The organism is Chitinophaga sp. RAB17, assembly GCF_052114225.1.
Taxonomy (GTDB): Bacteria; Bacteroidota; Bacteroidia; order Chitinophagales; family Chitinophagaceae; genus Chitinophaga.
In genome coordinates this window covers 1-57,671 of the sequence record NZ_JBFREI010000023.1, presented here as the reverse complement: position 1 = coordinate 57,671, position 57,671 = coordinate 1, and the positions used below count along the sequence as shown (strand labels likewise).

At 46.8% G+C, this 57,671-nt stretch carries 36 protein-coding genes (1 of these 36 running past the window's edge); 10 read left to right on the top strand and 26 right to left on the bottom strand.

From position 1 onward, the window contains the following. The 7 genes from AB4Z08_RS35495 to AB4Z08_RS35465 form a co-directional block, all read left to right on the top strand. Positions 1-2,339, top strand: partial view of a TonB-dependent receptor plug domain-containing protein gene (locus tag AB4Z08_RS35495; protein WP_441578521.1) — the 3' portion only. Its footprint begins 121 nt before the window's first position; 2,339 of the gene's 2,460 nt are visible here — the last part of the coding sequence; its start codon lies off the left edge, out of view; it ends in the stop codon at positions 2,337-2,339. A 409-nt stretch (positions 2,340-2,748) separates the two neighbouring features. Then, positions 2,749-3,480, top strand: a complete 732-nt coding sequence (locus AB4Z08_RS35490) for a DUF4397 domain-containing protein (RefSeq protein ID WP_441578520.1) — start codon at positions 2,749-2,751, stop codon at positions 3,478-3,480. A gap of 41 nt (positions 3,481-3,521) precedes the next feature. Further along, positions 3,522-4,628: an efflux RND transporter periplasmic adaptor subunit gene (locus AB4Z08_RS35485; RefSeq protein ID WP_441578519.1), complete on the top strand. Its 1,107-nt coding sequence runs from the start codon at positions 3,522-3,524 to the stop codon at positions 4,626-4,628. Between the two features lie 25 nt (positions 4,629-4,653). Beyond that, a complete protein-coding gene (locus AB4Z08_RS35480) occupies positions 4,654-7,755 on the top strand; it encodes an efflux RND transporter permease subunit (RefSeq protein WP_441578518.1) in 3,102 nt (1,033 codons plus the stop codon). A 4-nt stretch (positions 7,756-7,759) separates the two neighbouring features. Further along, positions 7,760-9,022: a TolC family protein gene (locus tag AB4Z08_RS35475; RefSeq protein ID WP_441578517.1), complete on the top strand. Its 1,263-nt coding sequence runs from the start codon at positions 7,760-7,762 to the stop codon at positions 9,020-9,022. Positions 9,023-9,031: 9 nt separating this feature from the next. Next, positions 9,032-9,733 carry a porin family protein gene (locus AB4Z08_RS35470; RefSeq protein WP_441578516.1) on the top strand — a complete coding sequence of 234 codons (702 nt, stop codon included), beginning with the start codon at positions 9,032-9,034 and terminating at the stop codon, positions 9,731-9,733. A gap of 86 nt (positions 9,734-9,819) precedes the next feature. Then, on the top strand, positions 9,820-10,686 hold the full coding sequence (locus tag AB4Z08_RS35465) for a glycoside hydrolase family 16 protein (RefSeq protein ID WP_441578515.1): 867 nt from the start codon (positions 9,820-9,822) through the stop codon (positions 10,684-10,686). A gap of 57 nt (positions 10,687-10,743) precedes the next feature. Here AB4Z08_RS35465 and AB4Z08_RS35460 read toward each other — a convergent pair whose 3' ends face one another. From AB4Z08_RS35460 to AB4Z08_RS35445, 4 genes are all read right to left on the bottom strand, one after another. Beyond that, positions 10,744-11,457 carry a hypothetical protein gene (locus AB4Z08_RS35460; protein WP_441578514.1) on the bottom strand — a complete coding sequence of 238 codons (714 nt, stop codon included), beginning with the start codon at positions 11,455-11,457 and terminating at the stop codon, positions 10,744-10,746. A gap of 2 nt (positions 11,458-11,459) precedes the next feature. Continuing rightward, the gene (locus tag AB4Z08_RS35455) at positions 11,460-12,143 is read right to left on the bottom strand and encodes a glucosaminidase domain-containing protein (RefSeq protein WP_441578513.1); all 684 of its coding nucleotides are present in this window, start codon (positions 12,141-12,143) and stop codon (positions 11,460-11,462) included. A gap of 242 nt (positions 12,144-12,385) precedes the next feature. Then, positions 12,386-13,768, bottom strand: a complete 1,383-nt coding sequence (locus AB4Z08_RS35450; RefSeq protein WP_441578512.1) for an MBL fold metallo-hydrolase — start codon at positions 13,766-13,768, stop codon at positions 12,386-12,388. Between the two features lie 59 nt (positions 13,769-13,827). Continuing rightward, positions 13,828-14,736 carry a helix-turn-helix domain-containing protein gene (locus AB4Z08_RS35445; RefSeq protein WP_441578511.1) on the bottom strand — a complete coding sequence of 303 codons (909 nt, stop codon included), beginning with the start codon at positions 14,734-14,736 and terminating at the stop codon, positions 13,828-13,830. Between the two features lie 376 nt (positions 14,737-15,112). Between AB4Z08_RS35445 and AB4Z08_RS35440 the strand changes: the two genes are divergently transcribed. Beyond that, positions 15,113-15,568, top strand: coding sequence for a hypothetical protein (locus AB4Z08_RS35440; RefSeq protein WP_441578510.1), 456 nt, complete (start codon positions 15,113-15,115; stop codon positions 15,566-15,568). Positions 15,569-15,815: 247 nt separating this feature from the next. Here the strand turns inward: AB4Z08_RS35440 and AB4Z08_RS35435 are convergent, their stop codons facing one another. The 3 genes from AB4Z08_RS35435 to AB4Z08_RS35425 all read right to left on the bottom strand — a co-directional run bounded on the left by AB4Z08_RS35435 (position 15,816) and on the right by AB4Z08_RS35425 (position 19,042). Next, positions 15,816-16,169, bottom strand: a complete 354-nt coding sequence (locus AB4Z08_RS35435; RefSeq protein ID WP_441578509.1) for a hypothetical protein — start codon at positions 16,167-16,169, stop codon at positions 15,816-15,818. 187 nt (positions 16,170-16,356) lie between these two features. Continuing rightward, entirely contained in the window at positions 16,357-16,668 is a 312-nt protein-coding gene (locus AB4Z08_RS35430; protein WP_441578508.1) for an EthD family reductase, read from the bottom strand. A 151-nt stretch (positions 16,669-16,819) separates the two neighbouring features. After that, positions 16,820-19,042: a DUF2961 domain-containing protein gene (locus AB4Z08_RS35425; protein ID WP_441578507.1), complete on the bottom strand. Its 2,223-nt coding sequence runs from the start codon at positions 19,040-19,042 to the stop codon at positions 16,820-16,822. A 187-nt stretch (positions 19,043-19,229) separates the two neighbouring features. Between AB4Z08_RS35425 and AB4Z08_RS35420 the strand changes: the two genes are divergently transcribed. Further along, a complete protein-coding gene (locus AB4Z08_RS35420) occupies positions 19,230-20,108 on the top strand; it encodes an AraC family transcriptional regulator (protein ID WP_441578506.1) in 879 nt (292 codons plus the stop codon). A 97-nt stretch (positions 20,109-20,205) separates the two neighbouring features. Here the strand turns inward: AB4Z08_RS35420 and hisD are convergent, their stop codons facing one another. The 15 genes from hisD to AB4Z08_RS35345 all read right to left on the bottom strand — a co-directional run bounded on the left by hisD (position 20,206) and on the right by AB4Z08_RS35345 (position 40,678). Further along, the gene (gene hisD / locus AB4Z08_RS35415; RefSeq protein WP_441578505.1) at positions 20,206-21,489 is read right to left on the bottom strand and encodes a histidinol dehydrogenase; all 1,284 of its coding nucleotides are present in this window, start codon (positions 21,487-21,489) and stop codon (positions 20,206-20,208) included. Between the two features lie 4 nt (positions 21,490-21,493). Beyond that, positions 21,494-22,543, bottom strand: a complete 1,050-nt coding sequence (locus AB4Z08_RS35410; RefSeq protein ID WP_441578504.1) for a glycoside hydrolase family 43 protein — start codon at positions 22,541-22,543, stop codon at positions 21,494-21,496. 24 nt (positions 22,544-22,567) lie between these two features. Next, entirely contained in the window at positions 22,568-23,719 is a 1,152-nt protein-coding gene (locus AB4Z08_RS35405; protein ID WP_441578503.1) for a glycoside hydrolase family 172 protein, read from the bottom strand. A 5-nt stretch (positions 23,720-23,724) separates the two neighbouring features. Continuing rightward, a complete protein-coding gene (locus AB4Z08_RS35400) occupies positions 23,725-25,167 on the bottom strand; it encodes a sialate O-acetylesterase (RefSeq protein ID WP_441578502.1) in 1,443 nt (480 codons plus the stop codon). Between the two features lie 16 nt (positions 25,168-25,183). Further along, a complete protein-coding gene (locus tag AB4Z08_RS35395; RefSeq protein ID WP_441578501.1) occupies positions 25,184-27,322 on the bottom strand; it encodes a hypothetical protein in 2,139 nt (712 codons plus the stop codon). Further along, complete coding sequence (locus AB4Z08_RS35390) at positions 27,319-28,626, bottom strand: neutral/alkaline non-lysosomal ceramidase N-terminal domain-containing protein (protein WP_441578500.1); 1,308 nt, start codon at positions 28,624-28,626, stop codon at positions 27,319-27,321. Before AB4Z08_RS35390 ends, AB4Z08_RS35395 begins: the two co-directional genes overlap by 4 nt. A gap of 75 nt (positions 28,627-28,701) precedes the next feature. Then, positions 28,702-29,514, bottom strand: coding sequence for a glutamine amidotransferase (locus AB4Z08_RS35385; RefSeq protein ID WP_441578499.1), 813 nt, complete (start codon positions 29,512-29,514; stop codon positions 28,702-28,704). Between the two features lie 2 nt (positions 29,515-29,516). Further along, the gene (locus AB4Z08_RS35380; protein ID WP_441578498.1) at positions 29,517-31,379 is read right to left on the bottom strand and encodes a sodium:solute symporter family transporter; all 1,863 of its coding nucleotides are present in this window, start codon (positions 31,377-31,379) and stop codon (positions 29,517-29,519) included. Positions 31,380-31,407: 28 nt separating this feature from the next. Next, positions 31,408-32,589, bottom strand: coding sequence for a glycoside hydrolase family 172 protein (locus tag AB4Z08_RS35375; protein ID WP_441578497.1), 1,182 nt, complete (start codon positions 32,587-32,589; stop codon positions 31,408-31,410). 15 nt (positions 32,590-32,604) lie between these two features. Beyond that, positions 32,605-34,410, bottom strand: coding sequence for a RagB/SusD family nutrient uptake outer membrane protein (locus AB4Z08_RS35370; RefSeq protein WP_441578496.1), 1,806 nt, complete (start codon positions 34,408-34,410; stop codon positions 32,605-32,607). Between the two features lie 19 nt (positions 34,411-34,429). Then, positions 34,430-37,747, bottom strand: coding sequence for a TonB-dependent receptor (locus tag AB4Z08_RS35365; protein WP_441578495.1), 3,318 nt, complete (start codon positions 37,745-37,747; stop codon positions 34,430-34,432). Between the two features lie 205 nt (positions 37,748-37,952). Further along, the gene (locus AB4Z08_RS35360) at positions 37,953-39,143 is read right to left on the bottom strand and encodes a FecR family protein (protein WP_441578494.1); all 1,191 of its coding nucleotides are present in this window, start codon (positions 39,141-39,143) and stop codon (positions 37,953-37,955) included. Between the two features lie 80 nt (positions 39,144-39,223). Then, positions 39,224-39,523, bottom strand: a complete 300-nt coding sequence (locus tag AB4Z08_RS35355; protein ID WP_441578493.1) for a hypothetical protein — start codon at positions 39,521-39,523, stop codon at positions 39,224-39,226. Beyond that, positions 39,520-39,960 carry a MauE/DoxX family redox-associated membrane protein gene (locus AB4Z08_RS35350; protein ID WP_441578492.1) on the bottom strand — a complete coding sequence of 147 codons (441 nt, stop codon included), beginning with the start codon at positions 39,958-39,960 and terminating at the stop codon, positions 39,520-39,522. The genes AB4Z08_RS35355 and AB4Z08_RS35350 overlap by 4 nt, the downstream gene beginning before the upstream one ends. A 118-nt stretch (positions 39,961-40,078) precedes the next feature. After that, positions 40,079-40,678: an RNA polymerase sigma factor gene (locus AB4Z08_RS35345; protein WP_441578491.1), complete on the bottom strand. Its 600-nt coding sequence runs from the start codon at positions 40,676-40,678 to the stop codon at positions 40,079-40,081. Positions 40,679-41,414: 736 nt separating this feature from the next. Between AB4Z08_RS35345 and AB4Z08_RS35340 the strand changes: the two genes are divergently transcribed. Then, the gene (locus AB4Z08_RS35340; RefSeq protein ID WP_441578490.1) at positions 41,415-42,986 is read left to right on the top strand and encodes a hypothetical protein; all 1,572 of its coding nucleotides are present in this window, start codon (positions 41,415-41,417) and stop codon (positions 42,984-42,986) included. Positions 42,987-43,134: 148 nt separating this feature from the next. On the opposite strand, the gene AB4Z08_RS35335 is transcribed toward AB4Z08_RS35340, so the two are convergent. The 4 genes from AB4Z08_RS35335 to AB4Z08_RS35320 all read right to left on the bottom strand — a co-directional run bounded on the left by AB4Z08_RS35335 (position 43,135) and on the right by AB4Z08_RS35320 (position 57,636). Continuing rightward, positions 43,135-44,673: a S8 family peptidase gene (locus AB4Z08_RS35335; protein ID WP_441578489.1), complete on the bottom strand. Its 1,539-nt coding sequence runs from the start codon at positions 44,671-44,673 to the stop codon at positions 43,135-43,137. A 136-nt stretch (positions 44,674-44,809) separates the two neighbouring features. Then, positions 44,810-45,778, bottom strand: coding sequence for a 2,3-diaminopropionate biosynthesis protein SbnB (locus AB4Z08_RS35330; protein ID WP_441578488.1), 969 nt, complete (start codon positions 45,776-45,778; stop codon positions 44,810-44,812). Between the two features lie 25 nt (positions 45,779-45,803). After that, positions 45,804-46,772, bottom strand: coding sequence for a pyridoxal-phosphate dependent enzyme (locus AB4Z08_RS35325; RefSeq protein ID WP_441578487.1), 969 nt, complete (start codon positions 46,770-46,772; stop codon positions 45,804-45,806). Between the two features lie 124 nt (positions 46,773-46,896). After that, positions 46,897-57,636: an amino acid adenylation domain-containing protein gene (locus AB4Z08_RS35320; RefSeq protein ID WP_441578537.1), complete on the bottom strand. Its 10,740-nt coding sequence runs from the start codon at positions 57,634-57,636 to the stop codon at positions 46,897-46,899. Positions 57,637-57,671 lie beyond the last annotated feature (35 nt).

Below are 57,671 nucleotides of genomic sequence, written 5' to 3'. Positions count from 1 at the left end.
TGCTGAACGGACAAAAAGTGAAGATTGAAGAAATAAATAACAAGATCATGCTGCTACCTTCCAGCATCGCCTTATCGGAAAAATTACCGGAGAAATATATCCTGTATGGATTTACAATGGAAGAAGGCAGTCTGGAGCCGCTGGCCTATGCCTCGATAAAAGATCTGGAGTCCGGGCAAATGTGCCAGTCTAACATGTTTGGCTACTACAGTATACTTTTGCAGCCGGGCAAACACTACCTGGAGGTAAATCACAGCAAGATGCCACCCAGGATAATAGCAATATTTATAACTTCATCCACAAAAAACAATCTTGTTATTTCACCCGTTAAACTTCCGGAAGTAAACATTGATGCCGGCAATGCTTTACAACAGGATGGCGGCTCCAGAACGGATAAATACCTGACTGGCGCCTATAATAATTTTTTGGGAGAAAGTGATCCTGTCAGATCCCTGTACCTGTTGCCGGGCAACGTTGAAACCCAGGAAACCACCGGCAAACTGGTTGTCAGAGGAGGCGACCCGGATCAAAGTCTTTTCCTGCTGGATGGCAACCAGGTCTTTAATCCAAGCCATCTACTGGGAGAGATTTCTATCATTAACAATGCGTCCGTAAAATCAATCAGGCAATATAAAAATGATTTCCCAAGTCGTTTTGATGGCGCCATATCTTCCGTAACAGAAGTAAATACCAGGGATGGGAACATGGATAAATGGACGGGAGAGGCCAGTGCAGGTTTACTTACAGGCGCATTGACCCTGGAAGGTCCCTTGCGCAAGGGACGCACGGCGCTCATGCTTTCCATGCGCAACAGCTGGTCTAACCCCCTGTTGAATATTCTGGATGACGACTATCGGCTCCGGTTTTATGATATTCATTTTAAGTTAACGCACATTATTGATGCGAACAATAAATTAATGCTTACCGGTTACCTGGGCAGAGACCACCTGAACCTGCGTCAGCACGACTACCAGAACCTGCAGGTGTGGGGAAACCGGTTGGCTACCATTAACTGGAATCACCTGCTGGGCAAACGCTCTTTCGTTAATACCACATTGAATGTGAGTAATTATAATAACCTTGCCGGTATCAAATTTTCTGTGCTGAATGACAGTACCGGAAAAGAAGAAGACAGCAAAGCATTCAGTAACTATGCTTCTATTGAAAGACTGGAGGCCAAGACACAATTTGAATATAATGCATTCTCTCAAGCCAGGTTAAGGTTTGGTGCAAAGGTTGCCCAAACCACCATAAAACCATTTAATACCAGCATCGCCACTGAGTTCCAGGAAGAAACAGACTACTACCAGCCCATGAAGCCACTCCGCTTCAATGAATATGCTCTTTATATAGAAAACGAGTTCCGCATCGGCACAAATATATTGATAAGACCAGGGCTTAATTATGCGATGTACAACTTCCGCAACTACCATCATCGTTCCCTGCAACCCAGGTTATTTGCCGCTTACCGCATCAATAAAGCCCAACAGCTCACTTTTTCGTATGCCCGGATGGTACAGTATCTCCACCAGGTAACCAGTCCTTTTCTGGGTATCAACAGCGAGTTTTGGGTACCAAGTACCGCACTACTGCGTCCGGTAGAAAGTCATATGATCAATGCAGGGTATAACTTTAACGACAAAAAAGGACTTTTCCTTTCTGTAGATGCATACTATAAAACAATGCGAAACAATACCAATTTCGCAGAAAAAGGAAATATTTTTTACGATGAAGATACCTGGGAAAAAGATATTCTTGCCGGAAAGGGCTGCAGTTATGGTGCAGAGCTACTTGCACGGAAACAGGTAAACAAATGGCAGTTTCAGCTTTCTTACGCACTTACCCGTAGCCAGCGGCAATTTGCCGGTATCAATGAGGGAAAGAAATACCCCTTCCGTTATGATCGCCGCCATAATTTAAATGCCGCTGTCAACTACAGCCCACTCCCTAACTGGGATCTGGGTATAGTATGGTATTTTAGTTCCGGCGACCTGCTGTTTCTGCCTCCTGGAATAGAGGAGGATTTTGATACCCCCACACCTCCCAATCCCGGCAACAAAGATCCTGACAACACTAATTCCTTCATCTTTGACAGGTCCGGCTATCAGTTTAAACGTATCCCACCTTATCATCGCCTGAATTTTAATACCAATTTCTCCTTCCATTCCGGCAAAAAACTGACACATAAAGTATCTGCCGGTTTGTATAATGCGTACCAGGCACGCAATAAATATATTTTAGATGTGTGGAACCTGCAAAATGATACCTACAACACCACCTTATCAGAAAACCGCCTCTTTGACCTTACTTTTTATTTGTCCTATACACTCCGGTTTTAATTTTTTTCCGCGAAGACGTAGGAAGTTTTTAAGATTAGCTGTTCTTACTACAGATATGGTTACGTTACCCCAAAGTACAATTTTGCTCTAACTATAACCTACAGGTGTTCACCATGAAGGACCGGAGGCGTCGCCAGGGCGCCTCCTTATTTTTAATTACGTCAGGAATCCTACCTTATAACAAACCACCACAGGCAAGTCTACTACTTTACCCAACAGCATACCGGAAGAAATCATGCAAATATTCCTGGTCTTGCAACGCTATCTTTTTTCTATCCGCAAAAGAAATGTTAAAGATCCATTTCTCGTTTCCGGCAGATAGGAACATGCACTGTATTTATGTTTCTACATGGAGCAGATCATCATCTGACATCACCTAAATTCTTCTGTAAACAAAAAAATAATGAAAATGAGAAAAGTAGTTAACGCATCAAAAACTGTAGCAGCATTCGTACTGGCAGGTGTATTCATTACCGCCTGCAAAAAGAAAACAGACCCTACACCAGACGCGGAAATTTCCTATCTGCAGGTAATACATGCTTCTCCAAAGACTGCGGAGATGCTGGTGAATATCAATCAAAAGAAAGCACTGCACAGGGTACAATACCTGTCTGCTACCAAACCGTATACTTCCATGTTGTCCGGCGCCAACCTCCCTGTCCAATTAACACTGGGCAGCAACATAGCAGCAGAAAATAAAATCACTTTTGAAAAAGCAGCCAATTATAGTTTATTCATTTATGACACACTGAAAAATAATAAAGTAAAATTTATTGTCTTGAAAGATGTGTTTACCAATCCAGGTGTTACAAAAATGAACATCCGCTTTCTCCATCTTTCTCCAAATACTTCCCCGGTAGACATCGACCTCTTTAAAGGTAACGACAGCATCCGGTTGGAAAAAGCAAATGCGTTTATCGGAGACAATCCCAATACAACAGCACTTTCCACCTTTAAAGCGATTACGGCAGGAGACTATCGTGTAAAAGTAAAAATACAGGTGGCTGGCAAACCGGTAACCCTGATAGACATCCCTAAAGTTCAGCTGACAGCGCAGAAAACGGTGACCCTTTTCCTGAGAGGACTTACCAACGGAACGGCCGGCAACGAAACCGGATTACAGGTATGGCAACATAAATAAAACAGGTACTCACAGTTCCCATGACAATTAACAATGGAATAATGAAACATATACAGGCACTATTGTATGGCGCAGTTTTACTGACGTCGTGTACAGAAAGAACAGCCCGGACACCCATCAGCAGTTGTGAATTGCATGGCGATACGGTGATAGTCAATCCGGAATCCGTTCTGGCGAAGAAAATACATATTGATACCATCACGGAGCAACTGCTCTCTCAGCAGATGCCTGCGGTAGGAGTCGTAAAAGTGATTCCGAATCAATTTGCAGAAATAGCACCCGCATTTTCAGGAAGGATCATGGCGGCCTATTTAAAGCTGGGGATGCGGGTTACACCCCAAACGCCGCTGTTTACTGTTAGTTCGCCCGATTTCATCACTGCTCAGAAAACATTCTTCCAGGCAAAGGAACAACTGGCCCTGGCAGAGAAGAAACTGGAGCGGCAGCGTAATCTGGTGGCCAATGGGGTAGGTATACAAAGAGAACTGGAAGAAGCCCAAATGACTTTTGATGTAGAGAAAAAAGAATATGAAAGTGCTAAACTAAGCATCCGGTTATTTAAAGCTGATCCGGAACAATTGGTATTGGGACAACCTTTAATCATCTACGCACCTATTGCAGGAGAAGTAGTGGAGAATAAAGTAGTGGTAGGACAGTTAATTAAAAGCGATGGTGGCAGTGTAGCTGCCATCGCTGAATTATCCAAAGTATGGGTAGCCGGACACATCAAAGAAAAGGACATGGCCACCATCCGCGATCTGAGTCAATGCGAGATCTCCGCTGCTGCATTACCCGGCAAAACCGTAAAGGGAAAAATTTTTCACATCAATGAGTTGATCGAAGAAAGTTCCCGCAGTGTAGAAGTACTGATAGCATGTGAAAACCATGACCACCTGCTCAAGCCCGGCATGTTTGTGAATGTTGCTTTTACCAATGCTCCCTTACAAGCCATACTCATCGCGCCCAAAGCATTACTCCAGCAAAGTAATACGGCTTTTGTATTTAAACAGATTGCCGCCGGTAAATACATCCGTCAGGTAGTAGAAACAAACGGTATCCAGGAAAAAAAGGTAGTCGTAAAATCGGGGCTGTTAAAAAGCGAGACTATTATCAGCGACGGCGCTTATTACCTACTGGACGCCAGGTAGCACTTACGCATTAATCGAGAACAACATGATGAACCTGATTTATTTGACCATCAGAAAAAGATGGTTACTGATAGGCTTTTTTTTAATGCTGGCGCTGTTTGGCTATTACTCCTGGAAACAATTGTCAATAGAGGCATATCCGGATATAGCAGATGTAAGTGCGCAGATTATCACACAAGTGCCAGGCCTGGCAGCAGAGGAAATGGAACAACAGATCACAATACCGGTGGAGAGAGTGTTGAATGGCTTGCCTGGCATGAGTGTGATGCGTAGTAAGAGTACCTTTGGTTTGTCTATTGTCACCATCGTTTTCCAGGATGGCTATGAAGATTACTGGGCACGCCAACGCATCAACGAAAAATTGAACACGCTGGCCCTCCCCTATGGCGCCAAGCCTGGAATGGATCCACTGACTTCTCCCATTGGAGAAATCTACCGGTACGTTATAGAGAGTAAAAGCAATGACTTGCGGGAGCTTACTGATCTGCAAAACTGGGTGATCATCCCACGGTTAAAGCAGGAAGCTGGTGTGACCAATGTGACGAATTTCGGGGGAATCACCACACAGTACCAGGTGGAGCTGGACCCTGTCAGGTTAGAACAGTACCAGCTATCTCTTACCGATATTCAATCTGCTATTGTCAATAATAACGCAAACGCAGGAGGAAGCATCCTTACCCAGGGAGATTTGGGCTATGTCATCCGCGGCATAGGGTTGGTTAAAACACTGGAAGGCCTTGGCGACCTGGTCATAAAAACGGAAAAGGGGGTTCCAATATTTTTAAAGGATGTAGGGGAAGTAAAATATGGTAACCTGGAACGCAAAAGCATCCTGGGTTTTACAGACAGGCAGGTGAATTACAACGAGAGCATTGAAGGTGTGGTGCAGTTATTAAAAGGTGAGAACCCCTCACTTGTATTGCAGGGTGTACATCGCGCCATCGCCGATCTGAATAATAACCTGCTACCCAAAGGGGTACGTATCCGTCCTTACATGGATCGCACAGAGTTGGTGAACACCACACTGAATACGGTTTCGCATACACTGCTGGAGGGAATGATGCTTGTGATCATAGTGCTCATTGTATTTCTGGGCAGCTGGCGCGGAGCGTTGATTGTGGCTATCACCATACCATTGGCGTTGTTGATCGCCTTCATCCTGATGTATTTTACCAACATTCCCGCCAATCTGCTTTCACTGGGAGCTATTGATTTCGGAATTATTGTGGATGGTGCTATCGTGATGATGGAAACTATCCTGAAGAAACGGGAAGAAGATGAGATGGCTCCTTTAGAGGAACTATCCATTGCTCAACGGGCTGCACTCGTTGGCAAGCCGGTATTGTTTGCTACCATTATCATCATTACGGCTTACCTGCCGCTGTTTGCCTTTGAAAGAGTGGAACGCAAGCTATTTACACCAATGGCATTCACCGTCAGCTATGCCCTTGTAGGTGCATTGATCGTAGCCATGTTGCTGATACCGGGTCTTGCCTATGCCGTTTACCGGAAGCCCCGCAAATTGTATCATAACAAATGGCTGGAAAAATTGTCCATCCTTTACCTTGGCCGTATTCAAAAGATCATGAAGCGGCCGGGCCGGGTATTGTTTCCGCTCTCTATTGTATTGATCAGCGCTGCCATACTTTCCGCCACGGTAGGAAAAGACTTTCTGCCATCACTGGATGAAGGTTCTATCTGGCTACAGGTGCAGCTGCCCACCGGCATATCACTGCAGAAATCAAAAGAAATGAGCGATTCATTGCGCATGGCCACCATGAAGCACCCCGAGATTACATACATCATGGTACATGCGGGCAGAAATGATGATGGCACCGATCCCTGGTCGGCCTCCCATTTTGAATGTTCTATAGGATTGAAGCCTTATAAAGACTGGCCCAAAGGCAAAACTAAAGCAGACCTCATAGATGAGCTGGGCGCTGAATACTCAGCCATGCCAGGGTATACCGTTGGATTCAGTCAGCCGATGATCGACAATGTGATGGACAGGATATCAGGAGCTCACAGTGAGCTGGTATTAAAAGTATATGGAGATGATTTTGCAGAAACCCGCCGGATAGCACAACAGGCACTGCAAACCCTGCGTAAAATAAAAGGGGCAGTAGATCTTTCGATAGACCAGGAACCACCACTTCCTCAATTACAGATTAAAATCGACAGGGCTGCTGTTGCGCAGTACGGACTCAATGTTAATAATGTGGCAGAACTGGTAGAAGTAGCCATTGGTGGCAAAGCAGTTTCCCAGCTTTTTACCGGCAACAAGGTATACGACATTACCTGCCGTTATAAAGAAGAAAGCAGGAATACACCAGAAAAGATTGCCAACTTGTTGCTGCTCTCTCAAACCGGTGCCCGGATTCCCTTATCACAGGTAGCAACAATCAGTACTACTACAGGAGAAGGTACCATTACCCGTGAGATGAACAAAAGGCACTTAACGGTAAAACTTAACCTGCGGAATGTCGACTTGTCCTCCTTTATGGAGCAGGCCAGGAACAGTATTGAAAAAACGGTCACTTATGACCATGAGCAATACAGGATTGTATGGGGAGGACAGTTTGAAAATCAAAAACGTGCGTATGCAAAACTGGCGGTTATTGTTCCCATCACCCTGCTGTTTATGTTTTTCCTGCTATATGGTGCCTTCGGACGATTCCGGCAGGCGGGTCTGATTCTCAGTATTGTACCACTGGCATTGTTTGGTGGTATGCTGGCACTTAATATCCGTGGTATGACCTTAAATGTATCATCTGCCGTTGGCTTTATCGCGTTGTTTGGTGTCGCTATTCAGAATGGGGTAATTATGATCTCCAACTTCAATGAATTGCGCATGCAGGGAGAACCGCTGCTGGCTGCCGTGATAGCCGGTGCGGCCAACAGGTTCAGGCCTATATTGATGACAGCTACCGTAGCCGTACTGGGTTTGCTGCCTGCCTCGCTGGCCACAGGAATAGGGTCAGATGTTCAGCGGCCATTGGCCACCGTGGTAGTATATGGCCTGCTGGCTGCCACCGTAATTACATTATTTGTATTACCTGCTTTATACTATATGCTGGAAAGCAAATGGGGCGCCACAGACTATCAGAAAAAGGATGAAAAATATTAAAACAATGAGCATGAAATTTTGGGGCACCCTTTTATTACTTTCTTTGGCATTAGCAGGGAAAGCACAGATAAAAGATTCGTTGACTTATACCCGTTTTTTAGCCGGAGTAAGTAATCACAACCTGCCATATGTGACAGAGCAGTTCAATATCAACCTGGCAGAGGCCAGGTTGATATCTGCGAAGGTTTTCCCTGATCCTAACCTGTCATTCGGCTGGGTGGACAACGGACAGAAAAGAATGAAAATGGGCTATGGATTTAATACTTCTGTCAACTGGCTACTGGAACTCGGAGGCAAAAAACAAGCCCGCATCGGCCTTGCGCAAAGTCAGCTGGAGTTAACAGCTTCCCTGGTGGCCAACTACTACCGCCATCTCCGTGCAGACGCAACGCTGGCTTATCTGCAGGTATTGCTCAAGGAAAATTTACTCCAGGTCACCAGAGAATCCTATCAAAGCATGTTAAAATTTGCCAGGGCAGATAGCATCCGCTTTAAATTAGGAGAGATAAAAGAAGTAGATGCCCGCCAAAGTAAACTAGAGGCTGGCAACATGCTGAACACCGTATACAGTAATGAAGCTGCCCTTAACGCTGCCCAGCTGCAACTCGCCATGCTGATGGGCAGGCAATCCGATACACTTTACTATCCGGTGCGTTGCATCCCGCAATTTGAACGGGATTTTAGTTTAAAAGAACTGATGAATACAGCTGTCACCAACAGAGCCGATATCCTGGCTGCGCTGAAAGATAAAGAAGTGGCTACCCGTATGGTCAAACTGGCACAGGCAAACCGGATACCTGATCTTGGGCTGAACATAGGTTTGGCACAAAACACAGGAGCCACCAATGTGATTGCTCCTACTCCATCCACGAATGTTGTTTCGGCAGGCATTTCCATTCCACTAAAATTCTCCGGCAGATACAGAGGGGAGCTACTCACGGCGCAATACAACGCCTCCCAGACTGCAGCGCGTTACCAGCAGGCAGTGATACAGGTACAAACAGAAGTAGCCACTAACTATTACAACTACCTCTATGCCCGTAAACAAGTGGATCAATTCAATACCGGATTGTTACAAGAGGCGGCTAAAGCGCTGGACGGCAAAATATATAGTTACCGCTCTGGTGAAATCAACCTGCTGGAAGTATTAAATGCACAACGGACCTACAATAGTATCAGACAAAACTATTTCGAAGCATTGAATGGATACGCCACTGCCTTAGTTGAAATGGAAAGAGCAGCAGGGATCTGGGATATTAATTTATAAACTCATTACATGAAACACGTTTTAGTGATACTCTGCTTCTTTGTTACACTGCAACCGGCCGCCTCACAGCAGGATAGCACCAGGCGGTCAGTGGTCCCCCGCTACAGGGAAGTGTCTTTCGGATTACTGGCCGGGATTTCGTCCAGTTCACTCAATGGAAAAGATCTGCACCTGTTGTCAACCGGTGGTTGGGCGAGGCCATTATCCGGCGTATTTGCAGGCGTAGTAGTCAATTCCAGGCTCGGAAAACATATTGGATTAAAAACGGAACTATCCATCGGGCAAAGTGGCGCGGTATTACATCAGCTGGACAGTTCTACCCAACAGCCCTATAACAGTCGCTTCAAAAGTACTTACCTGTTCATACAGCCATTTAACCCTACCATTTATTTCCATGGATTCCGGTTGTCTGCCGGGCCATATCTGAGTGGACTCCTCAGTGCCAGCATGGAGCGCAAAGGCAGCGATGGTAGAATATTTACTGACAAAAATATTTTCGGCACCGCTACCTCACCCGGAGGATTCCGTTATAAAATAGATGCAGGCATCGTGATAGCACTGAATTACGAACTTAGAAACGGATTTAACATAGGCGTCAGTTACCGCAGAGGATTTGTTCCGGTAATGGAAGATCCCCGTGTGCAGAATCAATGGAAGGTTTATAACCAGCAATTGAACTGCTTCCTCGGCTATAACTGGAAGAAAAAATAAAATGGTATTAAAATCCGTATATAGTTGAACGGATATTTTATGCAGACAATAATTGGAAACTCATTTACTCATTAAAATATAATGGTATGACGGTAAGATCCGTTGTTATTTTCTCCGCAATCACATTAAGTGCCTTTCCCTATATGGTATCATGTCAAAAGCGGGAAAAAGCGCCCCCCTTCCCTGCTAACAAGTATGCGCTGGATACCAGTAAGTATAGCCTGGTATTTGAAGACGACTTTTCCGGCAACCTTGATAAATGGAATATATGGACAGGTGGGGCTTATAATGATGAATTGCAATACTACCACGGAGATAATTTAAAATTGCAAAATGGTATTTTAGCGATTAACGCCAGGAAAGAAAATGTAACCGGCCCCGAAGTACCTGGCAGCACTGATCCCAAAAATTTCGATTACACATCGGGGCGGATAGAATCGAAGTTTGAATTTAGTGCCGCTGTCTCCACGGGTGGTATAAGGATAAGCGCGAGCATCAGACTAGCACCGGGATATGGCATGTGGCCTGCCTTCTGGACATATGGTGATCCCTGGCCCACATGTGGAGAGATCGATATACTGGAAGCTACGGGCGAAGGACAAAGCTATACAACCGACTATTTTTACGGTAAAAAGCCAGGAAAAGTACAAACAAACGATGACCTCACCGTTAAAACGATTACCAACAGCGCTGACCTCACCAAAGACACTCACCTCTACGAAGTTGAATGGACACAACATAGTCTCACTTACTACTTGGATGGTCAAATAGTTGACAAAAAACTATCAACGGATCCTGGCGGGGGGTACATCCCTTCTTTTTATAACAAATTTCAGCACGTGACACTGAATCTGGCTGTAGGTGGCAGGATGTTCGGTAATAATTTTGATCCCTCCCGGATTGAAACGGGGACTATGTATGTAGACTGGGTTCGCATCTATAAGATAAAATAATGCTTATCCCRTGTACAGCATCCACAGATATAGTCATTTCTTAAAACGGCTATTCTCTTAGTGAAGCTTACCATTTGCCCAGGCGACAAACAAAGTATTAATATTTGAATTGATGGCCTGTTTGTATGCCTGGTTTACAACTGTCAGCCAGTTAGTACCCGCCAGATCAGCGGAGCCATACTTTGCTTTGTATTGTTCCCGCGTTGTGCTAATTATCCTTGCAAATTTACCCGTGCCTTTAATATTCTCCTCATTAATCTGGCTAATATCAATGACGTCATTTTTCTTCAGGAATACGGTAACCCCGTCTTTAAAGAAATACGCCTTAAAACMCTGTCCATCCATGTCTTCATACACAATGCCAAGAACCGGGAATTGTCCTCCGGAGGCCGATCTGACAGATTGAATAATAAGGTCCGTATTCTTTTTCTCCAGCTTGCCGGTGGTGATTACACAGGTCGAAATAACCCAGGAAGCCAGTTTTTTTGAATCCGGATTCAGCATATAAACTTCAGCCGTTAATGTTCCTTTTATTTTATCCCTGACAGCATATTTGTAAAGAGAAACATTCACGCCTTCCCATCCCTTCAATGTATCGGTTGTACGGATCAGATGTTGCTCCATGTACCTGGTCTTAATAACCTGTTTTTCTACACGTCCGGAAATAACGTTCAGGCTATCTCTTAAATAGGTATCCAGGGCAGCATTCTCCTGTGAATAACAATGGAGGGCGGCATTCAAAAAAGCAATCGCCAATATGATTGTTTTCATACTTATAAATTTAGGGTATTAAATATTTTCTCAATGCCCTTGCGATAATATTTTCCGCCAAGATGATTGTATCCCTTTTCTGCGATGTCAAAAGCATATTGTAGCGAGGCTTCTCTTTCTGATAAAATATTATTCCGGATGTTTTCCCGGTATTTCTCTACTGCAGCGATATACCTTCTACCTAATAAAATTTTATATACCAGGTATTGAATACATGCTGGTCTATCTGTAAAAATACGATACCTGTTATCTACCCGAATTGATTCATTGAAAATAATCCTGTTTTCACCAAACCTTTTTACAGCTTTATTATTTACGCCTTCACTTGGTTGCCCCTTCAATACATAGGATGTAATGGTATCCCTGGTAAATACTTTTATTCCAAACAGATTGTTTGCATAATAAGCAGTCCTGGTAAACCCATATCCGCTTTCCGCAATAGCCATGGCTAAGATAGTCTTTGCAGGTAGTTTTTCTTTATTACATACTGAATCAATAATGCCCCTGATGGATTCGATAAACTGCGTCCTTTCGATTGCAAGAGGATGATCAATGGCGCTGAGATAGCAATTATCATTTCTGCCATTCACAGTATCTTCATTGGGTGTAGGAGGAAATTTAACAGTCTGGGCGAAAACAGTAAACATACCAAAAGTACTGAATACCAACAATAGGGCTTGCTTCATATCTCTGATTTTGGGGTCACGAAGTAAGAAAACGACTTAATAAAGGGGTTGAGTTTATAAAACCTCTGGCATAAAGGTATAAAAAATACATAAACAACGCCTGCCTGGTCTTAAACACGCAGAAAATCGTTTCCCTCCAACTAAACGTTCATCAGAAACCGCTTAATTTATCAGAGGTCAGGTAACTTCAAGCGATTCAGTATCGCTGGTCATCGTATCCATTAACCCGATGGCTTTACCTATCATTTAGCAATGATCCCGTCAAACATCCGGGAGGTAATATCTGATAATCCATGGTGCCCAATTATACGCTTATACGGCAATTTATTTCTTTTCAGATATTGATAAAATTCTCTTGAAACGGGTATGGCGGGAGTCAGTGTAGCATCCTCGGGAAGCGCTAACAGATCTCCTTCAAAAATGATGGATTCCTTTGGTAAGTACATAAAAGATAAACCCTGTGCATGACTATTGGGTACTTCAAATAAATCGATGCGGTGTTTACTGTCGCTGATAATTTTGTGATCTTTAAAAAAAACAAACGTGGGGGTTATTCCGGCTAGCAGGTCCCGTACAGGCTTTTCCATAGATGGTGTGCAAACAATGGCGGCGCCCTCGGCTATGAATTTTCGAATGCCGGCAATATGGTCCTTATGAAAATGTGAAAGATGCACATATTTGATGGGTTTACCAGGCAGCGTCTGATGAATCAATGCTATCACAGATCCGGTAACTTCTGCTGAAACCGGCGCTTCTGTTACCACTACATAATCTTCCATGTTGATGAAAATTACGTTCCTGTCATCATCTACTTTTTCTACTAAAAAAATATCCTGCGCAATTTCCTTTGCTATGAGTGGCTTGTTCATTTCTTCTTCCACATGATAACCTACCGGCAAATTAAATACCTCCGGACTAACAGCATCATTGATATTGAAAGTTGTTAAATGATCTGTAAAAACGAGCTTATCATTTAATAGCTGTCGTATTTTTTGGGCCACCCAATAACCATTGATACGGGTGTATTCCTCAAAGTACTGCGTGCTGACATTATTACCGGCGATGTTGCTGTTTTTATGTAGTCGTCCTGTTTGCGCATCCAGCCATAATTCCTGCGATCCCGATTTTAAAGTCCGGCGAATAACCACCTCCTGTCCAACACGCTCCAATTGCAGTGAATCGTGACTATTTAAAGTTTCTTCTAAAATATAATAAGGGATGTTGGCAAGTGCATTCCGGTAGTTGCTGCTGTAGAAGGAACCATTCAGCTTAAAAAGCGATTTACCTGTTCGTGATCCGACTGCATCATATACATAAAATATCGAATCCCGGCCAATACGGATAGTATTAAAAGTATAACCTCCGGGGTAATGACTGATCGAATGATGCATATAGCGATTGTTCACCAGGTCCACACTGATGTCATATACATCCTTTTCCTCCTTTGGATGATGGTAGTCATAGCTTTGGAAGGGATTATAGACATCCCGGTTTGTGGCGTACTTAAAAGCTTTGACTCCTTCCCATTGCCCATTGGAAGTCATTGCCTGACGTATAAAATCAGTGGCTTGCTGTGCTTTTGAAACAATGGGGAAAAGCACCAAAATAAGGAGATAGCATTTCATAAATAATTTCTTACCGGCAAAACTAAAATATAAGAGCCGGCCGCCATGTGCAGAAATTATCATTTCCTGTTCCTGGAGGCATCAGGAGATATGCCATACCAACTTTTGAATACACGGCAAAAAGCACTGGCATTTTCAAAACCGCACATCCATGTTATTTGCTGAATGGAAAGAGTACTGTCTTTCAATAATGCAACGGCATGTTCCAGTCTGATCCGGGTTAAATACTGATGCGGTGTAGTCTGAAACACATTCCGGAACTGGCGGATCAGTTGTGGGGCAGACAAACAGGCCAGACTACTCAATACGTTCAGGTCTATATCCTCTTTAAACGTTGAATGCAGCACATCCTTAGCTACGCAAAGACGCTTATAAATTTCAGTCCTTGTGCCTGATTTGACCGCATCCACTCTTTTCGTCCGTATTTTTTCCTTTGTTTGTTGGGCTATCAAATGACGCAGTAAGTAAGTGAGCTGTTCATCTGTGCTGGTTTTATTATATCCGCATTCATCCAGATGATTGATCAGCTGACTTATTCTTTGCTGAAACAACAAATCTGCAGTATAAAGGGTTTGATGAAATTCCGGGAGTATACTTGTGGCGGCGGGACCGTCCAGTAACTTTTCTTCCGTGTTTATAGTATCATAAAACACCTCGGCAGCAAATTCTCTTTTAAAGAAAACGGCAAGACTTTTAACTTTTTCACAACTATTTATACTGCTGGAATAAGATTGATCTTCATTCAACATCAAAAATTGCGTGGGCCTCACTGCAATGTCGATATTATTGACACGATACCACTCCTCCCCGCTTAAAACCGCTTTAAGAGAAAGACAACCTACATGATCTTCACAATAGCTTTTACTAACAGTTGCGTTAAAGATAATATTATGCTTGCTGAATTTACTAAAATGCAATTGTTCATCAAAACCAGGTGCTGTATGATCCGGAAGCGTTTTAAAATACATACCTTCTAAATTATGCCCGTTAGGAATCCAATTTTCTTAAAACCTCTTCTGATAAGATAGTGTTTTCGAGAACACTGTTGGCTAAATATCAAAATATATATAAAGATATCAAAACCTCCAAATTATCAAGATCCGCTATTCAGCCTTAGTGGCGTACTTATCTGTTTGCTTCAAAAGCAAATTTGTCATGATCGGGAAGTAGCCTCCTATGAAATAATACCGCAGTAGTATCTGCTAATTTTCAGGAACTGATTCTTAATTACTTCGATACCACCAGTTGACCGTATCACACCTAAAACAACCTGATGAAGCCATATTCTTTACCAGTAGCCCATATCCACTCCTGTATTCTATTCACCTTCATAAAAATCCAAACATGAAAAAGTTAACATTGTTTATTGCCATGCTGCTTACAGTACAACTCGTAACTGCAGCCAACCCACACACCAGGAAAAATTCCGTTGTAAAGAAGACGGCTGTTTCCACTGATGTACATGGCCGTCGTTCTGCTTCTATTGTTGTTAGCGGCATCTATATCTACCGTGATGGCGATTATGAAACAGTAAGCCCGCTATGTAGTATTCTCGCAACAGCTAAGGCGTATGTCATTAATCAGAACACGAACACATACGATTATATAAGTTGTCCTTCATCCAGTACTAACGTGGTTGTTTCAGTGGGAGATAAGATAGAGCTGAGATACAAACCAGTTTCCGGCGGCCATGGAGATCCAGCCAGAAGCGGCTATTACATAATTACCCAGGAGGACATAAATAACGGGACGGTAGAGTTAAGTATAGGATTTACCAATAATCAGCACCTGCAAAAATAACAGGTCCCTGTTTACTTATTTATTTTCAAGTAGTCGTTCTGCTTCCGTTATTATTAATGGATCTGCCATATGAGAGGCATTGAACTAAAAAGGAAACTAGACAATCCTTTTTCAGAAAGGATGGTCTAGTTTCCTTTTATCGCGAATTATGCAGGCGTCGGTACTCAAAACTCCGAAAAATCCTGCCAGCAACGAACATCAGACTACAAGGCTATTGGGCGGAAGGCAGCGTTGGTTTATAAAAGTATTATTCCTCCAATTTTTCCTTTACCTCTGCTGCTACTTTCTTCAGGCTCAGCAGGCCAGTACCCGACTTAATGAAAGTAATTTTCAGTGTTACTTTACCATCAGCCTGGGTAGCAGCAACATCAGCAGTGTAATAGTCTGCTTTCGCCCCCGTGGTGCGGGTAGCCGTGAATCTTGTCTGCTGCATTTCCTGTGTGATGAACTTCTTTGAAAGCAATACATCCTTTGCGGCGTCCAGGGCTTTTTCCATGGTCGTATATTTGGTGACCGCCTCAATAACGATAGGGTCGCCCGTTCTGGCGAAAGCGATAATGCCAAAGGCAAGAAAGGCGATGAACAGTGCTAGTCTTTTCATATTATTTGATTTTGTTTGTTTTGAAACAGCTATTTTATACGGCAATTAGCGCCAGCGTAAATGAAAAACACCTCTGGCGTTGATCATTAATAATCAAACCCTGGAGAAAAGAATCACATGAATGAATACGTTGTGTTGTTAAAGAACCCGGGCGTTAGTGGCTATTGCCCTCTCATTTTCCTGTATGTCATTGAAGTACTTCGCTGATTTGAATAAGCGGTTGGATATTTGTGTATTTTGGAAAATCATTTCTGATTCTTTCTACGTACGGTTCCAGGGCTTTTTCGTAATCAGAGAGCTTGTCGAAATACAAATAACCAATGGCCAGAAATGGCACAGGAGTATTCGGTGTTCCACTTGCCCCCCCTTTATCAATGGCTATACATTTCACTGCATCGCCAAACAAAGTAGCCATCAGCGGCATATGTTTATTTGTATAATAGTCCATATCAAAGGTCTTCCCATCTCCATTTGGATATAGAACTGTTACTTTAATCATTCCTTTTTTTGCTTTGAAAGAACTTCTTGTTTGAGCCTTAATGCAACTAAAAGAAAGCCCGAAAAATAAAAGTAATCATAAACCGGGCTATAATAAATACCCGGAAACAGGTATTTATCTGTCGGAAAAGCTGTTCACCTGCCCCTTACCACTATTTCACCTTAAACGCCGGTGTTACATAACTATACACGGTATACCGCAATTCACTCCAGGCATTAACACCCGGAAACGCAACACCTGGGTACAATTGCTGCGCTACCGGTATAAATACCAGCCGCACACGGATGCTGTTACGTCCTTTTGTCAATGCCGGCGGTACCAGCCATTCATCATCGCGGAAACGACGATTACCCGTGACTACATTATGCACACGGAGATCCAGTTCCTTAGGTACATTACTGAAAACGCATGTATTAGCGCCCGCCAGGTACCAGTCCCCGGCATAAGTCCATTTCAGGCTTGCGGTGTCCGCTTGTCCATCTGCGATATACACGGCTGCTTTCTGATTCGGATGACTGTAATCCAATGTACGGCGCAACAGGGCGCCCTGATTGGCAGGATCCAGCTTTACCGTAAATTCAGAGCTGCCTTGCGTATAACGGCCATCTTCTGTGTGGGCAGGATATACTTCCTGTTTTATCCGGGGACTGGAACCACGCACTACGAAAGAATCAACCCCCAGCTCATAACGGGAAACAATATTTTCAACCGCAGTAGCCTGCGGAGAATACCAGGCATGGTTACTTTCACTGGTAGTATTGCCTACGTTCAGCTCATCGGTTTTTATGAGTGACGCTGCTGGTAATCCATACCAGTAAGTAACGCTCTCATAGTGCTCCACGGACATATTATCGCCACCATGCTCCAGTTTAATTTGCGCATTTCTCCCAAAGGGCATGAGGTCTGCCAGCAGGAAGCGGTAGGCGGAGTGGATCAGATCTTTCGGATCCTTTGCCTGTTCTTTTTTTGCTACGCCACAGGGATGTCCTGCAAACGGTAAAGTCATATTTTCTCCACCCCAGTAGTCACCGCCTCCACCCCACTCTTCTGTGCCGGTACCCTGTGCCTGTGGCGTTTGACTATCATCGAAAAAGAAACGGGGATCACCTTCCAACGTCCCCAGTTCGCCTTTATGTGTAAAAATAAAGGAAGTGCCGGCAAAATTTCCGGACCAGTCAGGCTGTCCTTCTGCACCACGTGTATCCAGTAGCGTGAGGTCTTCACCTGGTTGGGCTGTGGGAAAATCCCGGTAACCGGCATGGAAATAACTGCTCCACTGCGGGGATAAAGTGCCGCGCTCATACCGGATTTCATAACTGAGGGTTGTACTGCCATCCGGCGTTATTCCTGCCAGCTCAAACCTGGCCGAGCGGAAAAAGGGCATCGGATAATAACATGCCAGCGTTACCTGCTGACGTATACTATCAAACCTGATATTGATCGGAAAGCCTTTTACAAGGAATTCCCGGCCATCCCGGTTATGCAACGTGCCGGCGCCAAAGAACAGGCATAACGGAGCGTCTACAGAAGGTTGTGGGGCATTGTCCCAGGTAATGAGCAGGCGTAATCTTTCCAGGCTTTCCGCTTTTGCCAGTGGCAACTGCAGCTTAAAAGCTCTTATGCTGGTACTACGCTGGCGGATATCTGCCAGTAATATCCTGGATTTATTCAAAAGAACATGCCCTCGTTGTTGTTGTATGTGCAAGGGAGCAATGTCGGTACCGGAGCGGTTCAGCAGTGCCACTACGGCCGGATCAGGCGCCTGCTGAATATCCCAGCTGCGTATCCGTTGGGAAACATTCGCAGTGTCTGCAAACAACTGATAAATATAATAGCCGGTACCGTAGTGAGTGCGGGAATAAGCCAGTCGCAGCGATCGTTCAAAAGGAATCGGTGTCCATATAAGGTCAGCGCCTTTGGCATCTGCCCAGGTCCATGCCAATGGTTTTGTGAAAGGTATGGCCGGAATAAATACGCTGGATGAGATATCCCGTTTTGCATGCACCGGATCTGCCGTGCCTGTTTCCTGTACAGGATGATCATTGCCATCTGTGATAAAATGCCAGGGGCTGCCATGCCAGTGGTTGGCACGAAAAAAGTAGAGGATGCCTTTCCCGCTTACATCCAGCGTCACATTTTCATTTTCACCATTCATAAACAGGAAATGCCCGGCATCTGCATGTTCATTGCTGCCTGCACGGTCATAAGTACTCCTCATATATGTTCTGACACCTAACCTTTGCATAGGCCATTTATCCCACATCAGGTATGCGTCCGCTCCTACAGGAATGACTGGTGCTTTCTGCAAACGCTGGGCAGGCAGGAGCAATGGTAGCAGCGTACAAAAAGCTACGCTGGTAAAGATTTTATTCATAATGAAAAAGACGGAAATGATGATAGCTAATTTGTTAACTCAGCGCGGTGGAGACGATGCTACTTGCAAAGTAACAGCTTTGAGCAGACTGAAAAAAGTCGTTCGTTGGCTAATTACTATACTATATTGGCAATCGCATTTTTTTGCCTGATAAATTGTTGTTAGATTCATTTATGAATTCTGCTTTATGAAACCAATTCTGCGCAAGGTTGATACAGGTCATAATTATTCTTTCAGTATACGCGAAGACATTTATCCTTACCTCTACAATCACTGGCATTACCATCCGGAAACGGAGCTCACGCTCATCCGGAAAGGCAGTGGCATGCGGCTGGTAGGCGATAGTATGGAACGATTTAATGACGGAGATCTCATTCTGTTGGGAGCCGATTTACCGCATATGTGGCGGAGTGATGAAATATATTTCCAGGAACTACCAGACTTACAGATTGAAGCCGTTGCGATACATTTCAAAGCGGATTTCTGGGGCAGCGGTTTCCTGGAATTACCAGAGATGAAAGGAGTAAAAGACTTACTGAAAAAAGCAAAAAACGGCATTAAAATACACGGCCGCACCCGGGAAATGGTGAGCCTGAAAATGGAAGCGATCCTGCATGCCAGCCAGGTACAAAGAATTGAATACCTGTTGAGCATGCTGCATATGATTGCGCTGTCTGAAGAATATACTTTGCTGTCCAGTATGGGATTTGCTAATACCTATAATATCAGCAACACCGATAATATCAACCAGATTTATACCTATACCTTTAATAACTTCCAGCAGAAAATTACGCTGAAAGATGTGGCTACAGCAGCGAACGTAAGCCCCAATTCTTTCTGCAGGTATTTCAAATCACGTACACTCAAAACCTACTGGCAGTTTTTACTGGAAATCAGGATCGGTTATGCCTGCCGGCTGTTGATAGAAAATAATCTCAGCGTATCACAAATAGGTTATACCTGTGGATTTAATAACTTATCGAACTTTAACCGGCAGTTTAAAATCATTACAAAAAAAACACCCCTGCAATACATGAAAGCTTATGTACAGGCTAAGACCGGGTGAAGGAGAATCTCCACCTCCCTCACCGATGGCCGGTAGTATTGCTGCCATCAGGACGCGGCCTGTCCTGATGGATTGACCTCCGCCATATTAGCCGTATTTACCCCGACGTTTTACCGTAACGCCTGACTCTCAGTGCCGCCTGTTCCCGGTGTCCTGCAAATCCTTCCAGGTCGCATAAACGCATCGCATACTCGCCGATCATCGCGCTGGCTTCGGGCGTACAACGCTGGTAGGTACAGTTTTTCAGGAACTTGCCGACCCACAGTCCACCCGTGTACTTCGCCGCCTGCCGTGTGGGCAGGGTATGATTGGTGCCTATCACTTTATCTCCATAGGCTACATTGGTTTCCGGCCCCAGAAACAGTGCCCCGTAATTGGTCATATTATCGAGGAATACCTGCGGGTTGCGGGTAAGTACTTCTACATGCTCATACGCCAGCGCATCAGCCTCCCGGATGGCTTCTGCTTCGTCTGCCACCAGCAAAACGGCGCCATTATTTTCCCAGGCGACCCTGGCTATGTCTGCGGTAGATAATACCTTCAGTTGCTTTTCTATCTCCCGTAATGTTTCAGCTGCCAAAGCCATAGAAGTGGTAATCAGCACACCGGGAGATCCTGGTCCATGCTCTGCCTGTCCAAGCAGATCGCAGGCTACCATTTCCGCATCGGCTGTTTCATCGGCGATCACCAGGATTTCAGTGGGGCCTGCAAAAAGATCAATCCCCACCCTGCCGTATAATTGCCGCTTGGCCTCTGCTACATATGCATTGCCCGGTCCTGCAATCATGTCTACAGCCGGGATCGTATCGGTGCCGATGGCCATAGCACAAAGCGCCTGTACCCCGCCCAGTATATAAATTTCATCTGCTCCGGCAAAATGCATGGCGCAAACAGTCGCCAGTGGTATCTTCCCATTGATCGGTGGTGTGCAGGCAATCACGCGTTTCACGCCCGCTACTTTTGCAGTGAGTATACTCATGTGCGAAGAAGCTACCATAGGGTATCTGCCACCGGGAATATAACACCCTGCACTGTTGACCGGAATATTTTTATGACCCAGGAAAATGCCCGGTAATGTTTCTATTTCTATATCCAGCAGCGAGGCGCGTTGTTGTTCTGCGAAAAAGCGGATCTGCTGCTGCGCAAACTGAATATCCTCTATCACTGATGCGGGCGTTTGGGCAATGATGTCTGCAATTGCCGTGTCAGTGAGCTGGAAAGCCGCCGGCGACCAGTTATCCAGCAAGGCAGAATATTCCCTGACGGCAGCATCCCCCTTCAGCTCCACTTCCCGGATCATTTTTTCTACGGTTGTTTTTATACTGGTATCTGTTTGCCTGATAGCAGCTTCGGATTGTCCCCTTTTTAAATAAATAGCCATGGCATTATTCTCCTGAAGGTTTAAGTAATGGATAATAAGGATTCAGTGGTACGCCAAAATCCGGCGTGCCGTCCGTATGCCAGGTAAAACGTTGCATACGTGGGCTGCGCGCACCACCACAGCCCTGCCCCTTTTGGGCATTGGCATGATAGATGATCCAGTTCTCCTTACCGTCTTTTGATACAAAAAAACCATTATGTCCCGGTGCATATACATTGTTGGTTACCTGTTTTACAAATACCGGCTCCGGTGATTTGGTCCAGTCGGCAGGATTTAACGGGTTGCCGTTTTCTTTCAGGCTTAACATGCCCAATGCATAATCATCCGTACCACAGCTGCTGGCAGAAAAAATGAGGAATATTTTGCCGGCAGGATTTCTTAAAATCTCCGGCCCCTCGTTTACCGGCTGACCGTTTTTCTCCCAGTTGTATTGTGGCATAGAAATCTGTACCCTGGCGGTTTTGAGCGTCCAGGGATTTTCCATCTCTGCGATATACAAACGCTGGGTGATATCGGTACCGGAAACCTGCCCGCTCCAGATAAAATAATTTTTGTTATTGTATTGCAAAACAGTTCCGTCTATAGAAAAGAAGTTGCCATTGGGATCGCCTATCTTTCCTTTATCTACCCAAAGCCCCTGTAGCGGATCTGCGGCACTATTCTCCAGCACAAAAGTACGCTGCGTAGCCAGATCTCCTGAAGACCCGGCCGTATAATACAGGTACCATTTACCCTGCAGGTAATGCAATTCCGGCGCCCAGACATTCTTTGAATTAGGACCGGTAGCGGGGGCCGTCCATACGGTTACCGCAGTTGATTTTTTCAGGTCCGACATGGCGCCTGTTTTGCGGATAAAGATGCCGGAACCGGCGGTACTCATGTAATAATAAGCGCCATCTTTCTGAAACACCCAAGGGTCCGCACCGCCGTCCAGTAAAGGATTAGTAAAGGTAGTATCTTTTCGTACTACCGGTGGCGTTATATCGGTATTGTTATCTTTCCCGCCACAGGAAAGGTTGATCAGAAAGATTAACAACAAGGATAATTTATCCATTTGATAATTTTTAAGAGATGAATACTACTTCCATAATTTAGGGTCMTTCCCCTGGCTCTTACGCCATTCATTCCGCCAACGGTGAATATCATAGGAATTCACCGGCGGCATCGGCTTTCTACCTGCTGCATCCGGAATAGCGGGTACGGCGGCTGCTTCCCGGGCATACCAGTAGGCAACACTGGCCAGGTCCAGCGTCATTTCATTATTGTGACCATGCTCAATGGTGAACTTCAGCGACTTGCTGAAATACAGTGGATCGGTGATATGAAAACGATACAGGTGCGTACGTCCCAATGTGCCGATATCATTGTTTACCCGGGCATATCCAAAGTAAGGATGTGTGTATAATACTTTGGGTCCCCAGGCAGTATTAAAATAATCTTCTGTGCCGGTACCGTTGAGCGGCTTTTCTTCGCCGTCAATAAAAATCATATCATCGCCTTCCCCATACCACAATGGTGTAGGCGATTGCACATAATAGTTCAATCCAATGAACTGACCTTCGCCTTTGATATCGGCCACCACGTAATTATTTTTTCCATCCCGGTTATTTCCTTCCGGGCCAAATATCCAGTGTTCATTTTCTATGCTGTCCTGTGAACCCATCAGCTGTTTGTTATACCAGGCATGAAAGCGGCCGGTGTTGGGTGGTAGCTTGTCCATTTCTACATAATCCACACAATAATAAAATGGTTGTATTTCTCCGCCGGATTGGTTCTCAATTTCAATCCTGGCGCCGCTCGCAAATGGCATCGCAAAATAACTGACCAGGCTGGTACCTTCCATCGGCGCGGCGGCTAATGGAAGGGAAGTAAAAGAATAGGATTCATTCCAGCCCTGTCCGAAAAACGGACCTATCGGAGACGCTACCGATGCATAGGGTTTACCATCCCAGTACATGCGGATAATTACATCATTGCGACTTAACTTATCCGGCGCCGGCCACATGGTAATCCAGATATGATTAATGATGCCCGCGCCTTTAATGTCTATCAGTGTGCGCTTACCACCGTTTTCAATATGCTGCAGATTGTCATTTGGTCCACCGGCTTTATCGTAGCTGCTGATACGCCGGGTTTTTACGTGGTCCTTTATTTGTGCAAGGCTCCCCAGATCCTGTGCCTGCAACGGGTTGGCGGCAAACAATAACAGGAAGATGATCAGGTATTTCATGATGATTAATTTGTGGGTACCGGCCAGTTGTCTGTACGAAAAGGTATTACCGGTAGTCCGTTGTTGCTGAAAAGATTGCCTGTAGCGGCGTTGCTGAATCCATAGCGTACGGCCACCGGATCTTTCACGGCCTCGTTCCAGACAAGAAGTGTATTCTTTTTTATGCTGCTTTTAGCAGGATAGAAAACTTTATCGTTGCCTGCAATGAATAATTCCGTGACCGTTTTTCCGTGTATGGTCAGGCCTTCCGTTGCCTGGGCAAAGGATAGCACCATTTTATGCTGATGGATGACATGTGATTGGTAAGATGGATTTTTATACGGCGCTGCCGGTTGCTGATAGGTTTCTCCCAGTGCCCAATCCGCGAGGCGCGCTCCTACATCATGTTTATTGGCAGGGTGTACATCATATACGTTACTCACCAGGTCGGTGGTCACTACCATACCGGTGTTGGGATACCGGCTGCTTTGCCATTGCGCCTCTCTTAACAAGGCGCCTACATTTTGCTCCCGGTAATGATATGGAGCGATCTGCACAAAATAAAACGGTAATTCCCGCCGCCAGGCATGTCGCCAACCTTCTATCATAGCCGTAAATAAGCGTGTATACGTGCCCGATGTACCGGTATTGTTTTCTCCCTGGTACCAGATAACCCCTGCAATAGCATAGCTGGTGATAGGTGACAGCATTCCATTCCAGGCTACACCTGGTTTATTGGGACACATACCGCTGGGTAGTATGTCTTTGGCCGCGACTCTTAAAACAGCATCCCGGAAGATGATGCTATCGGGCGTCCATACTTCTGCCGAAGTACCTCCCCAGCTGGCTTCCACCAATCCTACCGGTACATGCAGCGTTTCCTGTAATCGCTTCCCGAAAAAATAAGCTACCGCACTGAACGTATTCAGGGTATTACTGTCGCACATAGTCCAGCTGGCGGCTACATCACCTTGGGGAGTGGTGGCCGTGGTTTTGGGAATATGAAAAAAACGGATATTCGCATTGGCTGCCGTAGGCAATGCTGCCTTGATATCTGCCAGTCCCCATGCCCCACACATTTCCATATTACTTTGTCCGCTGCAGATCCACACTTCGCCGATCAGGATATTGCTTACCGTGAGCTGGTTTTTACCTTTGAAGGTAATGGTAAAAGGCCCACCGGCCGCCGGTGTGGGAACCGCCATTTCCCAACCGGCATCTCCTGAGGCAATGGTGGCATAGGTTTGTTGATCCCAGGAGGTAGTAATACTAATTTTCTCCATCGGATCGGCCCAGCCCCATAACTTTACCGTATCCTTTTGCTGCAGTACCATATTGTTGCCAATGACAGCTGGAAGCCGGATATTAGCCACAGCAGGGAGTATACAGCCATTGACCAGCCATATGAATATAGTAATGATCTTAGGCAGACGAATACCGGCAACGGATAAACGAATGCCACGGATCATGATTACGGTGATATGCCTATTTAAGCATGCTGCCAATGAGTAGTTGCGCGGGATCATTGATATTAGATTTTTTAGTCACTTCCCAATAACTCTGCCTTTGTTGTATCTGGATCTGCGAGGTAACTATCCAGCTCTGAATCCAACCGCTGAGTGTACACCAGGCACCCCAGCCGGCATCGGAATTAGATGCCCAGTAGTCCCAGCGTCCGTAATCAAAAGCACGGAACCAGGCACCGTCAACATCCGGATGTTGCCTGCTTTGTACCTGAATGCGGGTAAGGAAAGCAGACAGTTTGTCCACAGCAGCCTTGTATTTTTTATCGCCCGTAGCCTGTGCAGCTTCATTCAAACTAAATAAGGCAAAATTGCAGGTGTAAAGCATACAGGATACTTTCTCCCCATTCTTATAAATCAGGGATCCTTCATCTGTCCCATAGTCTTTGTTGGCGTTGAGTGCATTGAACTGCCCTTTACCTTTTGCACCCAGCTCTTCACGGATAGCTCCGCTTTCATCCTGGTACTTTATAATTTCATTGACCATTTTGTCCAGCCATTGCCGGTGCTCCGGCGTATCTTCTACGCGTACCAGCCAGGCCAGCGGTAAAATCATGCGGGCACGTTGTGTTTGCATGCTGCTACCCCAACGCCAGTTATCGGGATATGCTTCCATGGTCATCCTGATGGCGTTTTTTGTTTTAGCCAGCAACGGTTCATACTTCGTTTTATCGTAAAGCCATAAATAGAGCGCCCACATCCAGGATTCAAAATGTGGAGAAGTATAAATCAATGATCTGTTCTGATAAAACCGCCAGCCATTCTTTATAATATCCGGTTCTTCCAGGCGTTCGCCCCGGAAGCCCTCTTTACCGGTAGTCCGGAAATTAGCCAGGATGGCGGCGGCCATCTCTTTGTCCCATTCACTGGTATGCTGATAGGCGGCAGCGCCCAGTACGCCCAATATAGCCCTGGAATTATCATCGCCATAAAACGTATATACGGAAGGGTTAGTGGTTGCCCAGGCTATTAAGCCGTAAGCTGCGCTGTTGCTGTCTCTTTTTTCGCCTGAGCGCATATTGGAGGTTTCCAGCAAAAAGTGGATCAGGTTGCGGGCGCGCTGCTGATAGTCTTTGTTGTGCAGTAAACTGCCTGCGGCAGATAAAGCCATACTTACTTCTCCCTGAACATCGGCACGCAACCAGTAGCGGTACTGTTGTGTACCGTTATAGTTAATGGTAGAAGTATGTCCTTCAATGATCCCTTCTGAACCGTTGCCGTCCTGCACACCAGCAGGCACCGGAGGACCTACCGGTGGATCTATGGTACCAAATTTTGTCCAGTCGCTTTTCAGATCGCGATTCACAAAAAAACGTCCTTTATAAAACCAGTCTACTCCTTTACGAATACTGTTTAACCGGGCAGTGGCTGTCAATGGCGTGTGCCGGTCGAACATCGGACGCACATCCATCGGCCAGTGTTTAATAGCAACATCCGGATGCCTGCTGATACGGGAAAGGATATACGTAAATACCTGTTTCATGGCAGCTGCGGGTCCGTAACGCCCTCTCTCAAAATTACTCAGTGCTGTAGTGGCCACCAATACCTGATCCTTCTCAAATAGCAGCGGGTATACTTTGGTGTCTTTCAAGCCATATTCCGCTTTATCAAACCCTACCACCTTCGCAAGTACCAGCAGCGGGTTTTCTTCTGTTACCGGCAGCACATAACAGTTATGAATACCGAGTACGCTCATGGATGGTAAGGTGGCGCCAAAAACATTGCTGGTCACCACTCCTCTTTCCAGTCTTGTTTCTACGGGTCTTGCTATGTCCAGTCCCGGAAAAGCTGCCGGATACTCGATATAGAGTTGCAGATGCTTTTGTTTTACCTCCTGCAATAAAGCAGGTGTGAGCCGGATAGCCGGATCTACCACCGGATATTTATCTGCTACGATAAACACACCGGCGCCTTCAGACGCCGCATGAATGGTAGCTTCCGGGCTAATAAACTGGTTCACCACAAAGCCTTCGGTGATCAAAAGCCAGTACAGATCATTTTTTATGCTGCCGCAAAAAAACAGGGGTTTTGCTTTTGCAAATACCTGCACGCTGCTAAAAAGCAGGCAAATAATGACGCCGGTCAATACATTCTTTTTCATAAGCGCTTCCTGGTTTTATTATTTAACTGATCCAGTAAATGCAGGGCAGCTGCTTCCATCAACTGCGCCGTTACGGGTTCGAGAAATGACCACTTCCCTGGTCCGGCTTCATAGCCACCTGCTTCGTAAGCTTCGGCCGTTGGAATATAGCCGATGGAATTTTCGGCATACGCCGCTATCAGTGTGTAAGCAAATGGCGACCGGTATTCTATTTCCAATGCAGTATCTGTAAAAGGTTCTCCTGGCAAAAAAACAATCGCCAGCGGACCAATCGCTACTGCATTTATGCGCGCCAGGGCATCGAGTGGGTTACTAACGTTCACGGTACTACGAACGGGAAAATCCATTTCCAGGTGTTCAAATGCTAACCCGCCTGCAGCCGGTGTAATCCATACTGCTTCCCGCACAGCATTGGCCAGGGCTTGCCCATGACGGCGGGCATCATCTGCACCACCGGAAACGGTGGGTGGGTTGATGTCACCTGCGGCCCCATTGAGAAAGATCACTACGCCACAATCCAGCGGCGTATTGTTAGCGTGGGCGGCGGAGCGTGTCCCGCCTCCATTGGCAGATGCCGTGACGGAGCCCCGTTCCATAGTCGCTCCTTCTTCCAGTGCTATACACAATTCCCCCGGAAAATCCGGCGAAACATGCGGCAGGCACATTTCATGCACCGGGTGACAAACAGCATGAATAATGGTCCCGATAGCCGCGCCATTACTATCCTGAAAACGGATCGCATGCACACGGCGGTCAACGGGTTCCCGCTCCATCATCTCGGGTGAAACGGGTTGAAGGGCATCAGACATAGTAATACCTCCGGTGGTAGGTACCCGGCGCTGCAGACTGTAGCCTTCCAGCCGGCTGCTGCCAATGCTGATGCTACATGGTTTCGTTGACTGTAATGCCTGTTGGATGGCCTTTCTAATACGTATCTTAATTTCGTGCAGCCATTGACGGTATGCAGCTGTCAGATACAAATCCGACAATGCTACCGATTCCGGTGCGGTATGTGTATGCGTACACGTTAGTACGATATTGTCAGGAGTAATGTTGTCTGACAAGGCCGCTTTGAAATCTTCCCAGCCATCTACCGAAGTATCATTGAGCGCCAGCAGATCCAGTGATACCAGCGCTACTTTTTCACTGCCTGATACCAGTACCAATACCCTCGCTTTCAACGGGAGCCTTACCGAAGTAAAAGGCGCGTAGGTGCCGGCCACAGAAGAAGTCAGCAGCCCTACTTCCAGCGGCGGGGTGATATCTGTAATAGCTGTACCTGCCTGTAATAAATTATTTTCCATGATTGCTGTTGTTATGCCATGCCGTATTGATGCCTGCACATTTAACGGTGTGTGATGTGCACATGCATTGACCGCTTAATGCTGTTTCTTCACCCAGTTCAATGATTGCTGCCAGAAAGCATCATAGCCTTCCCATAACTCAAAATTGATTCCCCAGTGAGGAGCAGGATCAGACATATAGGTTAATACTCTCCCCTTGCCGTAAGTACCGGCTACTACGAGCGGATGACCGGTTTCCTTTACCCGTACCAACACTTCCCCGGCGGTATTTGCACTCACTTCGTTGTATCCGAATATCGGCGGAAACTGTTCCCAGGGCAGGCCTTTTACAGCGGGATGATCCGGCACCAATACTTCGGCGGTGAAGCCCGCAGATGACTCTACCAGGTCTTCTGTTACGAGACAATTCACCGGCAACGCTTCAGTAAGCGTGCATCTTCCCCAACCTGATTTACCCTGAACGCCACTGAACGACAACCAGCCACCCAGCATCATTAAACCACCTCCGTCACTGATCCAGTCTTTGATTAAAGTAAGTCTGTCGGGGAAAGTAACCACTTTGTTTTCCCGGCGGGAACGATCAAAAAAACTGGGGTATAAATGAAAACATTTTGCTTCCACATCACTGATAATTAGCGTCACCGATTCTTCCAGGAATGCTTCGAGTTTACCGGGTGCAAGCCGGTACAGCTCCCAATTGGCGAGCGTACTCACATCTGCCACATGTTCCAGCGCTTCCGTTAACCGCTCTCCGTAAAAGTGCAGGTCTGCATCTTTGGTTTCTGTGCCGAAAGGTGTTTCAATAAAAGTAGGTCCCAGGTGAAATACCCAGTCACCTAAATACAGCACATGTTCTTCTTTTGTCCGGATTTCTTTTTTAGTTCCCATAATTATTTTTTTAAAGGATATTGACGTGAATGTTGAAAGGACTGTTTTTCTATGAGCGGGTTATTCCCGCTAATCCTCGAAGAAAGAAAATCCAGGTAGGCGTTTGCCATCTTCCGGAAAATAAAAAACAGGATAGCCGATACCGTTAGCATGGCAATGCCCTGTCCATAGCGGGCAAACCATAACTGTGTTAATCCTGTAATCAATAGCGAGGTAGCCGTAAACCCTATAACGGCAATGCCTATACCGCGAAGAATGGGTTTTATGGGATATACTTTTCCGGGCTGTTCGTTCACTGGCTGATATCCTTTCCACCAACCCAACGGACGCGCACGCAGATAAAATGATGTCAGCAATTCCCGGGGTTCCGGCGGTGTAAGCAATGCCACCATGATCCATAACATGGTAGTGATACCCATTACCAGCAGTGTTTGCCACCACCAGGGAAGCACGAGTGTCGCAGCTCCCGGAACACCCAGGTATAGTAGTAGTTTTGGCCCCAGTACCACAATACAGAAAATGCCGGCGCCTCCAAAAGAGGCAGCCATTCTGGCGGGTCCGTTAAAACGCCACCACCACCACTGCGCCCAGTTAGCCGGCAATTCCGCTGCACTGAGTTGCAGCATAAAAATGGCCACGTCTGTGATGATGCTGACATTGAATACCACTGCTACTGCCAGCGAAAGAATCAGGGCCATCCCCAGTTTACCTATCAGCAGATAGTGTTTTTCGCTGGCTTTCTTCACAAACCATCTCCGGTAAATATCACTGACCAGCACCTGGCTGCCAAAGTTCAGGTTATCTCCTACGGTAGACATGGTAGCTGCCATCATTGCAGCTACCAGCAGGCCCATAGCGCCAGTGGGCAGCATCACTTTCATCAGCTTCCCGTATACCAGTTCCAGGTCGGCGCCCGCCTCCCGTAATTCCGGCCATATAACGGCAGCGGATATACTGGGCAGGGTCACCAATAGTAATAACAGGAACATACTGAGCGCAGTAACCACGTACATGGTGAGTGCTTCCGCCGGAGTCCGGGTAGATAAAATACGTTGTCCTTCCATAGCGCCGCCCATCGGGGCAGCATCCCCGCCGTAGCCGATACTTTGCCCCAGCATCCAGGCCATGGCTGCCGCCAGCGGAAATATATCATGCTGCGCAGGCGGCATGATCTGCAGCACTTCCGGATGAGTACTGCCGAAAGCATGACTTAAAGCATCGGTCATGGCCCCGGCGCCACCGAAGTGTATCAGTGTAAGTGCTGCCAAGGTGAGGGTACCTGCAAAGAAAATAATCATCTGCACCAGGTTGGAAATCACCACACCTTTATAACCGGAAAAGAAAACAAAGAGAAAGGAAACCGGCACAATCAGGTACAGCGTTTCCAGTTTCGTTAGCCCAAAAGCAGGACCCATGATTTTAAATGCCGCTAACAACGTAATTCCGGTCCATGCAGGCATGGCAATCATGGAAGTACGGAGGGCAATCCATAAACGCATGGCAGCCGCCGCACGGGGCTGAAAACGCAGATCATAAAATTCCAGCGAGGTAAAGAGATTTAGCCGGCGCCAGAATACGGCAAAGAGTACGCCGCCAAAAAACAGGGCCAACCCGAAACGGCTCAGATACCACCAGGAAATAAATGCACCTGTTACCACACCTAAACCACCATAACCGGTAGCCGCATCCGGGCTTACCAATGCCGCCGTATAAGAGATGCCATTCAGCCAGCCGGGCACCTTACGGCCGCCCAGGAAAAAGTTTTCCAGGTTGCTGCCCGAAAAACGGCGGTGCCAGAACGACATCCCCAGCATCAGTAATAAATAGCCGATCACAATCCAGATATCCGGTTGATTCCAGTTCATATTGAATAGCGTATAGCCCTAAGCGTTGTTAAAGAATGCCTGCCAGCCGTTCCGCCAATGGCGCCAGCGCAGGTAAGTTATTTGCTGGTTTGTCCAGGTAGAAATAAGCCGTTGCCGTATAATTATCTAACCGGTAAAAATTCACCCAGCCATTGGGAAAACGTTCGTCAAATAAATCCGGATAAGCCGGGTCCTCCAGTATTTTCACCACCGTTGCCGGCGTGGTAACCGTAACCGGTTTCTGGCGGGCGCCGGCTTTGGAAATAACCCGCAGTTCATCCCTCCCGGTGCCGCCTATCTGCTGAATACTCACCCTGCAACCGGTATGGAACCAGATAGGGTCCGGAATATGGTACCGGTAAAAAGCCCATTGCTTCTTCTTATCATCTGCTATCGGGCAACCCTGGTAGAGATGCGCAAATGCACCCTGTCCCCAGCCGGTACCGATATAGTCTTCTGTGCCGGTACCTACCAACGACGCAAAATCTTTGTCACCATCCAGATATACTTTTACTTCTCCTTCTCCAAACCAGCTATTACCATACACTTTATCTGCGATCACACTCATATTGCTGCCGAGGTACCTGCCCCTGCCGGTGACAGCAGGCAACAACTCAAAATCATCTCCCAAAGCCGTACGTTTATTACTGCTCCAGTATGCATGAAAATATAACAGGTCGGCAGGCTGCTTTTTCAGGCGGGTGAGGCTGATATCATAAAACAATAAATGCGAGGAGGTTGATTCATTCACCAGGACAATCCTGGCGTGTTTTCTAAAAGGCATAGGAATGTAGCAGTTGAACGATCTTCCTTCCGGATCGGAAAACAGGGCGCACTGAAAAGGTGTTTTGCGCCCCAGCCCTATACCAAAGAAATCGCCCAGGGGTACAGACACGGCGGGTTTGGTGGCCCCATCCCAATACATGTCTATGTGAACGGAGCGCAGTATTACCGCTTCCCGCGAAGTGGTAAGCCAGATGCGGTTAATAACACCAGCGCCTTCATAGTCCATCAAAGTAACACTGCTACCGGCTTTCAGCGTATCGCAGGCATGCCCTTTGGCGCCTTTGTTTTCCATACCGCCTTTACCTTTGTCGCCGTTACGGTTCTCAAAGCTGATCCAGCGTGTATCCGTATCCGTGGGAAAGTGATATAATTCCTGCCCCCTTACACTTAATGGGAGCAGGATCAATAATAGCCATCGTTTCATCATCTTTTATTTTTATTACCACCCTGGATTTTGTACCAGGTTAGGGTTCTTGTCTGTTTCTGTTTTCAGCATCGGCCACAGGTAATGCTTCTTCTGAAAAATCCGGCGCTCTACGACCGCTCTTTTAAAAAAGGCAGGATCTGTTTTTGACTGTCCTTCGAAAATGCTCATACCATAGATGTTGGTATTATCAATGGTCTCCGACATTTTCCAGCGATGATTATCGAAATACCGATGCGATTCAAATGCCAGCTCTATTTGTCTTTCATGATGCACCCTTTCCCGCATTTCATCTTTACTTAATCCAGCAGGCAATCCGGGTAGTCCTGCGCGTGCTCTGATGAGGTTAATATATTTGTATACATCTGCTACCGGTCCCTGTGCTTCATTCAGGGCTTCTGCGTAATTCAGGTATTGTTCTCCCAGGCGGAAATAGATCCAGGTGCGCAGGGTAGTTTTCTCCACGGGTCTCCATACAAAATTGGGATCTGATAATTTCTTCAACAGGTAACCGGTAGCGGCATAATTACCACCACCCGCGGCCTGTTTGCCATCGGCCCCTTTGAACCAAAACTCCAACCCTCCTGTCCTGGTTTTCCAAACCGCGCCGGAATAGTTAATACTGGCATAAAACCGGGGTTCCCGGTTTACATACATATTGCTGGTGCCGGCTACATACAGGTTATCAGGTCCTGCTACATCGGAAAATCCTGTTTCTTTATACCCCGAAAGCGGATTGATAATAGGAGAATGATCCGCCGTATAGCCGGTAATAGGACGTAATCCGTTGGCCATTTCATATTGGTCTACAATATCCTGTGTGGGGGCATTCAGCGTAAACCCGGAAAGGCTCAGCGGCTCACTATATACGTCCAGCCCATCGTAGTTGCCTTCGTTATTGGCAAAAAAAACTTCTTTGTTATTGTTGATATAGAATAGTTCCTGGTAGTTTTTTACCGGGTTATTACCGGCAGCGGTATACAATGCATATCCCGCAGATTCCGTCTGGTCAATACAATTCTTTGCAGCATCTGCTGCCACCTGCCACCTGGAAGCCTGGTAGTCGGGAAATAACCGGGTCCCTTCATTATCTTTAAAATTGATATAATCCGGGTTGCCGTTGAACAGCGGGCTGGCCAGGTAAAGCAGTACTCTTGCTTTCAGCGCCAGCGCCGCAGATTTTGGCACACGCCCATACTCCGTTCCTTCTGTAATGCGTGCAGGTAATAACGCTGCGGCCTGATCACATTGTGATACAATGTAGGCCACACACGTCTCCAGCGGCTGCCGGCGCAGCGCTTTGAAATCTGCATCCAGCGTAAGTGTGCTATCTGCAATAGGAACAGGACCATATACTCTTACCAGCAGGAAGTGAAAAAACGCACGCAGAAATATCGCTTCGCCTTTTTGCCGGTCTCTCATCGCGGATGTATAAAGTTGATCCAGCGGTACCTTATCAATATGCTCAATAAATATATTAGCTTTACGTAAACCACCATAGTTCCTTGCCCATGGATTAATCACCGTAGAGTTGGCGTCCCAGGCGCCGGAGGTCATACTGTTACAAAATGAATTCGGATAATATTGCTTCAGTTCATCGGCAGCTCCATGATATGGATTTTGTGCATTGTCCGGCCATATTGCTTCCTGGGGCAACTGGGCGTATACATTTGTCAGAAAATTACTGGCATAATCTCTATTGGCAAATACCTGTTCAATAGTGAGATCATCATCCGGTGCCTTATCCAGAAAATCTTTTTTACAGGATATCCCCGTCATTAACAGGATCAGGAATATCAACGAATTGATCATTGCTTTCATGCGATTCATTTTACTGCTTTTAAAAATTCACCTGCGCACCAATATTGATACTGCTCTGCAATGGGTAGGTACCTTCTCCATTATCATTTTCAGGATTCACCACTTTAATATGATCCCAGATCGCGAGATTGGTACCATTCACAAATGCACGAATGCTGGCAATACCTATCCGCTTCATTAATGCCTGGTTGAATGAGTATCCTATTTCCGCAGATTTCAGCCGCAGGTAGTTCCCGTTTTTCATATACAGGGTGTTGGTGATATAGTTATTGGTGCTCTTCACATCAATAACAGAAGGATACTTTGCATTGGTATTGTCAGCCCCCGGTTTCCAGCGGTTATCATAATATTCTCTCATCACATTATAAGTGTCTACTCCATCCAGGAATGCAAAAGTGGATCGGCCCTGCAGGAATAAATTTGTTCTGGCTGCGCCGGTAAAAAATATACTCATATCAATACCTTTCCAGGCTATGGTGCCTCCAAATCCGAACATCAGTTCAGGATTCCGGGGAAAGCCAAAATAGGTTTGATCATTGGCGTTGATAACACCATCGCCATTCAGATCCTTGTATTTAATATCGCCGGGATGGATAATCGCCTGCAGCGTTGTTTGTGAAGGACTTTTATCTATATCCGCCTGGTCTTTAAAAAGGCCGATGGCTTCATAACCGTAAGGCCGGTCAATACTCTGTCCCCGGCTGTTCTGATAAGACAATGGCCTTACCGGCGAATCATCTTCTATGATAAGGTTATGGGCAAAGGTGAAATTGCCCTGGAAGGAATAGTAAAACCCTGACTTTGTCTGGTTCTTTATTTCCAGACTGCCATCAATTCCTTTGTTGTTGACAATACCAAGGTTGGCATATGGAATGATATCACCGGGATAACCGGCCGATATTGGAATTTGTCCACGCCGGATCAGGATACCACTTCTACGTTCTTTAAAGGCATCTACTGTGAGGGTAATCTTTCCATTCAGCATTTCCAGGTCTATTCCCACATTCGCTTTGGTAGCTACTTCCCAGGTTACATTTGGATTGCCTATCAGGTTTTCCTGGAAGGAACCGGTCTGATAAGTCTGGTTATCGCCAAACAAATAACTGCCGGGAGCATTCTTATTGATAGTACTCTGGAACAGGAACCGGTCTCCCCCTATCTGATCATTTCCTACTTTGCCATAGGAGCCTCTTATCTTCAGAGAGCTGATGACCGCTTTATTCCAGAATTGTTCATTGGATACTACCCAGCCCAATGCACCGGAGGGAAAGAAACCATATCTTTTCCCTTTGGGGAAATTTTCTGATCCGTTATACCCTCCGTTAAACTCCACTAAATACCTGCTGTCGTAATCATATGTTACACGGCTGGCCAGCCCTTGTCTTCTGAAAGGAATATTACCGATAGAGTTACCTGCAGAGAGATTTACATATTCCCTTCTGTTTCCGAGAATCAATCCTCCGATACGGTGTTTTCCAAATGCCCGGTCGTAATTGGCCGACAGTTCGAGATAGGAAGCACGGTTGGCATCATACCCGGTGCCATAGCCCAATGCCTGTTCTCCGCCAATCGGAACATATTTATCTTCTCCGTTTGCGTCTTTACCCAGGTACTGGAAAGTGGCTGGTACTTTGAAACGGGTATTACGCATGAAGTTGTAAAAGTCAAATGCATACAATCCTCTTACAGATAGCCCTTGTGTCACCAGGGAAGAAAGATCCCAGGTGGCTCCGAGGGAACTCTGGATGTTGTTCCGGAATTGTTTTTCATAACCCGTTTGCGTACTCACTACATATGGACTTCTATTCAGGAAGCCATTTTTTGCCGGTACGGATCCGTTGGGATTTTTTATAGGGAAAGCGTTGTTAGGCGTCCAGCGCAGGTATTCGAAAATGGCGCCGGCAGAGGCGCCGGGATAGTTGGAATTTTGAATGATCCCTCCCAAACTCAGATCCATTTTCAGATTTTTGCTGATGTTTACATCCACATTAGACCTGAAATTGTATCGTTTCATGCTGCTGTTGGTTTTATAGGGAACTGTAGGGTCTTCCTTATAAATGCCATCTACCAGGGTAAATCCAACATTGGTAAAATAGCGGAAAGTTTGATTACCGCCTACCAGGCTAAGGTTGTTGATCGTTTGAAGCGTATTCTTTTTTAAGGTAGTACTGATCCAGTCTACATTGGGATAGAGGTATGGGTCGGACTGATCTTTAAATTTCTGCAGTTCTGTCTGCGAAAAAAAAGCGGGCTTTCCCACGTTGGCCATTGCTTCATTACAGAGGATTCCATATTCATAGCTGTCGATATACTTAGGTAAACGTAGTGCAGTCAACCGGGCTGTTTCAGTGCGGAAAGATACTTTTGGTCGTCCTTCCACGCCTCTTTTGGTGTTGATGAGGATCACACCATTAGCGCCGCGTATACCATACACTGCGGTAGCAGATGCGTCTTTGAGCACAGAGAAACTTTCTATTTCCTGCACGTTCAGGTTATTCATATCCCGTTCGATCCCATCTACCAGGATTAACGGCGCCCTGTTTCCGTTAATGGTACTGAAACCCCGGATAAATACGCTGGCCGCGTCATAGCCGGGTTCACCGGAAGACTGCCGCGTAATAATACCTGGTAACCGGCCACCAATAGCATTTGATAAAGAGGCAGTAGCTGATTGCTGTACCTCACTGATTTTTACGGTCGCAACAGCGCCGGTAACAGACACTTTCTTTTGTTTACCAAATCCTACGATCACTACATCGTTCAGTTTCTGGTTTTCCAGGTCAGGTAATAATTTCACCGTGATACTTTTTGCGTTGCCCGGGTGGATTACCTGTGTGATGTAGCCGATAAAGGTAACAGACAGCGAATCATTTTCATTGCCTACTTCAATCAGGAATTTCCCGAATACATCTGTTACCACTCCTTTTGCAGTACCTAATACTTTGATAGTGGCGCCCGGAAGCACCTCGTCTTTTTCATTGGTAACTTTTCCTGACAGCACCCAACTACGGGCGGGAGTGGATTCACCAACGTTCTCCGTAACATTTTTTCTTTTGACGATAATAGTGCGGTCCAGTACTTCATAGGTAAAGGGTTGTCCGCTGAAACATTCTGCCAGCACTTTTTCCACCGGTGTGTTGGTCACCTCCAGGTTAACACGCTTTGCATCATCGAGATAACGTGCATCATAAAAAAAAGTGTAGCCGCTTTGTTTGCTGATTTGCTGCAGCACTTTCTTGAGCGGCACATTACGCTCCGACAATGTCACCTGCTGAGAGTATCCAGTGGCGCTGGTTTGCAGACAAATGCCCGTGAGTAATAAAGCTGTAAATTTCATAACCAGAAGAGCTTTGGAATGGTTGATAAAGCAGTTCCCCGCTATCAATTTGTACAGGCGCAGAGGATCCTTGCCATGAATGTTAAAATTCATACATTTGCGATGTTAAGGTTGAAGGATTTTAATGATACGAAGTCCCGTTTAGCCTGACATTCACCGGCAGCGTACCAGCGCTACCGGTTTTTTTTTGGCTTTTCTGTTTCTCTTATTTAGTCAAGTAGATATTCCTGTCATTTATTCTATAATGAATATTACTGGTGAGTTCCATCATTTTTAATACTTTGGAGAGATTGGCTGATCTTGGTATTTCTCCGTTAAAGCGATAACCGGTAAGGCCTGTGTAATCTATGTTGACATCATACCAGCGTTCCAGCTGTCTGACTACTGTTTGTAATTCTGTGTCGTTGAAAATAAATTTTCCATTTCTCCAGGCAAGCGCCTCTTCTGTATCCGCATCTTCAATAAGTTGTATGCTGACAGGGGTTTCGCGATTCACTTTCGTTTGCTGCCCGGGTTTAAGTATCCGTGTATTTGCACCCGCAGCAATACGAATGCTCCCCTGCAGCAAGGTGGTGGTAATATCGGCGTCATTACGATACGACTGTACGTTAAAGCCGGTACCCAATACTTCTATACGATGATGGCCGGTAGTCACGTAAAATGGTACGTTCCCATTTTTAACTACCTCAAAGTAGGCCTCACCGGTGATTTCCACCCTGCGGGCATCATGCGCAAATGTGGCAGGGAAACGGATCGAAGAAGCAGCATTAAGCCATACCTGCGAACCATCCGGCAGTACCACCTGGTATTCGCCACCGTTTGGTGTAGTAATGCTGTTATACGCATTGACACCGGCAGTAGCCCCGGAAGCATCATAGCGCAATTGTCCGCTGCCTGATTTGCGGATCAACGTTTTACCCTGACTGGCCACCACCCCTTCGGGCGCGTCATCCAATACAATTACGGACCCGTTGGATAATGTCAGCACCGCTTTGCGGCTACCGGGTGCTACATCTGATTTATGCATTACCGTGGCAATGTTGGGTGTCTGCTCCTTTTTTAATATAAACCAGGTGAGTGCGCCCCCCATGATCAATAAAAATATAGCGGCAGCGCGGCGCCATGTATGCGACCAGAAGCCCGGTGACTTTTTCGTTTGTCCGATAGCGTTATATACCCGGTCAAAAGAATCCTGCCAGTTTATCAGCTCCATCTCCGCTGCAATTCCCTCCTCTCCCGCTTCGCCGGATAATTCCCGGAACAACTGCCGGTTCCGTTCACTGTCCGCCAGCCAGGCATCCAGGGTATCCTGTTCTGCGCTGGTTAATGCACCTTCTCTTTGCCGGTAAATCAGTTCAGCGATATATAATAGCCGATGTACATCTTTTTCTTCCATAGAAAAACAATAGCAAATACAGTGCACTACCTTTTGATATGCCGTTTCATTGGCAGCACACCGTATTGCTGGTTAAATGGTTACTGCCCAAAACGGTTTCCCTGATTGAAAGTGCGGATTTCCGTACCAAATAGCTCGTAGGTACATACATAATCGCTGGCGGTGCATTCACCTTCATTAGGCGCCGGAATGTAAGTGTAATGCGACAGGTCCTGGTCGGCTGCGTGTACGAAGGAACCGGTGTAGATCTCTTTCGGACCAACAGTCTTCAGCAACGAAGGTCCTACCCGATGCGATCGTGACGCCTGGGCTGTAAAGATTGCACCTACAGTGCCCGACACCAGTGCTGTAGCTATCATTGCCAATTTTAAATGTTTCATGCGTTTACTATTTCCAGGTGATGAAATGACTTGCTGTGTAGCAGGATCGCTGCTATATTGATGAGCATAAAAACGATATTAAATACCAGGTGCTGCGTCCAGTTCAACGAGCGCAATACGCCGCCGCAGGAACACGGAACCCGGTAAAAAAACTGCAGCTTCACCAGTATAATATATCCGGTAAATAAGGTCAGTATAACCAGGCTGCCATACAATCCCGGTATCCTGGAAGAAGGAAAGATGAGCAACACCGTTAACAGCAATTCACTTCCAGGTATCATCCACAACAGTACGGGTTTAAATACCGAAGGAAAAGCCTGGTTGTACAGCTGTTTCCTGTATTCGTAGCCGTCCAGCAGCTTACTGAGACTTGCATATACAAATAATAAAATGAGTAAGCATATCAGCACTTCCAGAACAATCGACTTTGTTTTCATGTGGAATCAGCGGTTGATGTAATAGATACACCACCGAAATCATTTCGGGTTAGTGGGGGAAATTCTTTTTGAAAAAAAAGGAAAAATAATTTTCATTCCGGGCAAAAACGGGAGCTGATCAATCTTTCTGCATGGCAGCCAGTAATAGTAAAGCAAAAGGCAGTATATCGCGGCCCTGTAATTTTTCTTTTACCAGCTCCAGGGCCCTGGCTTTCTGGCCTTTCACGGTATTGACCGATACATTGAGTTGTTTGGCAATTTCACGATTGGGGAGACCGTCTAAATAACTTAATTCAAAAACCCGCTTCATTTTGCCGGGCAGGCTGTTTACTGTTCTGATAATTTCGGCTTTCACTTCTGCCCGGATGATTTCGTTGGCAACAAAATCTTCTTCTCTGTCGATGTTGGCTTCGTATACTTTGTGCCGGTATTGCTGGTTCTTTTCCTTTCTCAGTTCATTTAAACAACCATTTTTAGCGGTAATATAAAGGAATGCCTTCAACGACTGAAAAGTAGTGACCTTTTCGTGATACCGCCATAGCTTAATAAACGTTTCTTCCGCCACATCTTCCGCTACCGCATGATTCGTAATGAACCTCCTGGCAAAAACGGTGATAATGGGAAAGTAACGCTCCATTACATAACGGAAAGCCATTTCATCGCCCTGCTGGAGGCGGATGGCATATATATCTTCGTTAATAGTACCAGCTATCTTCATTGGATTACAGCACTTTGGCCCTGCTTAATATTCACACAGCAACTTACAGGTTGATCGATCAAATTAAGCGATTCTCAAAGGCGATACTCCAAAACAATTAGCAAATTCTGATACAATATTGGCTTCGGGGCATGTCATTGTATCCGAACCCTATCATCCGTGTTTCCACTCGTTTTCATATTCTCCCTGGCAGACACCGGCAGAAAAGCCAGGCAAATCCATCTCCCGAAAAAAAATAAAAATACACATTAGGGGTATCCCTATTGCACAAACGTCTATTATAAAATAACAAGACACAGCCAATTTAAAACACTGTTATAACCAGCAAGTTATAGGAAGCAATCATATCACTGCTATTATAGCAGTAAACATTTTTTGGTCAGATCTATTAAAAAAAACTATAGAACGCTGGATACAGCAGGAATAGCGCTGAGCTGAAGGTGGATACGGATATTATCCAATGCCGTTGCCCGACAATCAGTATCGCCTATTTTTGAGTATAAGCCCCATTTGTTCCGTTATGCAAAACTATCCGAAGCAAGCAAAAAACAATTTACCCTCATCAGCTATTACCATCACCGGTTTGTGGAAACGTGTATTATGCCGTGTCAGACCTGTTGTTGCGGCACTTTGCATGACGGCCTTAACCGTCTGTCTATGTCTGCTGTCTAATACAGCATCAGGATATGTGTATGGAGAGCATAAGCTCATTGGAGACAAAGCCTTTTACAGGATAATGCAATCCATAAAAAACGAACCCGGCAGCGCAAAGCTGTTGCAATACCTGGAAAACCTGACCAGCCTGCAGGGCAACTATTACAATCTGACCGGCCTTTCTGTATCGGGCGCCTCTGCGGTTACCTATGGCACCATCAATGGTCTTGCCGGTGATCACCAGAGCGACCCCGTTTTACTGGAAGCGCAACTAAGGGATTCCGGATCCATCATCCAGAAGATCATCGCCCTGCATCAAAAATACCTGGACAAGGGCATGAAAGCCGCTCCCGACGGAGAGCTGGTATCATTAGACCTTAACTATGCCCTGGCCGCCACCGGCAACCTGTCGCATTTTTATGCCTACGGTAAAACGTTTCCCGACCATCTGAAAAACTTTGACGCCGATAAGATACGGGAAGCCACCACCTGGTCTAACCTCGCCGCCTTAACGAAAAGCCTGGGGCATACCAATGCCATCCGGATGTATGTAAGCCTTCACCTGGTAGCCCTTACACTTGCTGAGATGAGCGGCAGGAAAGCCCGCCAGGATGATGCCGATGCACATGCCCTGCTGCAGAGCGCCATCTTCATCAATGCCTTTGCCGATCACTTCCTGGAAGATGCCTTCTCCGCCGGTCACCTTATTGTGAACCGTACCATTGCGGAATCTTTTACCAACAACAAAGCATTACATGATTTTTATTGTGAAAATGGAACCAGTGTTGTAAACAGGAAAGGAGAAATATGGTATACTTATGGCGACGGAAAGTTTGATGAAAATACAACCGCAGGAGAAAGGGCCATCGCTGCAGTAACCCTTTCCATACAAGATCTTTTTACGGCATTTAGTGAAGCCGCCGGCAACACCCGCTACGTGGGCTTCCTGGACCGTATACCACAGAATAAATCGGACCAGGCCATGTATCTCATCCGTAACATCCCAGCCCTTTCTTATGTGCCCATACCGTATAATTCCAAACTGGACGGACTCATGGCAAAAGGTGTTACGATAACGGTACCCATCAGGAAGGCTAACCAGTTGCTTTACTACCGCAATTTCATCCGGAGCAGGGTCGGCAATTCTATCGTGATCGGTACACAAAATGAAGTCACCAACACTGAATCCTTCCGTGGTTTTGAAATAAGAGTCAATGCCTTCAACTTCAGCAAACGATATAAGTACAATTCCCGGGGCGGTAAAAAAGGAATGCTTGATTACTGGCACGGCTATACGGCTTCGTATGATTATATGAAGTACAACAATGACCCCGAAAAAGAAAAAAGTTACCAGGTCGCTGCCGGCATCAGGAGCAACTTCGATTATTGGCTGAGTGAAAAAAGATTCCTTGGCATGTACACCTACCTGGAAACAGGTGTCCGCTTCCAGCACCGTAAACCAGACCTCGTATTTATACCTTCCGTAGGTATTCACCTGGGCTCCCTTTTCAACATCAACTACTATAGCATGCCCGGCTGGCTGCGTATACCCGCTATGTATCTCCTGCCGCTGAAAGTACGTGCCGGCTCCATCCTTTCCCTAAAAGATAAACCCGTAAACTTCGCGGAAATAGAGTTGGATTTATTTTTATAAATGGAAAACGCAGAGATGTAATTGCCGGTCACACCGGAACGGCTGCCCTCACAGCCGTATAAAAGATGACGGCGAAGACGATACTGCAGTAATGCATATCATCTTCGCCGTCATCTTTTTCCATTCATTTCAATTATTCAAAATATTTTTATTGTCCTACAGCAACATCAGCATCTGGAATACCCCAGCCAAATGTAGTGCTTTTGTTGTTGGCTAAACTGGAAGCTCTTTTCATCCTGGCGATAATACTATCTTTTGGATAGGTGGGATATTTGCTCCATACCAGGGCAGCAATGGCAGAACAACTGGCAGTAGCTACTGAAGAACCTCCTACTGTTGAAGGTGCATCACCTGTCATAGCAAGAGAAAGCGCAGTCGTAGCGGTGGAAGTCTTTTCCATTACAATGGTGAAAGCTACTTCACGGCCTACGTGGCAATCCACACAACGTTCTGTGAGATTGTCCTTAATACCGGTTACAGCCACTACCTGCGGCCTGTCTGCCGGATAAATCACACCGATCCAGTTAGGAATGCTGCTGTTGGAAGTACCTGCGGCACAGAACATCAGTTTACCTTTGTTATAAGCGTAGATGATAGCATCATTGATTGGATTAAAAGCAATGATACTGCCCATACTCATGCTGATGATCTTTACGTCTGCACGATCGCCGCCAAGTACATATGCATCGGCCACGCCCTGTACAGACTCGGAAGAGAGGATCACCACGTTTTCGGCAGCATGTACTACAATCAGGTTGCTGTTGTAGGCAATACCGGCAGAAGCGCCATCGGTGCCTCTAGGACCAGCCAGTGCACCGGACATGGCGGTACCATGACCACAAAGGTCTGCCGGTGTGCCACCAGGGAAAGTGACCAGTTTTTCAATAGACCTTCCGGTGGAAGCGCCCTGATTGAAGTTAGCACCCAGGTTATCCTGGTCAGCGCTAACGCCGGTATCGATGATCATTACCTTTACACCCTGACCAGTAGACCTGGCCCATGCCTGAGGTATCTTATGATATGTGTAGTTCCACGATTGTTTTGCACCAGGAGTGATATTGGTATAATCCACACCAGCCACGAGACCCGGAGTGGGTATGTTGGTACCGCAACCAAAAGTGAGCACACTTGATTCTGTGCCAAGACCTGATTTGGTCGCACCTTGATTCATAAATTTGCCGTAACCAATAGGTTCTGTATAACGTACCAGGTTGGAAGCCCTCAGTGCCTTGATGGTAGCAATGTTACTCACCTTAACAGTAAAGTAAGGCAGGCGGTTTTCCTTGAATACCAGCAAATCCTTATCTGTCTTGCCGGTTTTCCTTTCATTTCTCAGTACCAGGTCCATCAACTGGTTCCTGGCAGATTTCCAGCTTTCGTCAGCTACATTCACCGTATGCATCTTATCGGCGAGGTTGGTAAAGCCGGCAGGCTGGTACCCAACAGCCAGTACGCTGTCTCCCTGTACCAGTGCACTCCATAAGAGACTGTCGTTGGCGGCTTTCCATTCAAAATGTTGCGTTTTCGCCAACTGATCGTAAATAAAGGCATTGATCTTGGTTTTTGGAACAACACTTTCAGGATTTTGAACAACAGGGCCGGAGGCGTTCAGCCTGTTTTCTCCCTTCTGGCAGGATACAATAGTGGCTAACAGGATAAACGCAATAAATAGATTCAAATTTTTCATGTGTAAAGTTTAGAGGTTATTGGAAATTGAAATGAATATGGTAACAAAGTGTGGGGTAGAATCCCGTCAGACAGCTTAAGGTGGAGTACAGGGAGAAAGGAAAAACCGGCACCAGTTTCCTGTGCCGGTCAGCTAATTAATCAGGCATTACTGCCCCTATATTTTTACGGATGGCCTGTTGATAGTAATATCCGCCTACGGCAATATCAAAGATGGCCATACCCATAGGATTGAACATAATTACGGCATCATCCTTACCGCTGAGCGCATCCTTACAAACGATATCAGCAATAGAAAGCGTGTCTTGTTTTTCAAGCCCCATTACCTTATGCATATTTTCAATGTCTGTATTCTGACGGCATACTTCTTCCCAGTCATCTACAATTACCACATCCATATGAGATACCATCTCTACCTTATAGTCGCGCAGCGACACATTCAGTTGCAGAGAACCCTTTAACGGCGCCTTATCCACATACGGACTGGTAGATACTGTGCAGGTGATGAAAATATCCGCATCAGTGTAACAGGCTTCCCACGAGTCACCTATTGTTACTTTTTCCCGCAGCGAAGCATCGACTGCGCTGAGGTCCACTCCTTTCACATCATAGAGCAGCACTTTTTCCAGGCGGTTACCCAAAAGAGCACTGACCATGCTGAGGTGCATTCTGCCGATAGGTCCAAAACCGATAATGCCTACCGTAAAGCGCTCATCCGCTTTCTTCAGTGCCAGATATTTTTCCACCAGCACACCGGATACTGCAGCTGTACGAACAGCACTGATCATGGATGTGTTGATTACGCAAATAGGCACACCTGAATCATGCTCATTGAGAATGGTGACAGAATTTGCGCGCAGCTTGTTCTTATGGATATTATCAGGGAAGCTGGCAATCCATTTTATTCCGGCAAGTGGGGAGCCTCCGCCTACATAGGCAGGCATGGCAATGATCCTGTTTTTGGGATCTCCATACCTTAAGTAAGGTTTAATGGGTTGAGAATAATCATTTTCATGGAGTGCATCTGTTGCCGCTCTGATGACGCCGGTCAATTCTTTCCAGTCAATTCCGATGTCCTGGATATTCTCTGCATTGAGATATAACATACGTTACTATTTAAGGGTGGTAATTTTAATTTGCTACAGGTACAGATTGAAGCTTGGCTGCCAGTTGTTCGCCCCATTCCTTGTTGTAGATGTTGTCCAGGTAGGTGAAGCCCTTGTCCGGAAAGATCATCAGCGAAACCGGAGTATCCTTGTGCGGGTTGTCTTTGAAATAATTTTTAGCAGCAAGATAAACTGCACCGGAAGAAGCGCCTGCAAAAATCACTTGCTCATTGAGCAGATCAAAGCAGCCTTTGATGATATCTGTTTGTGATACAATCACTACATCATCTATCACGGCATTTTTTATAATCGGCGGTACCTGGCTGGCGCCAATACCGGAAATATATCGTTTTACAGGTGGTGCATTAAAGATTACAGAACCTTCCACATCTACTCCAACAATCTTTACATCCGGACGTTTTTCCTTAATACTTTTGGAGATGCCGGTGATAGCCCCACTGGAACTCACAGCCACAAAAATATAATCGAGCCGTTCAAAAGAATGCAGGATCTCTTCTGTTAAACCATAATAGCCCTTGTAATTATTAGGGTCACCATACTGGTCAGCGATAAATGAATTTTCAATGGTAGCATGCATGTTATTAACCGTATCAATACGGGTCAGCAGATACCCTCCGGTTTCATCACGGTCGGTCACCTTTACCACCCTGTAAGACAACAGGTTTAGCAGTTGCTCGTAGGCACCGTTGATATTGGGGTCTATCACGGGGATAAACTTCAGGCCGAGTCTTTTACAGATAGAAGCCACTGCTATGGCCAGGTTACCGGAACTGGACGCAATGATAGTGGTGTTCTCATTGATACGGCCGGATTTCACGCCGTTATAAATGATACTGAAACCGGCACGGTCTTTTGAGCTGCCGGAAAAATTGTTGTACTCCAGTTTGGCAAATAAATGGGTATCATGGTTTTTCAACTGCATCAGCGGGGTGTTGCCAATAAAAGCGGATAACTTTTCAAGCTCTTTTAACATAATGAATGTTTTTAAAAATGAAGATTGTAAGTGTGTTTGAGTGGTCCGGGTTAGTCGTGTGAAATCCTGGCTCCGTTGCCGGCTTCGGGAATTATGCAACGGAGCCTGTTCTATCGTTAGGGTATCATTTCTCTTGTAATATTTTTATAACCTTGTCAGCCATTACCGTAGCGTTATCGCCATCTACCATGGAAAGGTGGTCTCCCGGCACCATAACGGTTTGCACGGTAACACCGTGGTCACGCCATCCCATGTATAGGTCGGGTTTTACGGAAGGGTTGTCCTGTGCCTTCAGTACTATCAGTGGCGCCTGTACGACACCAGCCACCTTGTACTTGTTATGTGCCACCAGGTCGTACCAGGAGAGTGCGAGCATCCTCAGTACAAACGCGGTCTGTTTTTTCTTTCCACCGATTTGTTCCTGTACAAAAGCCGTGATATATGGTACAATACCATCAAAAGGCAGCTTGGCGATATTGGCTTTCAGGGTTGCTGTCCATGCGGGATAAGGCTGTGAAATCAGGTGATACTGTTCAAAGAAGGTGAACATGCTGTTGTTGATATACTCCAGGTCCATTGGGTGTGGCTGTGATACGGCCTGCATGTCAAGGATGAATACCGCTTCCACCGTTTCTCCGGCGGCTTCCAGTTGTTTGGTCATCTCGAAGGCGAGGCGTGCTCCAAAGGAGTGTCCACCGAGGCGATAAGGCCCTGCCGGCTGGATCTGTTTCATCCAGGTGATGCACAAGGCAGCCATTACCTCCATGTTATCCAATGCATGTTCTCCCTCAAATACACCTTGCATCTGGAAACTGTAAAATGAATATGCCCCGTTAAATGCCCTACCCAGTTCCATGTAGGCATCACAAAGCCCTCCCGCTCCTGGCAGGAAGAACAGTGGCGGCGCCGCCGCTGTCTTGTTCAACCGTACAATGTGCCCATTGTCCGGCAACGCTTCCTGCAGCAACAAGCGCCCTTCCCCGAATTTCCCCAGTCCTGCTTCTTCCTGCTGCTGCTCCAGTCTCAAGGCGAGGGCCGCAATAGTCGGATAACTGTATAATTCCCGGATCAGTATTTCCAATCCAAACTCTTTCCTGATGAATGCCGTGAGACGGATAGTCAGCAGGGAGTGTCCTCCCAGCTCAAAGAAGTTATCGTATATCCCTACCCGTGGTATTTCCAACAGCATTTCCCAGATGGCTGCTAACGCGGTTTCGATTTTTGTGCGTGGAGCTACATATGTGGCAACAGCCTGACTGCCGGTGTCCATTTTCAACAAAGCCTTCCGGTCTGTCTTGCCATTGGCATTTACGGGTAGTTTGTCTATCTCTACCAGGATACCCGGTATCATGTAATCAGGCAATTTATTTTTCAGGTATGCCAGTATGTTTTCCCAGTCAAAGTGGCCGGCCGGTACAATATAGGCGGCCAGTCTTTTACCAGTGGCTTCTGTTCTGACCAATACTACGGCTTGTGTTACCAGCGGGCATTGTTGCAGGATATGTTCTATTTCACCAGGTTCAATGCGGAAACCGCGGATCTTTACCTGGTCATCTATACGGCCAAGGTATTCGATAGTGCCATCTGGCAGCCAGCGTCCGATATCACCGGTGCGGTATAAGCGGGCCTCCGGAACAGTTGCAAATGGATGCGGTATAAACTTCTCTGCAGTAAGCGCAGGCTGATGGAGGTATCCGTTGGAGAGTCCGCTGCCACTGAGAAACAGCTCTCCTCTCACCCCAACCGGTACAGGTTGCAGGTGTGCATCCAGCACATAGGCCTGCCGGTTGTTAAGCGGTTGCCCTATAGGCGTAGAAGTATGATTGTTTGTTGCCGGGATGGTATAGGTTAGAGAGAAAGTAGTATTCTCCGTAGGTCCGTAACCGTTAATCACTTCTATTGACGGCCAGGCAAGTCTGATTTTTGTGATGTGTTCTTCAGACAGTTTCTCGCCGCCGGCGAGGATAGTGGTCAGTCCTTCAAACACAGTGATATCAGTATCTACCAGCTGATTCAACCAACCGGCAGTGAACCACATTTTTGTAACGCCCTGATCACGGATGGCTTGCTTCAACAAGGTGCTGTCCAGCAGTGTTTGTTCATCACAGAGTACCAGCCTGCCACCATTAAGCAATACACCCCAGTATTCAAAGGTGGTGGCATCAAAAGAAGGAGAACCGGTGGACAGGATCACATCAGCTGCACTGAAGGACACGTAGGTTACTTCTTTTACCAGGCTCACCACATTTTCATGTGTGACCATTACTCCTTTGGGAGTGCCGGTAGAACCGGAAGTATACATTACATAGGCCAGGTCGGCGGCAATTGCCGTTGTTGGTACACGACCGTGGTGAGGAGCGGCAAACAGTTCACCGAGGGCGTCGAGCAGTATAAGATCTCTGTCGTACCATTCCGCTGCCAGCTGTTGCATGGAAGTGGATGTGGTTACCAGCAGGGTGGCGCTGATGTCTACCAGCATATACCTGATCCTCTCGGCCGGGTAGGCAGCATCGATAGGAACGTATGCCCCACCCGCCTTCAGGATACCAAGGATGCCCACAATCAGTTCTGTTGAGCGTTCTGCACAGAGCGGCACCAATACGCCCGTATCTACTCCCTTGCTGCGGAGAAAGTGTGCCAGCTTGTCGGCTCGTTCATCGAGAGCAGCATAGGTATATGAGCGGCCGTTGCAGGTAAGTGCAATAGCTGACGGTGTAAGTGCTGCCTGCTCTTCAAAGAGGGCTGCCACCGTTTTATGGCGTGGGTAGTCGGTAGCATTATCGTTGAAAGTATACAACAGCTGCTGTAATTCTTCCGGTTGCAGGAAAGAGAGATGATCTATTCCGGTGGAAGGCGCTTTTACGATCGCCTGCAGCAGTTGTTCAAAATGACGGATCAGCTGTAACACCGTTTCCTCCCTGAAAAGGTCGACCGCGTATTCCACGCTACCACGCAGGCCACGTGTGGTTTCTTCCAGGGTAAAGATGAGATCCCATTTGGCGGTGGTATGTGCTGTTTTCTCTTCCAGCAGTTCCAGGTTACCCAATCCGAGATCAGGAACATCCGGTGTGTTCTGCAATACAAACGAAACCTGGAACAGTGGGCTGCGGCTCATATCACGCTGTTTCACCACGGTTTCCACGATCTTTTCGAATGGCAGGTCCTGATGTTCATAGGCCTCGAGCGTAGTTTGTTTTACCTGCTGTAACAAGGATGTGAACGACGGATTGTTGCTAAGGTCATTGCGGAGCGCCAGGGTATTGATAAAAAAGCCGATCAGGTTTTCCATTTCCTGCTGTGTTCTGCCGGCAACAGGTGTACCTACACAGATATCATCCTGGCCACTGTAACGGTGCAGCAACACATTAAATGCTGCCAGCAACGTCATGAACAGGGTGGTACCTTCCTGTTTGCACAGCTGTTGTATGTCGGCATGCAGCTGAGGCCCCAGTTGGAACCTGCTGATAGCGCCGCGGGTACTTTGTATGGCTGGCCGTGTATAGTCTGTGGGCAGTTCCAGTGGCGCTGTATCCGCCAGTTTCTTTTTCCAGTAAGCCAGTTTTTCTTCCAATACTTCACCGGACAGGTGCTGACGTTGCCATACAGCGTAATCAGCATATTGTATATCCATTACGGGCAGCTGGGCACTACGGCCAGTTGTATAGGCGCCGTACAACTCAACGAGTTCCTTTACTATAATACCGGTAGACCAGCCATCAGAAGCAATATGGTGCAGTACCACCACCAGTATATGATTATCCGCACCTATCTCTATCAGGTATACACGCAGTACATCATCCTGCCGGAGGTTAAATGGTGTATCTATCAACGATTGAATATATTGTTGCAGTACAGCGGAATCATGCTGCAGCGTGTGGTTCGTCACCACATGAAACTGCCACTGATCCGGCGCCTTCACCACCTGGCTCGCCACTCCTTCTTCCTCAGCAATAACGGTGCGGAGTATTTCGTGGCGGTTTACGATTGTTGTCCAGGCATGCGACAGGGCGGCACGATCCAACTGCCCCTTCAATCTTAACACCGTTGGCAGGTGATAGTGTACACTGCCTTCCAGCTGATCAATAAACCACAAACGTTCCTGGCTATACGAAAGAGGGATGTGTGCTGGTCTTTCCCGGCGAATCAGTGCAGGTGCCGCAGCAGGTACAAAGCGGTTCTCCAGTAATGTTGACAGAGCAGCTACCGTTGGATAATCAAAGATATCCCCGATGGCCACCTCCGCACCCAGTTGTTTCCTGATAGCGGAGATCACACGTATGGCCAGCAGGGAATGGCCTCCGAGTGCAAAGAAATCATCGTGTATGCCTACCTGGTCTACTTCCAGCAAGGCCGCCCAGATGGCCGATAGCTTTTCCTGCGTGGGGTTTACCGGTGCGGTATAACCGGTGGTAACCGTATCTGCATGATCCGGGTCTGGCAGTGCTTTGCGGTTGATCTTACCATTGGGCAGCATCGGGAACTGTTCCATTTCAAGGATGGCAACAGGTACCATGTATTCCGGCAATTGTTCTTTCAGGTATGCCAGTATTGCGGTTTTGTCGAATGTATCATGTGGAATCACATAACCGATCAGACGTTTACCGCCGCTATGATCTTCCCTTGCTATTACAACGCCCTGGCCTACTCCCGGTGCCTGTTCCAGTACACGACTGATCTCTCCCGGCTCTATACGATATCCACGGATCTTTACCTGGTCATCCACACGGCCGAGGAATACTATGTTACCATCAGGCAGATATTTAACCAGGTCTCCGGTACGGTATAGTTTTCCCGGCGCCTGCGGCGCGAAGAAATTATCAATAAAACGTTCCTTCGTAAGCTCCGGGTTATGGAGATAGCCGGCAGCCACACCTTCACCACCAATGTACAGTTCTCCCGGAATGCCCGCAGGACAAAGCTGTCCGGCCTGGCTTACCACGTATACCTGTGTATTGGAGAAGGCTTTACCGATAGGAATCACGTCCTGATAAATATGCTGTGTATTGACTACGTGGAGTAATTTTCCTATAGTCGTTTCCGTTGGGCCATAGTGGTTCACCACCGTACAGCGTGCATTTGCAGCACGGATATTTTCTATGACAGCCGCTTCCAGCGCTTCCCCGCCAAAGATGAGCAGTTTTTCCGGTAACAACAGTTGATCCTGGTCTGACAATGCTTTCCAGTGCGAGGCGACTATTTTTATACAATCGATGCGATGCCAGCCGAAATAATCAAGCATGGCAGCGGCGTCATTGATGGCTGTTTTGGAGAACAGGTGTAACTCGCCACCACCTGCCAGTGCAGGGAACAACACCGTGTTACCCAGGTCAGTAGCAATGCTGGACAGCAAACCGAAAGAACGGCAGCGGTCAAGCGGCAGGTGTGCCTGCAAACCGACAATATAATCTGCCAGGTTTTGGTGGGTGATCATCACTCCCTTGGGAGTGCCGGTACTACCTGATGTATAGATTACGTATGCCAGCGACGATGGTGTATGGAATATGCCCGGCACAATACTGCCCGCAGCAGCAATAGCCGTAGCATCATCATCCAGCGAGATGATAGTGGCAGTGGTAACATCCTCCAGTGTACTGCTGCCGGCGCTATTACTTACGATCAGGGTAGCAGCTGTATCTTCCAGCATATATCTGATCCGCTCTGCAGGGAAATCAGGTTCCAGCGGAACATAGGCGCCACCGGCTTTTAAAATGCCCAGCATACCAATGATCATCTCCGGTGAACGGGGAATACACAGCGGCACTAATGTGCCCGTAACAACGCCTTTACGGCACAGATAATTAGCCAGGCAGGCCGACTGTTCATCGAGCTCCCGGTAAGTCAGCTGTCGCCCTTCAAATGCCAGTGCAACAGCTTCCGGATTACGGGCAGCCTGTGCAACAAACTGATCTATAAAAGTTATGTCACGGTTGTAAGGCACCGATGCTTTTCCATATACCTGCAGCTGCTTGTATTCATTTTCATCATACAATGGCAATACATCTATCTGTGTATCAGGTGCTGCAGCAATAGCCGTCAGCAACTGTTTGAAGTGCGCCATCATACGTATTACCGTATCTTCCCGGAAAAGGTCCTTGCTGTATTCTGCTTCTATATTCAGGCCATTGGATGTTTCCTGCACAGAAAACATCAGGTTGAATCTGGCCGTAGTATGATGAACCGGCTCGGTGGAGATGGTAATCCCCTCCAGGTCGAAGGAGCTGTTGCCCGCTTTTTCCGGCATCACAAACATCACCTGGAAAAGAGGACGCCTGCTGTTGTCACGATCTTTCATCACGGCCTCCACGATTTTTTCAAATGGTACATCCTGGTGTTCAAAAGCATCCAGGGTAGTTTGTTTGACTTGTTGCAACAAGCTGATAAAGGTGGGGTTATTGCCCATATCTGTGCGCAGGGTGAGCATATTCACAAAGAACCCGATCAGCCCTTCTATCTCAGGTTGCTGACGGCCTGCGGAAGATGAACCGACCACGATGTCTGTTTGTCCGCTATAGCGGTACAACAACACCTTGTAGGCAGCCAGCAATGTCATGTACAAGGTAACCTCCTGTTGCCGGCTCAGTTGCTGCAAGGCATACAACACACCTGCATCCATATCAGTGTTCACACGACCGCCACGCATACTTGACACAGCAGGTTGTTTAAAGTCTGTTGGCAGGTTCAACGGCTGCACATCGGCAAGCTGCTGTTTCCAGTACGCCAGCTTGTTGTCGAGCGTATCACCCGATAACCAGGCACGCTGCCAGATGGCAAAATCAGCATATTGCAATAACAGTGGAGCCGGTTGATAATGACTGCCGGCGATGGCTGCATTATATCCTTCTACAAACTCCCGCGCCATAATACCGGTGGATAATCCATCAGAGGCAATATGATGCGTAGTCAGCACCAGCACATGTGTTGCCGGTGATAGTATAATGAGATGCCCGCGTAACTTGTGGTCTGCTGCAAGATTAAATGGTAAAGCCACCAAGGCAGCAATCAGCTTGTGCAGGGCTACTTCATCTTCACGGTATACCGGTTCATCGATCTGTGTTAATACAAAACTATCTTCCGGCAGGATGCGCTGATAGGGCTTTCCTTCTTCCTGTTCTATCACGGTACGTAACACTTCATGCCGGTTTATAATGTTGCGCAATGAAGTCTCCATCACAGCGGCATCCAGGGAACCTTCCAGTCTTAATACCACCGGGATGTGATAATGCAAACTGCCTTCCAGCTGATCTACAAACCACAGGCGTTCCTGGTTAAATGAAAGCGGAATGCGCGCCGGACGTTCCTGTTTTTCTATACCCGGCAACAACATATCTGTTTGTTTGCCTTCCTGGATATGAGTAGCCAGAGAAGCAATTACCGGGTGGGCAAAGATGGCTTTTACCGGCAGTGCCACTTCCAGTTTTTTGCGGACTGCTGCCACCAGGCGCATCACCAATAAAGAGTGGCCACCCAGCTCAAAGAAATTATCGTATATCCCTATCCGTTGTATACCCAATAGTTCCTGCCAGATATACACCAGCGCTGCTTCCGTAGTATTGCGCGGCGCTACGTATTCACTCACCAGCAATGCAGCATCAGGATCGGGTAGCGCTTTGCGGTCGATCTTACCATTGCCTGTCAGCGGTAATTGTTCCAGTACCACAAATATGGCTGGCACCATATACTCCGGCAGCCTGCTTTTCAGCCAGGTGATGACTTCTTCTTTATCAAAAGTCCCCTGCGGCACTATGTATGCTATCAGCCTCCGGATACCGGCGGCATCGTCCTTTATGGTTTTCGCCAGCACAACTGCCTGACTTACGCTGTCATGCTGTTCCAGTACACTTTCTATTTCACCTGGTTCTATACGGTAACCGCGGATCTTTACCTGTTCATCTATCCTGCCTTCATACAGCACATTCCCATCCGGTAACCATCTGCCCAGGTCACCTGTACGATACATCCTGTCGGCTGTGCTGCTGAACGGATCAGCTACAAACCGGCTCGCGGTGAGGTCCGGGCGGTTGAGATAACCTCGTGCCACACCAACACCAGCTACACATATTTCACCGGGGACACCAATGGGACAAAGCTGTCCTGCTGTATCCAGTATATAAATACGTAGGTTTTGTATCGGCGTACCCAGTGGGATATTCGTAGTGCCGGGAACGTTATACATAAAGTAATGGCAGATATCATCCGATGCTTCAGTGGGGCCATAAGCATTCACCACAGGGATGCCACCAAAACGTGGATGTTCAAACCATAGTTTCAGTACCTGACGGGTAACCGCTTCTCCCGTTACCAGCAGGAACTGCAGGGCGTCCAGTGTTACTTCCGTGTGCTCCTGTAATAAGGCAGACAGGTAGGAAGGCACCAGTTCAAGTATGCTCACCTGGTCCTGTTCCACAGCGGAGATCAGGGCTCCCGGTTCCAGTAATATTTCATCAGGATAGATGATGGTACTGCCACCGCACAAGAGGGCCGCAAACATCTGCCATACCGATATATCGAAGGTATAGGCAGCAGTGAAGGCCAGTATAGTGTGCTCATTCATTTTGAGGTCATTGATCTTGGCGTACAGGTGGTTGAGCATACCACGGTGTTCTACCATTACCCCTTTGGGTTTGCCGGTAGAACCGGAAGTATAGATCACGTACGACAGGTGATGTGGCGCCGGCAAGGGTAAAGCCTCGGCCGGGATGCTGCCGGCAGGTTGCCATGCTGTATCCAGTGCTATCACCGGGCTCCCTTCAGGTATACGTGTCCGTGTATAATTGCTGCCAACCACCAGGGTGGCGTTGCAATCTTCCAGCAAATACTGTATACGTTCAGCGGGGTATTCCGGATCAATGGGCACGTAGGCAGCACCGGCCTTCAGGATACCAAGTATGGCGATCACCATCTCCGGCGAACGTTCTATACACACAGGCACCAGCATATCTTCCCCGACCCCTTTGCTGCGCAGGTAATGCGCCAGCTGTGTAGTTTCGGCTGACAGCGCAGCATAAGTCATCGTCCTTTCGCCAAACTTCAGTGCCGTGTGATGCGGAGTACGGATCACCTGCTCTTCAAATAACGCTACCAGTGTTTTATCTGCCGGATAGACAACGGTTGTTTCATTGAATGACTGTAACAACTGCTGTTGTGCGGATGTTGTCAATAGAGACAGCGTGCGTATGGATTCAGCAGGATCTTTGATCACCGACCATAACAGCTGTTCATAGTTTTCGACCAGTCTAGTAATGGTTTCAGGATGAAAAAGATCTGCACAGTATTCCACGTATCCCGACAATCCGGAAGCACTTTCCTGCAGTGAGATGTTGAGGTCAAACTTGGCAGCGGTATGTCCGGCATCAGCGGTATCCAGCAAAATTTCACCCAGATGAAAATCAGGAACATCCGGGGTGTTCTGCAGTTCAAACATTACCTGGAAAAGCGGTGTTCTGCTGATATCTCTTTCTTTTACCACGGCTTCCACTACTTTTTCAAATGGCACATCCTGGTGTTCATATGCTTTCAAAGTATCTTTCCTCACCTGTTGCAATACCTGTATGAAGGAAGGCAACTGGCTGAGATCACTGCGCAGCGCCAGTGTATTTACAAAGAAGCCGATTAGCCCTTCTGTTTCCTGTTGTGTTCTGCCGGCAATAGAGCTGCCCACGCAAATATCTTCCTGACCGGTATAGCGGTACAACAATACCTTGAAGGCTGCCAGTAATGTCATGAAGAGGGTACTGCCCTGCTGTTGTGATAAAGCCTGCAGAGGTGCAGACAAAGCAGGGTTGAGTCGGAATACACTGACAGCACCGCGGGTACTTTGTATGGCCGGACGGGGAAAATCGACCGGTAAGTTCAGCACCGGCACACCAGTCAGTTTTTCTTTCCAGTAAGCCAGTTTATCTTCCAGCACTTTTCCGGATAGGTAACTCCGCTGCCAGACCGCATAGTCTGCATATTGGATTCCCATGGCCGGTAATGCAGCCTCGCTGCCTGTTTCAAAGGCCTTGTACAGTGCCGCCAGCTCGCGAACCAGTATACCGCTGGACCAGCCATCTGATGCAATGTGGTGAAGTGTTGCCACCAGTACCGCATCGTCTTCCGCCAGCCGCAGTAAGTGTACGCGCAGCATATGATCCTGTGTCAGATCAAATGGTGCAGAGGTCAGCGCTCCTATATGTTGTTGCAAAGCGATATCATCATGCAGGTATCCGGGATGTTCGCTAATGTCCATCTGCCAGCTGTCCTGCTCCAGAATACGCTGGTAGGATACACCCTCCTCCTCCACAATCACTGTACGTAATGATTCGTGTCTGTTCACGATCGTCTGCAATGCATACGAAAGTGCGGCTGTATTCAGGCGGCCCTTCAGTCGTAATACCGTAGGAATGTGGTAGTGCAGGCTGCCTTCCAGCTGATCAATGAACCACAAACGTTCCTGGCTATACGACAATGGAATGCGTGACGGTCTGTTTGCCTTTACCAGCGGCGGTGTGCCGACAGCCGCTGTATGCTGTTCCAGTTGCCGGGACAGCGCTGCGATCGTAGGATAATCAAAAACATCACCGATAGTTACTTCCAATCCCATCTGTTTCCTCACTGCAGAGATCACCCGGATAGCCAATAAAGAGTGCCCTCCCAATGCAAAGAAGTCATCGTGCAACCCGATGTCTTCTATCTCCAGCAGGTGGGACCAGATACCGGCCAGCGTTTTTTCCAACACAGTAACAGGCAAGGCCTTTTCTGTGGCGACTATTATTTCCGGATCAGGTAATCCTTTCCGGTCGATCTTTCCATTGGGTAATAAAGGGAAATGTTCCAGTGGGATCAATGCCGCCGGCACCATGTATTCCGGCAAGCGGCTGCGCAGGTATTCCAGGATATGGTCCCGGTCAAAGTCTGCGG

Excerpts from the sequence above, each read along its gene's own strand:
- AB4Z08_RS35490 (WP_441578520.1), top strand. The coding sequence starts at position 2,749 with ATGAGAAAAGTAGTTAACGCATCAAAAACTGTAGCAGCATTCGTACTG.
- AB4Z08_RS35485 (WP_441578519.1), top strand. The coding sequence starts at position 3,522 with ATGAAACATATACAGGCACTATTGTATGGCGCAGTTTTACTGACGTCG.
- AB4Z08_RS35480 (WP_441578518.1), top strand. The coding sequence starts at position 4,654 with ATGATGAACCTGATTTATTTGACCATCAGAAAAAGATGGTTACTGATA.
- AB4Z08_RS35475 (WP_441578517.1), top strand. The coding sequence starts at position 7,760 with ATGAGCATGAAATTTTGGGGCACCCTTTTATTACTTTCTTTGGCATTA.
- AB4Z08_RS35470 (WP_441578516.1), top strand. The coding sequence starts at position 9,032 with ATGAAACACGTTTTAGTGATACTCTGCTTCTTTGTTACACTGCAACCG.
- AB4Z08_RS35465 (WP_441578515.1), top strand. The coding sequence starts at position 9,820 with ATGACGGTAAGATCCGTTGTTATTTTCTCCGCAATCACATTAAGTGCC.
- AB4Z08_RS35455 (WP_441578513.1), bottom strand. The coding sequence starts at position 12,143 with ATGAAGCAAGCCCTATTGTTGGTATTCAGTACTTTTGGTATGTTTACT.
- AB4Z08_RS35450 (WP_441578512.1), bottom strand. The coding sequence starts at position 13,768 with ATGAAATGCTATCTCCTTATTTTGGTGCTTTTCCCCATTGTTTCAAAA.
- AB4Z08_RS35445 (WP_441578511.1), bottom strand. The coding sequence starts at position 14,736 with ATGTATTTTAAAACGCTTCCGGATCATACAGCACCTGGTTTTGATGAA.
- AB4Z08_RS35440 (WP_441578510.1), top strand. The coding sequence starts at position 15,113 with ATGAAAAAGTTAACATTGTTTATTGCCATGCTGCTTACAGTACAACTC.
- AB4Z08_RS35435 (WP_441578509.1), bottom strand. The coding sequence starts at position 16,169 with ATGAAAAGACTAGCACTGTTCATCGCCTTTCTTGCCTTTGGCATTATC.
- AB4Z08_RS35430 (WP_441578508.1), bottom strand. The coding sequence starts at position 16,668 with ATGATTAAAGTAACAGTTCTATATCCAAATGGAGATGGGAAGACCTTT.
- AB4Z08_RS35425 (WP_441578507.1), bottom strand. The coding sequence starts at position 19,042 with ATGAATAAAATCTTTACCAGCGTAGCTTTTTGTACGCTGCTACCATTG.
- AB4Z08_RS35420 (WP_441578506.1), top strand. The coding sequence starts at position 19,230 with ATGAAACCAATTCTGCGCAAGGTTGATACAGGTCATAATTATTCTTTC.
- hisD (WP_441578505.1), bottom strand. The coding sequence starts at position 21,489 with ATGGCTATTTATTTAAAAAGGGGACAATCCGAAGCTGCTATCAGGCAA.
- AB4Z08_RS35410 (WP_441578504.1), bottom strand. The coding sequence starts at position 22,543 with ATGGATAAATTATCCTTGTTGTTAATCTTTCTGATCAACCTTTCCTGT.
- AB4Z08_RS35400 (WP_441578502.1), bottom strand. The coding sequence starts at position 25,167 with ATGATCCGTGGCATTCGTTTATCCGTTGCCGGTATTCGTCTGCCTAAG.
- AB4Z08_RS35395 (WP_441578501.1), bottom strand. The coding sequence starts at position 27,322 with ATGAAAAAGAATGTATTGACCGGCGTCATTATTTGCCTGCTTTTTAGC.
- AB4Z08_RS35390 (WP_441578500.1), bottom strand. The coding sequence starts at position 28,626 with ATGGAAAATAATTTATTACAGGCAGGTACAGCTATTACAGATATCACC.
- AB4Z08_RS35385 (WP_441578499.1), bottom strand. The coding sequence starts at position 29,514 with ATGGGAACTAAAAAAGAAATCCGGACAAAAGAAGAACATGTGCTGTAT.
- AB4Z08_RS35380 (WP_441578498.1), bottom strand. The coding sequence starts at position 31,379 with ATGAACTGGAATCAACCGGATATCTGGATTGTGATCGGCTATTTATTA.
- AB4Z08_RS35375 (WP_441578497.1), bottom strand. The coding sequence starts at position 32,589 with ATGAAACGATGGCTATTATTGATCCTGCTCCCATTAAGTGTAAGGGGG.
- AB4Z08_RS35370 (WP_441578496.1), bottom strand. The coding sequence starts at position 34,410 with ATGAAAGCAATGATCAATTCGTTGATATTCCTGATCCTGTTAATGACG.
- AB4Z08_RS35365 (WP_441578495.1), bottom strand. The coding sequence starts at position 37,747 with ATGAAATTTACAGCTTTATTACTCACGGGCATTTGTCTGCAAACCAGC.
- AB4Z08_RS35360 (WP_441578494.1), bottom strand. The coding sequence starts at position 39,143 with ATGGAAGAAAAAGATGTACATCGGCTATTATATATCGCTGAACTGATT.
- AB4Z08_RS35355 (WP_441578493.1), bottom strand. The coding sequence starts at position 39,523 with ATGAAACATTTAAAATTGGCAATGATAGCTACAGCACTGGTGTCGGGC.
- AB4Z08_RS35350 (WP_441578492.1), bottom strand. The coding sequence starts at position 39,960 with ATGAAAACAAAGTCGATTGTTCTGGAAGTGCTGATATGCTTACTCATT.
- AB4Z08_RS35345 (WP_441578491.1), bottom strand. The coding sequence starts at position 40,678 with ATGAAGATAGCTGGTACTATTAACGAAGATATATATGCCATCCGCCTC.
- AB4Z08_RS35340 (WP_441578490.1), top strand. The coding sequence starts at position 41,415 with ATGCAATCCATAAAAAACGAACCCGGCAGCGCAAAGCTGTTGCAATAC.
- AB4Z08_RS35335 (WP_441578489.1), bottom strand. The coding sequence starts at position 44,673 with ATGAAAAATTTGAATCTATTTATTGCGTTTATCCTGTTAGCCACTATT.
- AB4Z08_RS35330 (WP_441578488.1), bottom strand. The coding sequence starts at position 45,778 with ATGTTATATCTCAATGCAGAGAATATCCAGGACATCGGAATTGACTGG.
- AB4Z08_RS35325 (WP_441578487.1), bottom strand. The coding sequence starts at position 46,772 with ATGTTAAAAGAGCTTGAAAAGTTATCCGCTTTTATTGGCAACACCCCG.